General features: G+C 71.4%; 52 protein-coding genes (1 of these 52 only partly in view). 26 read left to right on the top strand and 26 right to left on the bottom strand.

The annotated features are described in order from the left end of the window. Positions 1-2,366, top strand: the 3' portion of a protein-coding gene (locus G6045_RS02560) for a glycosyl hydrolase (protein WP_235967477.1). The gene continues 574 nt to the left of window position 1, outside the view; only the last 2,366 of its 2,940 coding nucleotides appear in the window; its start codon lies off the left edge, out of view; the stop codon is at positions 2,364-2,366. 79 nt (positions 2,367-2,445) lie between these two features. Here G6045_RS02560 and G6045_RS02555 read toward each other — a convergent pair whose 3' ends face one another. From G6045_RS02555 to G6045_RS02530, 6 genes are all read right to left on the bottom strand, one after another. Continuing rightward, the gene (locus G6045_RS02555; protein WP_165330086.1) at positions 2,446-3,474 is read right to left on the bottom strand and encodes a LacI family DNA-binding transcriptional regulator; all 1,029 of its coding nucleotides are present in this window, start codon (positions 3,472-3,474) and stop codon (positions 2,446-2,448) included. 56 nt (positions 3,475-3,530) lie between these two features. Beyond that, a complete protein-coding gene (locus G6045_RS02550) occupies positions 3,531-3,851 on the bottom strand; it encodes an L-rhamnose mutarotase (RefSeq protein ID WP_165330085.1) in 321 nt (106 codons plus the stop codon). A gap of 86 nt (positions 3,852-3,937) precedes the next feature. Next, positions 3,938-5,026, bottom strand: coding sequence for a rhamnose ABC transporter substrate-binding protein (gene rhaS, locus G6045_RS02545; RefSeq protein WP_165330084.1), 1,089 nt, complete (start codon positions 5,024-5,026; stop codon positions 3,938-3,940). A 77-nt stretch (positions 5,027-5,103) separates the two neighbouring features. Further along, positions 5,104-6,162 carry an ABC transporter permease gene (locus G6045_RS02540; protein ID WP_206343193.1) on the bottom strand — a complete coding sequence of 353 codons (1,059 nt, stop codon included), beginning with the start codon at positions 6,160-6,162 and terminating at the stop codon, positions 5,104-5,106. Next, positions 6,155-7,210 (bottom strand): ABC transporter permease, encoded by a 1,056-nt coding sequence (locus G6045_RS02535; RefSeq protein WP_165330083.1) that lies wholly within the window; start codon positions 7,208-7,210, stop codon positions 6,155-6,157. The genes G6045_RS02540 and G6045_RS02535 overlap by 8 nt, the downstream gene beginning before the upstream one ends. Continuing rightward, positions 7,207-8,733 (bottom strand): sugar ABC transporter ATP-binding protein, encoded by a 1,527-nt coding sequence (locus tag G6045_RS02530; protein ID WP_165330082.1) that lies wholly within the window; start codon positions 8,731-8,733, stop codon positions 7,207-7,209. Before G6045_RS02530 ends, G6045_RS02535 begins: the two co-directional genes overlap by 4 nt. A 408-nt stretch (positions 8,734-9,141) precedes the next feature. Here G6045_RS02530 and rhaI point away from each other — a divergent pair, with 408 nt between their 5' ends. The 6 genes from rhaI (at position 9,142) to G6045_RS02500 (ending at position 16,861) form a co-directional block, all read left to right on the top strand. Then, positions 9,142-10,308, top strand: coding sequence for an L-rhamnose isomerase (gene rhaI, locus G6045_RS02525; protein ID WP_165330081.1), 1,167 nt, complete (start codon positions 9,142-9,144; stop codon positions 10,306-10,308). Between the two features lie 71 nt (positions 10,309-10,379). Then, the gene (locus tag G6045_RS02520) at positions 10,380-12,425 is read left to right on the top strand and encodes a bifunctional aldolase/short-chain dehydrogenase (RefSeq protein ID WP_165330080.1); all 2,046 of its coding nucleotides are present in this window, start codon (positions 10,380-10,382) and stop codon (positions 12,423-12,425) included. Between the two features lie 107 nt (positions 12,426-12,532). Next, the gene (locus tag G6045_RS02515) at positions 12,533-14,044 is read left to right on the top strand and encodes a rhamnulokinase (RefSeq protein ID WP_165330079.1); all 1,512 of its coding nucleotides are present in this window, start codon (positions 12,533-12,535) and stop codon (positions 14,042-14,044) included. Further along, complete coding sequence (locus G6045_RS02510) at positions 14,041-14,784, top strand: (Fe-S)-binding protein (RefSeq protein WP_165330078.1); 744 nt, start codon at positions 14,041-14,043, stop codon at positions 14,782-14,784. The genes G6045_RS02515 and G6045_RS02510 overlap by 4 nt, the downstream gene beginning before the upstream one ends. After that, the gene (locus tag G6045_RS02505) at positions 14,781-16,220 is read left to right on the top strand and encodes a LutB/LldF family L-lactate oxidation iron-sulfur protein (RefSeq protein ID WP_165330077.1); all 1,440 of its coding nucleotides are present in this window, start codon (positions 14,781-14,783) and stop codon (positions 16,218-16,220) included. Before G6045_RS02510 ends, G6045_RS02505 begins: the two co-directional genes overlap by 4 nt. Continuing rightward, positions 16,217-16,861 (top strand): LutC/YkgG family protein, encoded by a 645-nt coding sequence (locus G6045_RS02500; protein ID WP_165330076.1) that lies wholly within the window; start codon positions 16,217-16,219, stop codon positions 16,859-16,861. Before G6045_RS02505 ends, G6045_RS02500 begins: the two co-directional genes overlap by 4 nt. Positions 16,862-16,921: 60 nt before the next feature. Here G6045_RS02500 and G6045_RS02495 read toward each other — a convergent pair whose 3' ends face one another. Then, positions 16,922-17,908, bottom strand: a complete 987-nt coding sequence (locus tag G6045_RS02495) for a formylglycine-generating enzyme family protein (RefSeq protein WP_165330075.1) — start codon at positions 17,906-17,908, stop codon at positions 16,922-16,924. A 196-nt stretch (positions 17,909-18,104) separates the two neighbouring features. Here G6045_RS02495 and G6045_RS02490 point away from each other — a divergent pair, with 196 nt between their 5' ends. Next, positions 18,105-19,895 carry a sulfatase-like hydrolase/transferase gene (locus G6045_RS02490; RefSeq protein WP_165330074.1) on the top strand — a complete coding sequence of 597 codons (1,791 nt, stop codon included), beginning with the start codon at positions 18,105-18,107 and terminating at the stop codon, positions 19,893-19,895. 63 nt (positions 19,896-19,958) lie between these two features. Here the strand turns inward: G6045_RS02490 and G6045_RS02485 are convergent, their stop codons facing one another. Beyond that, on the bottom strand, positions 19,959-20,702 hold the full coding sequence (locus G6045_RS02485) for an IclR family transcriptional regulator (protein WP_165330073.1): 744 nt from the start codon (positions 20,700-20,702) through the stop codon (positions 19,959-19,961). After that, entirely contained in the window at positions 20,699-22,237 is a 1,539-nt protein-coding gene (locus tag G6045_RS02480; protein WP_165330072.1) for an APC family permease, read from the bottom strand. The genes G6045_RS02485 and G6045_RS02480 overlap by 4 nt, the downstream gene beginning before the upstream one ends. A 200-nt stretch (positions 22,238-22,437) precedes the next feature. Between G6045_RS02480 and G6045_RS41150 the strand changes: the two genes are divergently transcribed. From G6045_RS41150 to G6045_RS02455, 5 genes are all read left to right on the top strand, one after another. Further along, positions 22,438-23,079, top strand: a complete 642-nt coding sequence (locus G6045_RS41150) for a Rid family hydrolase (protein ID WP_165330071.1) — start codon at positions 22,438-22,440, stop codon at positions 23,077-23,079. Positions 23,080-23,150: 71 nt separating this feature from the next. Then, complete coding sequence (locus tag G6045_RS02470; RefSeq protein ID WP_328707629.1) at positions 23,151-24,749, top strand: flavin monoamine oxidase family protein; 1,599 nt, start codon at positions 23,151-23,153, stop codon at positions 24,747-24,749. Between the two features lie 196 nt (positions 24,750-24,945). Further along, complete coding sequence (locus G6045_RS02465; protein ID WP_165330070.1) at positions 24,946-25,509, top strand: GlcG/HbpS family heme-binding protein; 564 nt, start codon at positions 24,946-24,948, stop codon at positions 25,507-25,509. A 172-nt stretch (positions 25,510-25,681) separates the two neighbouring features. Further along, entirely contained in the window at positions 25,682-26,278 is a 597-nt protein-coding gene (locus G6045_RS02460) for an ankyrin repeat domain-containing protein (protein WP_165330069.1), read from the top strand. Further along, positions 26,275-27,441: a YncE family protein gene (locus G6045_RS02455; RefSeq protein ID WP_408056290.1), complete on the top strand. Its 1,167-nt coding sequence runs from the start codon at positions 26,275-26,277 to the stop codon at positions 27,439-27,441. The genes G6045_RS02460 and G6045_RS02455 overlap by 4 nt, the downstream gene beginning before the upstream one ends. On the opposite strand, the gene G6045_RS02450 is transcribed toward G6045_RS02455, so the two are convergent. Further along, positions 27,436-27,738 (bottom strand): cupin domain-containing protein, encoded by a 303-nt coding sequence (locus G6045_RS02450; protein WP_165330068.1) that lies wholly within the window; start codon positions 27,736-27,738, stop codon positions 27,436-27,438. The two genes, G6045_RS02455 and G6045_RS02450, sit on opposite strands and share 6 nt — an antisense overlap. A gap of 153 nt (positions 27,739-27,891) precedes the next feature. Beyond that, positions 27,892-28,650 carry an alkylmercury lyase family protein gene (locus tag G6045_RS02445; RefSeq protein ID WP_165330067.1) on the bottom strand — a complete coding sequence of 253 codons (759 nt, stop codon included), beginning with the start codon at positions 28,648-28,650 and terminating at the stop codon, positions 27,892-27,894. 85 nt (positions 28,651-28,735) lie between these two features. Between G6045_RS02445 and G6045_RS02440 the strand changes: the two genes are divergently transcribed. The 8 genes from G6045_RS02440 (at position 28,736) to G6045_RS02405 (ending at position 36,400) form a co-directional block, all read left to right on the top strand. Further along, a complete protein-coding gene (locus G6045_RS02440) occupies positions 28,736-29,149 on the top strand; it encodes a heavy metal-responsive transcriptional regulator (RefSeq protein WP_165330066.1) in 414 nt (137 codons plus the stop codon). Positions 29,150-29,326: 177 nt separating this feature from the next. Further along, positions 29,327-29,566 carry a FeoA family protein gene (locus tag G6045_RS02435; protein ID WP_165330065.1) on the top strand — a complete coding sequence of 80 codons (240 nt, stop codon included), beginning with the start codon at positions 29,327-29,329 and terminating at the stop codon, positions 29,564-29,566. Next, positions 29,559-31,541, top strand: a complete 1,983-nt coding sequence (feoB, locus tag G6045_RS02430) for a ferrous iron transport protein B (protein WP_165330064.1) — start codon at positions 29,559-29,561, stop codon at positions 31,539-31,541. The genes G6045_RS02435 and feoB overlap by 8 nt, the downstream gene beginning before the upstream one ends. Next, a complete protein-coding gene (locus G6045_RS02425; RefSeq protein WP_165330063.1) occupies positions 31,538-31,864 on the top strand; it encodes a FeoC-like transcriptional regulator in 327 nt (108 codons plus the stop codon). The genes feoB and G6045_RS02425 overlap by 4 nt, the downstream gene beginning before the upstream one ends. A gap of 216 nt (positions 31,865-32,080) precedes the next feature. Continuing rightward, a complete protein-coding gene (locus G6045_RS02420; protein WP_165330062.1) occupies positions 32,081-32,836 on the top strand; it encodes a GNAT family N-acetyltransferase in 756 nt (251 codons plus the stop codon). Further along, positions 32,833-33,660: a lysophospholipid acyltransferase family protein gene (locus G6045_RS02415; RefSeq protein WP_165330061.1), complete on the top strand. Its 828-nt coding sequence runs from the start codon at positions 32,833-32,835 to the stop codon at positions 33,658-33,660. The genes G6045_RS02420 and G6045_RS02415 overlap by 4 nt, the downstream gene beginning before the upstream one ends. After that, positions 33,653-34,381 (top strand): DedA family protein, encoded by a 729-nt coding sequence (locus tag G6045_RS02410; RefSeq protein ID WP_165330060.1) that lies wholly within the window; start codon positions 33,653-33,655, stop codon positions 34,379-34,381. Before G6045_RS02415 ends, G6045_RS02410 begins: the two co-directional genes overlap by 8 nt. A gap of 39 nt (positions 34,382-34,420) precedes the next feature. Further along, positions 34,421-36,400: an APC family permease gene (locus G6045_RS02405; protein ID WP_206343191.1), complete on the top strand. Its 1,980-nt coding sequence runs from the start codon at positions 34,421-34,423 to the stop codon at positions 36,398-36,400. Between the two features lie 48 nt (positions 36,401-36,448). On the opposite strand, the gene G6045_RS02400 is transcribed toward G6045_RS02405, so the two are convergent. Genes G6045_RS02400 through G6045_RS02390 form a run of 3 tightly spaced genes read right to left on the bottom strand, consistent with a single transcriptional unit; the run spans position 36,449 to position 38,956 of the window. Next, complete coding sequence (locus G6045_RS02400; protein ID WP_165330059.1) at positions 36,449-37,777, bottom strand: M28 family peptidase; 1,329 nt, start codon at positions 37,775-37,777, stop codon at positions 36,449-36,451. After that, positions 37,774-38,340 (bottom strand): YbaK/EbsC family protein, encoded by a 567-nt coding sequence (locus tag G6045_RS02395; protein WP_165330058.1) that lies wholly within the window; start codon positions 38,338-38,340, stop codon positions 37,774-37,776. Before G6045_RS02395 ends, G6045_RS02400 begins: the two co-directional genes overlap by 4 nt. Positions 38,341-38,383: 43 nt before the next feature. Further along, entirely contained in the window at positions 38,384-38,956 is a 573-nt protein-coding gene (locus G6045_RS02390) for a helix-turn-helix domain-containing protein (RefSeq protein ID WP_165330057.1), read from the bottom strand. A 133-nt stretch (positions 38,957-39,089) separates the two neighbouring features. Here G6045_RS02390 and G6045_RS02385 point away from each other — a divergent pair, with 133 nt between their 5' ends. Continuing rightward, positions 39,090-39,956 carry a DMT family transporter gene (locus G6045_RS02385; RefSeq protein WP_165330056.1) on the top strand — a complete coding sequence of 289 codons (867 nt, stop codon included), beginning with the start codon at positions 39,090-39,092 and terminating at the stop codon, positions 39,954-39,956. Between the two features lie 13 nt (positions 39,957-39,969). Here the strand turns inward: G6045_RS02385 and G6045_RS02380 are convergent, their stop codons facing one another. Beyond that, a complete protein-coding gene (locus G6045_RS02380) occupies positions 39,970-40,755 on the bottom strand; it encodes an acyltransferase (protein WP_165330168.1) in 786 nt (261 codons plus the stop codon). 103 nt (positions 40,756-40,858) lie between these two features. On the opposite strand from G6045_RS02380, the gene G6045_RS02375 reads away from it, so the two are divergent. Continuing rightward, entirely contained in the window at positions 40,859-41,398 is a 540-nt protein-coding gene (locus tag G6045_RS02375) for a gamma carbonic anhydrase family protein (RefSeq protein WP_165330055.1), read from the top strand. Between the two features lie 87 nt (positions 41,399-41,485). Here the strand turns inward: G6045_RS02375 and G6045_RS02370 are convergent, their stop codons facing one another. Beyond that, positions 41,486-42,439, bottom strand: a complete 954-nt coding sequence (locus tag G6045_RS02370; protein ID WP_165330054.1) for a GlxA family transcriptional regulator — start codon at positions 42,437-42,439, stop codon at positions 41,486-41,488. Between the two features lie 81 nt (positions 42,440-42,520). Here G6045_RS02370 and G6045_RS02365 point away from each other — a divergent pair, with 81 nt between their 5' ends. Further along, positions 42,521-43,114 carry an MBL fold metallo-hydrolase gene (locus G6045_RS02365; RefSeq protein WP_165330053.1) on the top strand — a complete coding sequence of 198 codons (594 nt, stop codon included), beginning with the start codon at positions 42,521-42,523 and terminating at the stop codon, positions 43,112-43,114. A 40-nt stretch (positions 43,115-43,154) separates the two neighbouring features. On the opposite strand, the gene G6045_RS02360 is transcribed toward G6045_RS02365, so the two are convergent. From G6045_RS02360 to G6045_RS02345, 4 genes are all read right to left on the bottom strand, one after another. After that, the gene (locus tag G6045_RS02360; RefSeq protein ID WP_165330052.1) at positions 43,155-43,808 is read right to left on the bottom strand and encodes a DedA family protein; all 654 of its coding nucleotides are present in this window, start codon (positions 43,806-43,808) and stop codon (positions 43,155-43,157) included. Between the two features lie 72 nt (positions 43,809-43,880). Next, positions 43,881-45,506 carry a carboxylesterase/lipase family protein gene (locus G6045_RS02355; protein ID WP_235967473.1) on the bottom strand — a complete coding sequence of 542 codons (1,626 nt, stop codon included), beginning with the start codon at positions 45,504-45,506 and terminating at the stop codon, positions 43,881-43,883. Beyond that, a complete protein-coding gene (locus G6045_RS02350; RefSeq protein WP_165330051.1) occupies positions 45,503-47,995 on the bottom strand; it encodes a beta-glucosidase family protein in 2,493 nt (830 codons plus the stop codon). The genes G6045_RS02355 and G6045_RS02350 overlap by 4 nt, the downstream gene beginning before the upstream one ends. 282 nt (positions 47,996-48,277) lie before the next feature. Beyond that, complete coding sequence (locus tag G6045_RS02345; RefSeq protein WP_206343190.1) at positions 48,278-48,730, bottom strand: DUF4442 domain-containing protein; 453 nt, start codon at positions 48,728-48,730, stop codon at positions 48,278-48,280. Between the two features lie 144 nt (positions 48,731-48,874). Here G6045_RS02345 and G6045_RS02340 point away from each other — a divergent pair, with 144 nt between their 5' ends. Then, complete coding sequence (locus G6045_RS02340) at positions 48,875-49,948, top strand: hypothetical protein (RefSeq protein ID WP_165330050.1); 1,074 nt, start codon at positions 48,875-48,877, stop codon at positions 49,946-49,948. 216 nt (positions 49,949-50,164) lie between these two features. Here G6045_RS02340 and G6045_RS02335 read toward each other — a convergent pair whose 3' ends face one another. The 3 genes from G6045_RS02335 to G6045_RS02325 all read right to left on the bottom strand — a co-directional run bounded on the left by G6045_RS02335 (position 50,165) and on the right by G6045_RS02325 (position 52,659). Continuing rightward, positions 50,165-51,004, bottom strand: a complete 840-nt coding sequence (locus G6045_RS02335; RefSeq protein ID WP_165330049.1) for a spermidine synthase — start codon at positions 51,002-51,004, stop codon at positions 50,165-50,167. A gap of 81 nt (positions 51,005-51,085) precedes the next feature. Further along, complete coding sequence (locus G6045_RS02330; RefSeq protein ID WP_165330048.1) at positions 51,086-51,931, bottom strand: patatin-like phospholipase family protein; 846 nt, start codon at positions 51,929-51,931, stop codon at positions 51,086-51,088. Between the two features lie 110 nt (positions 51,932-52,041). Then, positions 52,042-52,659 carry a TetR/AcrR family transcriptional regulator gene (locus tag G6045_RS02325; protein WP_165330047.1) on the bottom strand — a complete coding sequence of 206 codons (618 nt, stop codon included), beginning with the start codon at positions 52,657-52,659 and terminating at the stop codon, positions 52,042-52,044. Between the two features lie 113 nt (positions 52,660-52,772). Here G6045_RS02325 and G6045_RS02320 point away from each other — a divergent pair, with 113 nt between their 5' ends. Continuing rightward, positions 52,773-53,180 carry a RidA family protein gene (locus tag G6045_RS02320; protein WP_165330046.1) on the top strand — a complete coding sequence of 136 codons (408 nt, stop codon included), beginning with the start codon at positions 52,773-52,775 and terminating at the stop codon, positions 53,178-53,180. 21 nt (positions 53,181-53,201) lie between these two features. On the opposite strand, the gene G6045_RS02315 is transcribed toward G6045_RS02320, so the two are convergent. From G6045_RS02315 to G6045_RS02305, 3 genes are read right to left on the bottom strand one after another with little or no spacing between them, the layout of a single operon-like run. Further along, entirely contained in the window at positions 53,202-53,816 is a 615-nt protein-coding gene (locus G6045_RS02315; protein WP_235967472.1) for a DUF1097 domain-containing protein, read from the bottom strand. Between the two features lie 3 nt (positions 53,817-53,819). Beyond that, positions 53,820-55,088: an amidohydrolase family protein gene (locus G6045_RS02310; protein WP_165330045.1), complete on the bottom strand. Its 1,269-nt coding sequence runs from the start codon at positions 55,086-55,088 to the stop codon at positions 53,820-53,822. Between the two features lie 35 nt (positions 55,089-55,123). Further along, entirely contained in the window at positions 55,124-56,224 is a 1,101-nt protein-coding gene (locus tag G6045_RS02305; RefSeq protein WP_165330164.1) for an acetamidase/formamidase family protein, read from the bottom strand. Positions 56,225-56,238 lie beyond the last annotated feature (14 nt).

Raw genomic sequence — 56,238 nt, 5'->3', positions numbered from 1 at the left:
CGGTGCGCCTCGACCAGGCGACCGTCACCGATGTCACGGACCGCGTCGCGGGCTGCCGCATCACGTGGTCCGCTCCCGCCGACGGCGCGACCTGGCTGCTCGTGGCGTACTGGGAACGCGGTTCCGGCCAGCGCCCCGAGGGCAGGGACCACACCACTCCCCTGTCCTACGTCGTGGACCACTTCAGCGACGCGGGTACGCGCGCGGTCACCGACTTCTGGGAGCGGCACATCCTCACGCCCTCGATCCGCGGGCTCCTTCGCGAGACGGGCGGGGCGCTGTTCGAGGACTCCATCGAGATGGAGACCGAGGCGACCCTGTGGACCCCCGCGCTCCCCGCCGAGTTCGAACGCCGCCGCGGATACGCGCTGCTCCCCTACCTGGCCGCGTTCATGGAGCGGCACGAGGACCACGTCTTCAGCTTCGAGCCGACGCTCGACAAGGCGGTGCGCCGCGACGTCATGGAGGTGATCACCGAGCTGTACGTCGAGCACCATCTGCTTCCGTTGCAGAAGTGGGCGCACACCCTCGGGCTGAAACTGCGCATCCAGCCGTACGGCCTGGAGACCGACGCCATCTACAAGTCGGCGCTCCTGGACATCACCGAGGGCGAGTCGCTCGGCTTCAAGAACCTGGACGACTTCCGGTGCCTGGCCGGCGGGCGGGACATGGGCGGCAAGCGCATCGTGTCGAACGAGGCGGGCGCCACGGCCGGCGGCGCGTACGCCACGACCTGGGCCGACACCCTCAAGAAGCTGGTCACGCAGTACGCGGCCGGTGTCAACCAGGCCGTTTTCCACGGTTTCGCGTATGCCGACGCCCCTGGTGCCCAGTGGCCGGGCTTCGCCGCCTTCTCGCCCTACTCGGGTGCGGCCGGCTACGGCGAGGCGTGGGGTCCGCGCCAGCCCACGTGGCGGCACACGCGGTCCATCGCCGACCAACTCGCGCGTGTGCAGGCCGTGTTGCAGACCGGCGTCAACAAGGTCGACGTCGGGGTGCTGCGGCAGAAGGGATACGCCGGGTCCGGCCTGGGCGCTCCATGGTTCTCCGGTGACGGCGTGCCGGTCGGCTGGACGCACACGTTCCTCAGCCCGCGCCTGCTCGATCTGCCGTCCGCGAAGGTCCACGGGGGCCGGTTCGCACCGGACGGCCTGGCGCTCAAGGCCCTCGTGGTCGACGGGGACATCATGGCGGGCCGCGAGCACACCCTGGAGCTGGGAGTCGCCGAGAAGCTGCTCTCGTACGCGAAGGCGGGGCTGCGCGTCATCCTCGTCGGCGACTGGTCGGACGCCCGCGTTCCGGGCCGGGCCCGGCCCGGCGACGACGAGCGGCTGCGTCGACTCCTCGCGGAGCTCGGCACGTTGAAGACGGTCCACACGGTGGCCGACCGGCCGGACATCCCGGAGGCCATCGCCGCGCTCGGGCTGCGCCGGGACGTCGAGTACGCGCAGTCGTCCATGCTGCTGCACACGCACCGGGCGAGTGACGAGGCCGACTGGTTCTACTTCGCCAACGACGCGGTGAGCAAGAAGGGGTCGACCGGGTCCCGCATCACCCACGACGTCACACTCACCCCGCACGTCAAGGGAGCCGTCCCGCACCGGCTCGATCCGTGGACGGGCGAGGTCGCCCCGATCGCCCTGTACACGCGCACCGACGACGGCCGGATCCGGCTGACGGTGGACCTCGAGCCCGGCGCGGTCACCGTGGTCGTGCTGGCCCGCCCGGCCCGTGACCTGCCCCGCCGTCATGCGACCGCCACCCAGGCGGACTCGATTCGCCTGAGGGACGGGGCGCGCCCTGAAGTCCGCGCCGCGGCCGCGGGCTCGTACACCACCACCCTCGACGACGGCCGTACGGTCGAGACCACCATCGGCGCGGTGCCGGAACCCGTCGCGCTCACGTCCTGGACGCTCACGGTCGACGACTGGCGGCCGGGAGCTAGCGCCACCGAGACGGCGCACGAGCGGCACGTGGTCGAACTGGCCGCGCTCACCCCCTGGTCGAAGATCCCCGGCCTGGAGGACGTCTCCGGAGTGGGCCGCTATCGCGCGACCCTCGAGCTGGGCGCGGAGTGGTCCGCGCGGCACGGCGCGTATCTGCACCTGGGCGGTGTGTGCGACACGTTCCACGTGCGGGTGAACGGCAAGGAGCTGCCGCCGGTCGACCAGCTGACCCGGGTCGCGGATCTCGGCTCCCGGCTGCGGCGCGGCACCAACACCATCGAGGTGGAGGTGGCGAGCCCCCTCCTCAACCGCCTGCGCGTCACCCGCCCGACGGTGTTCGGCGCCGCCAAGCGGCAGGACTACGGCCTGCTCGGCCCGGTGCGGATCGTGCCGTACGGCGTCGGGACCGTGCGCGTGTGAGACGTGGCGGGCGAGGCGCATGACGAGGGGGACCGTCCGCAAGGACGGTCCCCTTCGGGGCTCAGCCGGCCGCAGCGTGTCACTCCCGCGCCAGGCTCGACTGCCGTACCACGAGCTCCGGTTGGAGCACCACGTGCTCGTGGCGGTGCCGGTCGGCGTCGGTGTCGGTCTCCTGGAGCAGCATCCGGGCGGCGAGGGTGCCCAGGGTGCGGGCCGGCTGGCGGACCGAGGTCAGGGGCACCGTGGCGGCCGCCGCGAACTCGATGTCGTCGTAGCCGACGATCGCGATGTCCTCGGGGACCTTGACGCCCGCCGCGTACAGCGCCTGGAGCACACCGAGGGCGAGCAGGTCGTTGGCGCAGAAGACCGCCGTGGGGCGTTCGCCCAGACCCAGCAGCCGGCTGCCCGCGTCGCGTCCCGCGCTCACGTCGAGCCGCTCGGTGGGCAGTTCACGCAGCAGTCCGGCGTCGAGACCCGCCTCCGCGAGCGCGAGATGGGCGCCCTCGCGCCGGTCCTGCACCTGCTTCAGATGGGGCGGTCCGCTGACGTACGCCAGCGAGCGGTGGCCCTGTGCGAGCAGGTGACGTACCGCCAGGGCGCCGCCGGCCACGTCGTCCACGGACACGGAGCAGCCCTCTTCGTCACCGGTGACACGGTCCACGACGACATACGGAATGCCCTGCCGGCGAAAGGCGCGCAGGGTCTCGCCGCTGGGGTCGGCGGGGGTGACGAGTGCGCCGCGTACGCGCTGTTCGGCGAAGAGCGACAGGTAGTGCGCCTCTTCCTCGGCGCTCTGGTCGCTGGTGCACACCATCACGCCGAGCCCGGCTTCGCGGGCGGCCCGTTCGGCGCCGCGGGCCACGTCGACGAAGAAGGGGTTGCTCAGATCGAGGACGAGCAGCGCCATGATGCGGCTCTGTCCGGCGCGCAGTTGGCGGGCGGACTCGCTGCGCACGTAGCCGAGGCCTTCGATGACCTCCTTGACATGGCGCAGGGTCTGCTCGGAGACGCGGTCGGGCTGGTTGAGGACGTTGGACACCGTCCCGACGGACACTCCCGCCGCGCGCGCCACGTCCTTGATGCCGACGGGCGGCCGCCCCCCTGCCATGCGTCCCCCTGAAGTCCTGCTCGCTGTGCCCGCCGTACGGGAGCCCGGTCCGTTCCTCATGCCAGGTGGAAGATCTCGGTCAGCGGGCGCATCGCCCCGTCCGGCGACCGGCCGTCGAGCTCCTCGAAGAAGTCCGCCATCTCCGCCTGCCAGCGGGAGTTCACATCGGTGGCGTCCATGGCGGCGCGTGCCGCGTCGAAGTCGTCGGTCTCCAGATAGCCGACGAGCAGGCCGTCCTCGCGCAGGAACAGCGAGTAGTTGCGCCAGCCGGCCGCCGAGAGCGCCGTGCGCATCTCCTGCCATACGTGACGGTGGCGTTCGCGGTACTCGTCGATCCGGTCGCCGCGGACACGGAGCAGGAAGCAGACACGCTGCATGCCGGTGAAGTCCTCTCACGGGGTGGGGCCGTCAACGCCCGGCGTTGACGGCCCCGTTGGGTCGGGCGGTCCAGCGGTCGAACGGCTCAGAAGTCGAAGTCGTCGATGTTCGACTTGCTGAAGACGGTGGGCTTGCCGAGCGAGACGACACCGTCCTTGCCGACCGTGAACTCGCCGAGGTCGCCGGCCTTGAACTTCTCGCCTTCCTGCCCGGTGATCTGTCCCGACTCCAGGGCGACGGCGGTGTGCGCGGCGAGAGCGCCGAGCTTCGCCGGGTCCCACAGCTCGAAGGCCTCGACGGTGCCGTTCTTGACGTAGGCGCGCATGTCGTTCGGGGTGCCGAGGCCGGTCAGCTTGACCTTGCCCTTGTACTTCGAACCGGCCAGGTACTGGGCGGCCGCCTTGATACCGACGGTGGTCGGAGAGATGATCCCGGCGAGCTTCGGGTGCTCCTGGAGGAGGCCCTGGGTCTGCTGGAACGACTTCTGCGCGTCGTCGTCCCCGTACGCCGTCTTGACGAGCTTGATGTCCTTGTACTCGGGCTTCTTGAGCTCGTCCTTCATGAAGTCGATCCAGGTGTTCTGGTTCGTGGCCGTCTGGGCCGCCGAGAGGATCGCGATCTCGCCCTTGCCCCCGATCTGCTTCGCCATCTCCTGGACCTGGGTGCGGCCGAGGTCCTCGGCGCTGGCCTGGGAGACGAAGACCTGGCGGCAGTCGGCCTTGGTGTCGGAGTCGTAGGTGACGACGCTGACACCGTTCTTCATGGCCTGCTTCAGGGCGGTGCACAGCGCGCCCGGGTCCTGCGCGGACACGGCGATCGCGTCGGCCTGCTGCTGGGTCAGCGTGTTGACGTAGCTGACCTGCCCGGCGGTGTCGGTGCCGCTGCTGGTGCCGACCTCCTTGTACGTCGAGCCGAGCGACTCGACGGCCTTCTTGCCGCCGTTGTCGGCGGTGGTGAAGTACGGGTTGTTGACCTGCTTGGGCAGAAACGCGACCGTGAGGTCCTTCTTGGTCTCGGCGTTCGGGTCGGCCTTGCCCGCGGCCGCGGTGCCGCCTTCCTTGGCCGCGTCGTCCTTGGTGGTGCCGCCGCACGCGGTGGCGCCCAGGGCGAGTGCGGCCGTGACGGCGAGCGCGGCGGTCAGACGGCGGGTGCGTGCGGTGCGCGTCAGAGACATGGGTGTCCTGCCTTAGTGGGTTACGAGGGGTGTGGGTACGAGCGGGGAGGTGCGGGCCGCGGGCGCGGCCCGCCCTGTCATGTGCTGGGCGCGGCCTGCGGTGGAGGCGCTGCCGCTGTCCTTCGGCGGGCTCGTGCCTGGGCGACCTGCCGGCCGATACGGGGTCCGAGGACGGAGATCACGAGCAGGACGCCGGTGACGACGATCTGGGACTGGGCGGAGACGTTCTGCAGGCTCATCGCGTTCTGCAGGGTGCCGAGCAGGAACACACCCGCGATGGCGCCGCCGAGGGTTCCCTTGCCGCCGTCGAAGTCGATGCCGCCGAGCAACACGGCCGCGATCACGGAGAGTTCGAGACCGGTGGCGTTGTCGTAGCGGGCGCTGGCGTAGTGCAGGGCCCAGAAGACTCCGGTGAGCGCGGACAGCACACCGGTGGTGACGAACATCGACAGCTTGAGCCGCTTGACGCGGATCCCGGAGAACCTGGCGGCCTCCTCGCTCGCACCGATCGCGAAGAGCGAGCGTCCCGTCGGCGTGGCATGCAGCACGACCACGGCGATCGCGAGGAGCACGAGGAAGGGGAAGAGGGCGTACGGGATGAAGGTGTCGCCGATCCGGCCGGCACCGAAGTCCAGGTACTGGGTCGGGAAGTCGGTGACCGAGTCCGAGCCGAGCACGATCTGGGCGATGCCGCGGTAGGCGGCCATGGTGCCGATGGTGACGGCGAGCGACGGCAGGCCGAGGCGGGTCACCAGGAGCCCGTTGACCAGACCGCACACGACGCCGAGCAGCAGACAGATCGGGATGATCGTCTCGATGGCCATGCCCGCGTTCCAGAGAGCGCCCATGACGGCCCCGGACAGACCCGCCGTGGAGCCCACGGACAGGTCGACCTCCCCGGAGATCACCAGCATGGTCATCGGCAGCGCGATCAGGGCGATGGGCAGCGTATTGCCGATCAGGAACGAGAGGTTGAGCGCGTTGCCGAAGTTGTCGACGAACGAGAACGAGCAGATGAGGAGCACCAGGAGCAGGGCGCCGACGGCGCTGTCCCAGCGCACCGCGCCGCCGAAGCGCGCGAGGGCGGAATGCTTCGTGAGCTCCGGTACCGCGGAGTTCTTGGTGAGCTCAGGCATGGCGGGCGCTCCTCAGCTGTGCGGCCTGCTTGCGCAGCACTGCGGCGACCCGCAGGGCCAGGATCCGGTCGACGGCGATGGCGAGCAGCAGCAGGATTCCGTTGATGGCGGTGACCCAGACGGAGCTGACGCCGATGGCCGGCAGGACGCTGTTGATCGAGGTGAGAAGGAGGGCGCCGAGCGCGGCGCCGTACACGGAACCGCTGCCGCCGGTGAAGGCGACACCGCCGACCACGACCGCGCTGACGACGGTGAGTTCGTAGCCGCTGCCGGTGGCCGAGTCGACGTTGCCGAACCGGGCCAGGTACAGGGCGCCGGCGAGACCCGCGAGGGCGCCGCACAGCACGTACGCGGTCATGATGCGCTTGCGTACGGGGACACCGGCGAGCGTGGCGGCCTCGGGGCTCGAGCCGAGTGCGTACATCTCGCGGCCGCTGCGGTAGCTGCGCAGGTAGTAGCCCACCGCCGCGAGGACGGCGAGGGCGAGCAGCGCCAGGTAGGGCACGACCCAGATGCCGTCGTGGCCGAAGTCCACGAAGCCGTTGGGGAGATCGTCGGCGGTGATCTGCTGCGAGCCGACCCAGATGGAGTCGATGCCGCGCACGATGTAGAGCGTGCCGAGCGTGACGACCAGGGCGGGCACCTTGCCGAGGCTGACGAGCGCGCCGTTCAGCGCGCCGAACAGGGCGCCGAGCGCGACGGCGAGCAGGATCGCGATCAGTGAACTGCCGCCGTCCTGCAGATAGGTGCCGGCGGCGAACGCGGAGATGCCGAGGACCGAGCCGACCGACAGGTCGACGTTGCGGGTGATCACGACCACGGCCTGGCCGGTGGCGACCAGGACCAGGATGGTGGCGTTGAGCAGGAGGTCCTTGATGCCCTGTTCGGACAGGAACTCGGTGTTGGACAGCTGGGTGGCGCCGAGCATCACCAAGAGCACGGCGGCCACGGCGAGTTCGCGGGCCTTGAACACCTTGTCGATGAGGCGGCGCCCCGCGGCGGGCTCCGGTACGGCCTCTTCGCGCACCGGAGTAGCGGTCACCGTCATGCGGCACTCCCCTGGTTCGTACGGCCGGTGGCAGCCGCCATCACGGACTCCTCGGTGGCCTCGGCGCGGGTGAGTTCGGCGGAAAGCCGTCCCTCGTGCATGACGAGCACCCGGTCGGCCATGCCGAGGATCTCCGGCAGGTCCGAGGAGATCATCAGGACCGCGACGCCTTCGGCGGCGAGCGCGGAGAGCAGGCGGTGCACCTCGGCCTTGGTGCCGACGTCGATACCGCGGGTCGGCTCGTCGACGATCAGCACCTGGGGCGCGGTCGCCAGCCACTTCGCGAGGACGACCTTCTGCTGGTTGCCGCCGGACAGGGTGCCGACGACGTCGCCGAGGCGGGCGTACTTCACCTGGAGCCTGACCGCCCAGTCGACGGAGCGGCTGCGCTCGGCCTTCCGGTTCATCAGGCCCGCGCGGGTGGTGTCGGCGAAGCCGGTCAGGCCGATGTTGCGCTCGATGGACATGTCCATCACCAAGCCTTGCGCGCGGCGGTCCTCGGGGACGAGGGCGAGGCCCGCGGCCATGGCCAGGCTGGGGGCGCCGGGCTTGAGCCGGGTGCCGAGCACCTCGACCTCGCCGCCGTCGAAGCGGTCCACGCCGAACACGGCGCGGGCGACCTCGCTGCGTCCGGCGCCCACGAGTCCGGCCAGGCCGACTATCTCGCCGCGGCGCACGTCGAAGGAGACATCGGTGAACACGCCTTCGCGAGTCAACCGCCGCACGCTGAGCGCCACTTCACCGGTCCGCGTGTCCTGCTTGGGGTAGAGCTCGGCGAGGTCGCGGCCCACCATGCGGCGCACCAGGTCGTCCTCGGTGAGCCCGTCGAGCGGCTCGCTCGCGATCCAGGCGCCGTCGCGCAGGGTGGTGACGCGCTGGCAGAGCTGGAAGATCTCCTCGAGGCGGTGCGAGATGAACAGCACGGCGGCGCCCTGCTCGCGCAGGGTGCGCACGACGCCGAAGAGGCGCGCCACCTCGCTGCCGGTGAGCGCGGCGGTGGGCTCGTCCATGATCAGGACGCGGGCGTCGAAGGACAGGGCCTTGGCGATCTCGACGAGCTGCTGGTCGGCGATGGACAGACCGCGGGCCGGCTGGTCGGGGTCGAGGTCCACGCCGAGGCGCGCGAAGAGGTCCGCGGTGGCCCGGCGCACCGAGGCGTGGTCGACGCGGCCGAGGGCCCTGCGCGGCTGGCGGCCCATGAAGATGTTCTCCGCGACGGACAGGTCGGGGAAGAGCGTCGGCTCCTGGTAGATGACGGCGACGCCCGCGTCACGGGCGTCGGCGGGACCGTGGAACTCGACGGGCTCGCCGTCGAGAAGGACCGTGCCGGTGTCGGGGCGGTGCACGCCCGCGAGCGCCTTGATCAGCGTCGACTTGCCCGCGCCGTTCTCGCCGGCCAGGGCGTGCGCCTCTCCCGCGTACAGCCGCAGGCTCACTCCGCGCAGGGCCCGCACGGCACCGAAGGACTTGCTCACCCCCTCCAGCGCGAGTACCGGAGTCGTCTCCGGTTCAGGATGCGTCATTGCGTATCTCCATGGGTGTGTCGAGGTCGTGCGCGGGGCACTTGAGCGGCTCGGCAGCCGGAGGATCTCTCGAACTGAAATGTTTCAGTGAAGTTGCCCGGAAGCTAGCCCCGTCCGTCGGGCTGGTCAATAGCCCGGGCTGCGGCAAGCTGCCTGTGCATGGCGCGATGTGCCGAATTGTTCCGACCTCTTCCATGTGAACTGCACTGATAGACCGGCCGAAGCAAGGGTGCGGCACCGCCAACGACACGATTGCGTAACGCGGTTGGCATCCGTCCGACCCCCTTGACGAGTCTGACGCCCGGGGCTAGCTTCCCCGTTGACATGAATCGATTCATGTCGAGCTTCCGCGCTCTCGCGGCCCGTTCCCGTAAGGGCCCGACGCTCCCCACGCATCCAGAGGTGGACATGCCTGACATCGCTGCCGTGAAGGCCGCACTCGCCGACCAGCGGATCGAGACGCCGTCCTGGGGCTATGGCAACTCCGGCACCCGGTTCAAGGTGTTCGCGCAGGAGGGTGTGCCGCGCACGCCCCGCGAGAAGCTGGACGACGCGGCGAAGGTGCACGAGTTCACCGGCATCGCGCCCACCGTTTCGCTGCACATCCCGTGGGACAAGGTCGAGGACTACGCGGCGCTCGGCGCCCATGCGAAGGCGCTCGGACTCGAACTCGGCGCCATCAACTCCAACACCTTCCAGGACGACGACTACAAGCTCGGCAGCGTCTGCCACCCGGATCCGAAGGTGCGCCGCAAGGCCGTCGAGCACCTCCTGGAATGCGTGGACATCATGGACGCCACCGGTTCGAAGTCCCTGAAGCTGTGGTTCGCCGACGGCACGAACTACCCGGGCCAGGACGACATCGTGGGCCGCCAGGACCGACTCGCCGAATCGCTCGCCGCCGTCTACGAGCGCCTCGGTGACGACCAGCGGCTGCTGCTCGAGTACAAGTTCTTCGAGCCCGCCTTCTACACGACGGACGTCCCGGACTGGGGAACCTCGTACGCGCATTGTCTGAAGCTGGGCGACAAGGCGCAGGTCGTCGTGGACACCGGGCATCACGCGCCGGGCACGAACATCGAGTTCATCGTCGCGTTCCTGCTGCGCGAGAAGAAGCTCGGCGCGTTCGACTTCAACTCCCGTTTCTACGCGGACGACGACCTGATGGTCGGCTCCGCGGACCCCTTCCAGCTCTTCCGGATCCTGCACGAGGTCGCGCAGAACGGCGGCTTCGAGCGGGAGACGAACGTGGCGTTCATGCTCGACCAGTGCCACAACATCGAGGCGAAGATCCCGGCGATCATCCGCTCGGTGATGAATGTGCAGGAAGCCACCGCCAAGGCGCTGCTCGTCGACCGCGAGGCGCTCGCCGCCGCCCAGCGCGCCGGTGACGTCCTGAGCGCGAACGCCGCCCTGATGGACGCGTACAACACCGACGTCCGTCCGCTGCTCGCCGAGTGGCGCGAGGAGCGGGGTCTGCACCCCGACCCCGTCGCCGCCTACCGCGCCTGCGGCTGGCAGGAGCGGATCGTCGCCGAGCGGGTGGGTGGCGAGCAGGCGGGCTGGGGAGCCTGACCGGCCCCCGACCCCCGTACCGGACACGCCGCCTTCCCGCAGACCGCACTCTCAGCCCCGAGGACACCTTCATGGCCACCGACACGCACCCCGAAGTCGCCGCACTCCTGGAGCGCGCCCACCGGCTCGGCTCCGATCCCCGCAACACCAACTACGCCGGCGGCAACGCCTCCGCCAAGGGCACCGTCACCGACCCGGTCACGGGCTCCGACACCGACCTGATGTGGGTCAAGGGCTCGGGCGGCGACCTCGGCACGCTCACCGAGGCGGGCCTGGCCGTGCTGCGCCTGGACCGGCTGCGGGCGCTCAGGGACGTGTATCCGGGGGTGGAGCGCGAGGACGAGATGGTCGCCGCGTTCGACTACTGCCTGCACGGCCAGGGCGGTGCCGCGCCGTCCATCGACACGGCCATGCACGGTCTGGTGGAGGCCGCGCACGTCGACCATCTGCACCCCGACTCCGGGATCGCCCTGGCGTGCGCCGCGGACGGCGAGAAGCTGACCGCCGAGTGCTTCGGCGACAAGGTGGCCTGGGTGCCGTGGCGCCGTCCCGGTTTCCGGCTGGGCCTGGACATAGCGGCCGTCAAGGAGGCCAACCCGCAGGCCGTGGGCGTGATCCTGGGCGGGCACGGCATCACCGCGTGGGGCGAGACGTCCGGGGAGTGCGAGCGCAATGCCCTGTGGATGATCCGTACCGCGGAGGCCTTCCTCGTCGAGCGCGGCAAGGCCGAACCGTTCGGACCGGTCGTCGAGGGATACGGGGCCCTGCCCGCGGACCAGCGGCGCGCGCAGGCCGCCCAACTCGCCCCGCTCATCCGGGGACTGGCCTCGACGGACCGCCCGCAGGTCGGTCACTTCGACGACTCCGAGGAGGTGCTCGACTTCCTCGCGCGGGCCGAGCACCCGCGGCTCGCCGCCCTCGGCACCTCCTGCCCCGACCACTTCCTGCGCACCAAGGTGCGCCCGCTGGTCCTCGACCTGCCCGCGAGCGCCGCACCGGACGTGGTCGTCGAGCGGCTCAAGGAGCTGCACACCGCTTACCGCGAGGAGTACGCCGCGTACTACGAGCGGCACGCCACGGACGCGTCGCCCGCCATGCGCGGCGCGGACCCGGCGATCGTCCTGGTGCCCGGTGTCGGCATGTTCAGCTTCGGCAAGGACAAGCAGACCGCCCGTGTCGCGGGCGAGTTCTACCGCAACGCGATCAACGTGATGCGCGGGGCGGAGGCCGTGTCCTCGTACGCGCCGATCGAGGAGGCGGAGAAGTTCCGCATCGAGTACTGGTCCCTCGAAGAGGCCAAGCTCCAGCGGATGCCGAAGCCCAAGCCGCTCGCCACGCGCGTGGCCCTGGTGACGGGCGCGGGCAGCGGTATCGGCAAGGCGATCGCGCACCGCCTTGTCGCGGAGGGTGCCTGCGTGGTGGTCGCCGACCTCAACGGTGAGAACGCGTCCGCGGTCGCCACCGAACTCGGCGGCAGTGACAAGGCCGTCGCGGTCACGGTGGACGTCACGTCCGAGGAGCAGATCGCCGAGGCGTTCCGCACGGCGGCGCTGGCGTTCGGCGGGGTCGACCTCGTCGTCAACAACGCGGGGATCTCCATTTCCAAGCCGCTCCTGGAGACCACGGCGAAGGACTGGGATCTGCAGCACGACATCATGGCGCGCGGTTCGTTCCTGGTGTCCCGCGAGGCGGCCCGGACGATGCGGGCCCAGCGCATGGGCGGCGACATCGTGTACATCGCGTCGAAGAACGCCGTCTTCGCCGGCCCGAACAACGTCGCCTACTCCGCGACCAAGGCCGACCAGGCCCATCAAGTACGCCTCCTCGCGGCCGAGTTGGGCGCCGACGGGATCCGCGTCAACGGCGTCAACCCGGACGGTGTGGTGCGCGGCTCCGGCATCTTCGCCGGCGGCTGGGGCGCCCAGCGCGCGGCGACGTACGGCATCGAGGAGGAGAAGCTCGGCGAGTTCTACGCGCAGCGCACCCTCCTCAAGCGCGAGGTGCTTCCGGAGCATGTCGCCGCCGCCGTGTTCGCCCTGACCGGCGGTGACCTCACGCACACCACCGGGCTGCACATCCCCGTGGACGCGGGCGTCGCGGCGGCTTTCCTGCGCTGATCCTCCCGCCCGGTGGCCGGCGCCCCACCCACGCGCCGGCCACCGGGCGACTCCTCACCCCACCTCCCGCACCCCCGACTTCACGCTCCTCGCGGAGGAAGCACCACATGACCGTCTCTCCACCTCCCTCCGCAGCACCCCGTACGTTCGCCGCGGCCGATCTCGGCGCGACCAGCGGGCGGGTGGTCCTCGGCCGGGTCGGGTCCGATCAGCTCGACCTCACCGAGGTGCACCGGTTCGCCAACACTCCGGTACGGCTGCCCGACGGGCTGCGCTGGGACGTCCTCGCCCTCTACCAGGGCATCCTCGACGGTCTGCGCCGAGCGGCCCGTGCGGCGGACGGGCCACCGGCCTCCATCGGCGTGGACACCTGGGCCGTCGACTACGGAATGCTCGACGCGGACGGCGCCCTGCTCGGCCAGCCTTTCCACTACCGCGACAGCCGCACCGACGGCATGGCCGACGAGGTGCACTCCCGGGTCGGACCGGACGAGCTGTACCGGATCACCGGCCTTCAGCATCTGCCGTTCAACACCGTCTTCCAGCTCGCCGCGGCCGCCGGCGGCCCGCAACTCGCCGCCGCGCGCTCCCTGTTGCTCATCCCGGATCTGCTGGTCCACTGGCTCACCGGATCCATCGGCGCGGAAGAGACCAACGCCTCCACCACCGGTCTGTTCGACGCCCGCACCGGAGCCTGGTCCACCGGCCTCCTCGACCGCCTCGGACTCGACCCGCGGATCCTGCCGCCGCTGCGTGCGCCCGGCGATCCGGCCGGCACGCTGCTGCCGCACGTCGCCGCGTCCACGGGACTGCCCGCCACCACCGCGGTGACCACGGTCGCCTCGCACGACACCGCTTCCGCCGTCGTGGCGGTGCCGGCCACGGCACCCGACTTCGCGTACATCTCCTGCGGCACCTGGTCCCTGGCCGGGCTCGAACTCGACGCCCCGGTCCTGACCGAAGCCTCCCGCGCGGCGAACTTCACCAATGAACGCGGCATCGACGGCACCATCCGCTATCTGCGCAACATCATGGGCATGTGGCTGCTCGAGGAGTCCCGCCGCACCTGGGAGGCACAGGGTCTGCCCAGCGCCCTGGAGCCGCTGCTCGCCGAAGCGGGACGGGCCGAGCCGTTCGTCTCGCTCATCGACCCCGACGCGCCGGAGTTCCTCGCGCCGGGTGATATGCCTGCGCGGATACGGGAGTTCTGCCTGCGCACCGGCCAGGTCGCGCCGAGCGGCCAGGGCGCCCTGGTGCGCTGCATCATGGAGAGCCTGGCCCTGGCGCACCGGCGCACCCTGCGCGAGGCCGCGGTGCTCGCCGACCGGGAGATCTCCCATATCCATCTCGTCGGCGGCGGCTCCCGTAACGCCCTGCTGTGCCGGCTCACCGCCGACGCCACCGGACTGCCGGTGATCGCGGGCCCCACCGAGGCCACCGCCCTGGGCAACGTCCTCGTCCAGGCCCGGTCGGCCGGTCTGGTCGGCGATCTGGCAGCGATGCGCCGGCTTGTCGCCGGGACGCAGGAGCTGCGCCGGTACACGCCAGGAGGGAACGCCGCCGCCTGGGACGCGGCCGCGGCCCGGATCGAGTCCCTCGCGGGAGGCCGTGCGTCATGAGAGTCGCCCTCTTCGCCACCTGCGTGAACGACGCCCTGTACCCGTCCACCGCGATCGCCACGGTGAAGCTCCTCGAACGTCTCGGCGTGCAGGTGGACTTCCCCGCCGCCCAGACCTGCTGCGGCCAGCCGCAGTACAACACCGGCTACCGGCGGCAGACCGAGCCGCTGGTGCGGCGGATGGGCCGGGCCTTCGAGGGTTACGACCATGTGGTGACCCCGTCCGGGTCCTGCGCGGCGATGGTCAGGGACCACTATCCGCGGATCGCCCGGCGCGGGAGCGATCCCCGACTGACCGCGGTGTCCGAGTCGTTGGTGCCTCGCATGTACGAGCTCACCGAGTTCCTGGTGGACGTGCTCGGCGTGACGGACGTGGGCGCGTACTTCCCGTACAAGGTCACCTATCACCCGTCCTGCCACGGCCTGCGCATGCTGGGCCTGGGCGACCGGCCCACCCGACTGCTGAGAGCGGTCAAGGGATTGGAACTGATCGAGCTGCCGGGCGCCGACGAATGCTGCGGGTTCGGCGGCACGTTCGCCGTGAAGAACCCCGATGTGTCCGTCGCGATGGGCGAGGACAAGGTGCGCAACGCGGCCTCGACGGGCGCCGGCGTGCTGTGCGGTGCCGACAACTCCTGCCTGATGCACATCGGCGGCATTCTGCACCGCCAGGACTCCCCGCAGCGGGCGCTGCACCTCGCGGAGATCCTGGCCTGCACCGAAGAGGAGCCCCTGACATGAGCGGAACGTTTCTCGGTATGCCGGCCTTCCCCGAGGCCGCCCGCACCTCCGTGCACAACCCCACGCTGCGCGCCAACATCCGGCACGCCACGCACACGATTCGCACCAAGCGGGCGGCAGCGGTGGCGGAGCTCGACGACTGGGCCGAGCTGCGGGAGGCCGGCAAGCAGATCAAGGAGCACACGCTCCGCCATCTCGACCGCTACCTGGTGCAGTTGGAGGAGGCCGTGACGGCCGCGGGCGGCACCGTGCACTGGGCCGCGGACGCCGACGAGGCGAACCGCATCGTCACCGAGCTCGTCCGGGCGACCGGCGAGAGCGAGGTGGTGAAGGTCAAGTCGATGGCCACGCAGGAGATCGGCCTGAACGAAGCCCTGGAAGCCGCCGGTATCGCCGCGTACGAGACCGATCTCGCCGAACTCATCGTGCAGCTCGGCGAGGACCGGCCCTCGCACATCCTGGTCCCGGCGATCCACCGCAACCGCGGGGAGATCCGCGACATCTTCCGCCGGGAGATGGGACGTTGGGGCCGCGCGGCGCCGGACGGCCTGAGCGACGAACCGGCCCAGCTCGCGGAGGCGGCACGGCTTCACCTGCGGGAGAAGTTCCTGCGTGCGAAGGTGGCGGTCTCGGGCGCGAACTTCATGGTGGCCGAGACGGGCACCCTGGTCGTGGTCGAGTCCGAGGGCAACGGCCGGATGTGCCTGACCCTGCCGGAGACCCTGATCTCGGTGGCCGGCATCGAGAAGGTGGTGCCGACCTGGCGCGACCTCGAGGTCTTCCTGCAGACCCTGCCGCGCTCCTCCACGGCCGAGCGGATGAACCCGTATACGTCGATGTGGACGGGCACGACGCCCGGCGACGGACCGCGGAACTTCCACCTGGTCCTGCTCGACAACGGCCGCACCGACACCCTCGCCGACGAGGTCGGCCGCCAGGCGCTGCGCTGCATCCGCTGCTCGGCCTGCCTCAACGTCTGCCCGGTGTACGAACGGGCCGGCGGCCATGCGTACGGGTCGGTCTATCCGGGTCCGATCGGCGCGATCCTGAGCCCTCAACTGCGCGGTACGCAGAGCGAGATCGACGCCTCGCTGCCGTACGCCTCCTCGCTGTGCGGCGCCTGCTATGACGTGTGCCCCGTCGCGATCGACATCCCCGAAGTCCTGGTCCATCTGCGCGAACAGGTCGCCGAACAGCCGGGCCATCGCCTGGAGCGGGCCGCCATGGGCGCCGCGGCCAAGGCCTTCGACCATCCGTCCGTCCTTGCGGCCGGCCAGCGTCTGGCCTCGCTCACCCGGCGCCTGCACCCGTCCAAGCTGCCCGGCCCGGGCCGCGCCTGGAGCGAAAGCCGGGATCTGCCGGCCTTTCCCGCGGAGTCCTTCCGCACCTGGTTCAAGCGCCAGGAACGCCGTAAGCGAGAGGAGGGCACCCGATGAGCAGCCGAGCGCTGGTGCTCGACCGGATCCGCCGGGCCCTGTCGGACGTCCCCGCCACCGACCCGCCGTACGACCAGGCCGTCCCCCGCGACTACGTGCGCGAGCACGGCGCCCGCACCCCGGCGCAGAACGTGGACCTCCTCGCGGAGAACCTGGCCGACTACCGGGCCCATGTCCACCGCTGCGGCCCCGAGGGACTCGCGGAGCTCCTCGCCCGGCTGCTCGACGAGCGCGAAGCACGCCGGGTCCTGCTGCCCGCGGGTCTGCCACGGGAGCTCTTGGATGCGGCGGCCGTCGAGGTCCTGGACGACAAGACCGGTCTCACGGCTCAGGAACTCGACGGTGTGGACAGCGTGGTGACCGGCTGCGCGGTGGCCGTCGCCGAGACCGGCACGCTCGTCCTGGACGCCGGCGCCGATCAGGGCACCCGCCGCGGCACCCTGGTCCCCGACCATCACATCTGTCTCGTACGGGTCCCAGACCAAGTCGTCGCCTCCGTACCCCGGGCGCTCGAACTCCTCGCTCCCACCCGCCCCTTGACCTGGATCTCCGGTCCTTCCGCGACCAGCGACATCGAACTCGACCGCGTCGAGGGCGTGCACGGGCCGCGACGTCTCGACGTGGTGCTGGTCAGGGGGTAGACGTGGTGCTGGTCGAGGGGTAGACGTGGTGCTGGTCGAGGGGTGGCGGAGCGCACCCGGTCAGGCGTCGGCGGCCACCCGGAAGCCGATGTTGCCCGCGCCGGCGTCCGGCGCGTTGGAGGTGCGGGCCGCGACGCGATAGCGGTTGCAGTACGAGTCGTGGCACAGGTGGGAGCCGCCGCGCATCACCTTCGCCGAGCCGGTGCGCGGACCCGTCGGGGCCGAGCGGGACACGGTGCCATGGGCGGTGTGCCACCAGTCGGAGCACCATTCCCAGACGTTGCCGGACGTGTTGTACAGGCCGAAACCGTTCGGCTCGAAGGCGGTGACGGGCGCGGTGGAGCGGAAGCCGTCGGCGGCGGTGTTCCGCACCGGGAACGTGCCGCGCCAGATGTTGAGGCGGGGCAGTCCCCCGGGTTCGAGTTCATCGCCCCAGGGGAAGCGCTTCTGGTCGAGGCCGCCGCGTGCCGCGTACTCCCACTCGGCTTCGGTGGGCAGCCGCACCCCGGCCCACGCGCAATAGGCGAGGGCGTCGTTGTGGGAGAGGTGGACGGCCGGGTGATCGGGGCGGTCGTCCGCCGAACTCCCCGGCCCCTCCGGGGCGTTCCAGTACGCGCCGGTCACCGCGCACCACCACGGCGCGCGCTCGGGCCTCGGGGAGATCTTGCGCAGGGCGCCGGGCAGAAAGCCGGCGAAGACATAGCTCCAGCCCAGGCGTTCGGCCTCGGTGCGGTAGCCGGTGTCGCTCACGAAGGCCGCGTACGCGGCGACGGAGACCGTGGTGGCCGCGATCCGGAACGGGGCGAGCGTCACCTCACGCACCGGACCTTCACCGTCGGAGGGGACGGCGTCGCGATCGGTGCCGCCCATGCGGAAGGTGCCGCCGGGCAGGGTCAACAGCTCGACGGGCGGGGCCTGTTCGCGGGCGCGGTCGAGCGGCAGCAGGCCGGGTGACCGCTGTTGCACCGGGCCGCGCGCAGGGGCACAGCAGGACGCCGTCCCCGTGGGGACGCGCGGAGGGAGCGGGTCGGTGGCGGCCTGGCTCATGGCGGAGGACTTTCGGCTGAGGAACGCGGCGACCGTCACCTTATGCGCCGCCGAACGCCGAGTGTTGCGGCGATCTGTCGATCCCTTGTCGATCTCCGGAACGGGTGGGCACCAGGCGGCGAACCGGGACCAAGATCGGCGCAGCCCCGCCCGCTCACACCCCTCCCACGTACCGCCTACTGCTGGAGCGTCCGACGTGCCCACCCGCCGAGGTTTCCTCACCGCCGCCACCGCCGTCGCGGCCGGCTCCGCCCTCTCCTCCCTCGGCGCCGCCCCCGCGGCGAGCGCCGCGACGCACCGCCGCGGCCGACGCCCCAACATCGTGCTGATCAACGCCGACGACCTCGGGTACGGCGAATTCGGCTCCTACGGACAGGAGTTGATCAGCACCCCGCGCCTCGACCGGCTCGCCGCCGAAGGCATCCGCTTCACCGACGCCTACGCCAATGCCCCGCTGTGCGCGCCCTCGCGGGCCTCTCTGCTGACCGGCCTGCACGGCGGTCACGCCACCGTGCGCGAGAATCCGACCGACGGCCCGTACGTCTACTTCCAGGACAGCGACACCTCGTTCGCGGAGCCGCTGCGCGCCCGCGGCTACCGCACCGCGGTGATCGGCAAGTGGGGTTACGGCGACGAGTCGGGCGACACCACCGCGGCCTCGCACCCCAACCGGCGCGGCTTCGAAGAGTTCTACGGCTACATCTCCCACATCCACGCGCACGAGTACTACCCCGGCTACCTGTGGCACAACGGCGAGAAGCAGACCCTGGACGCCAACCTCGACGGCAAGCGCGGCGCGTACGCCGTCGATCTCTTCGAGCGCCGCGCCCTCGACTTCATCGACGCCCACGCCGACGAGCCGTTCCTCCTCTTCCTCACCCCGAGCCTGCCGCACGCCCCCGGCGACGTACCGGAGTACGGGGAGTACGAGCACACGGCGTGGACGAAGGCGCAGAAGGCGCATGCCTGGCAGATCACCCGCTTCGATTCGTTCGTCGGCGCCGTCGTCGACGAGCTCGCCCGGCTCGGCATCGACCGGGACACCCTCGTACTGATCACGAGCGACAACGGACCGCACAGCGAGACCGGCAAGAACGGTGGCGCGATCGGCGCCCTCGACCCGCGGATCTTCGACCCGGCGGGCCCGCTGCGCGGCTACAAGCGCAATCTGTACGAGGGCGGCATCCGCATCCCGCTGATCGCCTACTGGCCCGGGCACGCCGCCGCGGCCACCGTCACGCGCCCCACCCCGCAGGTCGACCTGTTCCCCACGCTCGCGGACCTCGCCGGCGCCCCCGTCCCCGACGACCTCGACGGCCTGTCCCTCGCGCCCCTGCTCACCGGCGCGGGGCGGCAGGCGGACCATGCCTCGCTGTACTGGTACCGCAACGAGTTCGACTACACGGCGCTGTCCTGGGAGGCGGAGAACGGGCGGAGCCTGCGCACCGCGGAAGCCGTCCGTGCGGGGGACTTCAAGCTCGTGCGCTATGCGCCCGGCCGTGACATCGGTGTACCCGACGCCCAGTGGACCACCGAGCTGTTCCACTTGGCGGCCGACGTGGGTGAGACCACGAACGTCGCCGCCGCGCACCCGGGCATCGTCGACAGGCTGACGGCCGACGCGCGCGCCGCCTACGCGTCCTCCTATGAGCGCACGGTGTTCGGCGTGCACCCCACGGCGCCCAGGAGCGCGGGCGCCGGAGAGACGTTCACCGTGAGCGCCGTGCTCGGCAACGGGACGCACGAGGACTGGACGGCCGTCCGCCTGCGCCTCGTTGTGCCGGAGGGCTGGCGGGTGAAGTCCGTCGCCGGTGGCCGCGCCGGCCGGCTGGCGGCCGGCGCATCGGCCACGGCCGAGTGGCGGGTCACGGCACCGGCCACGGCGGTCGCCGGCGCTGCGGCGCGGCTGCGGGTGCACGGGGCGGCGACCGATCGGCGGGGGCCGCTCGGCTTCACCGTGGACCGGGCGGTCGAGGTCACGGGCTGAGCGGGCTGAGCGGCCTGAGCAAGCTGAGCGGGCTGAGTGAGCGGCGCCGTTCCCGCGCCGCGCTCACCCGCACGTTTCGGTGCGCCGACCGGTCGCAACGGGACCGAAGACGCCCGCAAGCCGGGCCGCGTACGTGTGCAGGAGGTCGGCGAGGTCCGTGTCGTCGACCCTGAGGCCGGCCGATCCGCCGAGCGCCGTCAAGGCGCCGCAGACGACGTGGTGCGCGTCGCGGACCGGGACGGCGACGGCGCAGCGGCCGATCCGGGACTCCTCGACCTCGGTGGCGATCTCGCGCTGCCGCACGCGGGCCAGTTCGGCGGACAGGACGTCCGGTGAGGTGATGGTCCGGTGCGTGACGCCGGGCAGGGACCGGTCGGCGAACAGCGCGGGATGGAACGCGAGCGCTATCTTCCCGACGGCCGAGGCGTGGGGGTGGCCGGTCAGCGTCCCCTCCCCGGCCGGCGCATGGTCGGGATCGCGGCTCGCGAGCCTGATGCCCGTACCGTCGAACACCGCCAGGTGGATGCCGAAGCGGACGCGTCCGCGCAGTTCGGTGAGGACCGACTCGTACGACTCCTCCTCCGGCTCCGCGCCCGCCAGTTCACGGGTGCGGCGCCCGAGGGCGAATCCCGACAGGTCCTCGATCCGCACCAGATAGCCGTCGGCGACGAGAAGGTTCAGGAGACGGTAGGCGGTCGAGGCCGGTGTGGCGGTGAAGACCGCGATCTGGCGTGCCGTCGCTCCCGGGCCGAGGCGGGCCACCGCTTCGAGTATGGCCAGCGCCCGCTGGACCGGGTGCGCGGTCATGGTCTGCGGACCAGGGAGTCGAGCCCGCGGGCGTTCCTTCCGTACGAGGCCGAACCCGGCAGTACGTCGTCGGACTCGGCCGAGTCGAACACGCCGACGCGCTCCAGCGCTCCCGGTCTGAGCCGTCTCAGGACGGCGACCACGACGACACCCGACACCGCGACCGCCCCGAGCGCCGCGGGCACCACCTTGTCGTGACCGGTCACGGAGACGAACAGCAGGGAGCCGAGCAGCGCCGTGCCCGCGCCGCTCGCCAGCGTCGCCGCCACCTTCACGAGCGGCGTCGACTCCCCGATGCGCGCCAGGAACCGCAGACACGCGAGCGTCACCAGGACGTACGCGATGACGAGCGCGCCCTGGACCGTGAGCCTGAGCGCCACCGGCGGCGCGGCGGCTGAATGGCGCGCCGCGTTCAGGGCGAGGCAGACCGCGCACACCAGCACGGCGACGGCGACGAGCGCTCCGTGCGGGGTGCGGTGGGTGGCGTGGACGCGCCGGAAGGGCGAGGGCAGGATCCGTTCGACGGCCATCGTGTAGAAGAGGTGCGACGCCGCGTTGAACGAGGCCATCGCCGAGGCGAGCCACGAGCACATGACCCCGAGGTGCAGGGCGGTGCCCAGCCCCGGATCCACGCCGCCGTCGGCGCCGCCCGTGTAGGCGTTGAGCAGCATGCCTGCTCGCCCTGACGAGACCGCCCAGGCGGCGAGCAGGAACAGCGCCCCGCAGATGACGGGGGTCCACAGCACGGTGCGTGTGACGGTCACCAAAGGGCGCTTCGCCTCCGGCCCCAGGAAGGCGGCGCTCTCGAACCCCGCGAGGGCGAACATCGCCGAGAGGACGAGCAGGAGCGTGGCGTGGGACGACGCCGGAGACCCCGGCTGCGGCAGCCTGGCACCGCTGTCCCCGGACAGGAGCAGGCCCACGATGAGTGCCAGTGAGCACAGTTCCACGACGAGGATCGCGAGCATGGCGCGGCGGACGCCGCGCACCACCACGAGCAGGATGACCGCCGTCACGAGGCAGTGCACGGCCGCGGATCCGGCCGGCCCCCTGGCGTCGATGCCCAGGGCCCCGAGCAGACGGATGACCTCCTGCCCTCCTTGGTAGAGCGTGAGGGCGGCGCTGCCGCAGTACTTGACGGCCATGGCCACGCCGACGGTCATCGCGCGGCGCCGGCCCGCTCCCTTCGTGACGAAGGTGTACAGGCCGCCGGCGGCCGCGAGGCGCCGGGTGAACTGCGAGACGCAGAGCGCGATGAGCGCCATGACGGCCACCGAGGCGACGATCGCGAGGACGCCGCCGAGGACGGAAGTCCCCAGCATCGCGAGCGGCAGGCCGATCATCGAGGCCGCCGGCGCCGTCGTCGCGATCGACTGCGCCATCACTTCGACACCGGACAGCTGCCGCCGGCCCAGCGCCCTCAACGGCGAGAGCGCGCGCGGCGGTTCGTGTACGGAGAACGACCGCGCGATCGCCTCGTGCAGTGCCGTTCCCGTGGGAACGGGGCTGCTCGGGCGAGGGGCGCGGGGAGGCATGGCGCGACCGTAGGCAGGCCGGATTTCACCGGTGTTTCGGCGCGGATACGGAAGGTCGACGCGCGGTGGGAACGCGGCGGCACCGATTCTCACGCGCCCGGCGGCGGACGTAGCGGCGTGTTCGCGGCGGCGACACACACCGGAGCCAGGCTGTCGGCCGACGCGAAGCAACGGACCGGTCCACGAGAGGTGATCACACGGTGAACAGACGCACGAGGGTACTGACCGCCGCCGCGGTCGGCGCCACCCTGGCGCTCGGCGGCACGGCGGTCGCCCAGTCGAAGGGCTGGCGCATCGGCGACCACGAGGTACGGGTCGCACTGCCCGAGGGGCAGAGCAACCCCGCCATCGCGGGCGGGGTCGCCACCGGCGGCGAGGTCGCGCTCTACCAGAGCAGCGGGCTCGGCCCCACGGCCCTGAACCCGTCCGCGCCGGCCAACTCGCCCGAGCGGTACACCGATCCGGCCCTCACGGAGGGCGCGCAGGGCGTCACCGTCACGGAAGCGCAAGCGCTGGTGGTGCTGCGGAACATCGCAGCCAACCTCAAGGCCGCCGGGCTGCGCCCGAGCGACGTGATCACGATGAAGTGCTATCTGATGAAGCCGCCCGGCGCCGCGACCGCCGACTACGCCGGCTGGAACCGCGCCTATCGGCAGTACTTCGCCAACACCGACATGGGCACCGGCGAGGTCGTGCGGGTGCCCATGGGCACCTCCGCGCCCAAGGCGCCGCTCACGGTCAACTCCGCCCGCCCCGCACGGGCGACGATGGAGGTCTCCTCCCTCGCGGTGCCGGGCTGGCTCGTCGAGGTCGAGGTCACGGCCGCGTATCCGCGCCGCTAGCCCTGGACCCGCCCTCACCCCCGCCCCCGATCCGTACTCCCGTACGCCCCGAAGATGGGATGGAACCGCAAGTGGCAGTCACAAGACGTTCGTTCATGCACGGGCTCGGCGTCACCGGCGGCGCCGGCCTGGCCTACGGTGCGATGGCCACGATCGGCCTCGCCCCCACGGCCACCGCGGCCGAACACGCCTTCCAGGGCCCGAAGATGGACGATCTCATCGGCCGCCCCGGCGGGGCGCCGAAGGTCGTGGTGCTCGGCGCGGGCCCCGCCGGACTCTGCTCGGCCTATGAACTGCGCAAGGCCGGATACGACGTCACGGTCCTCGAAGGACGTACCCGGCCGGGCGGCCGCGTCTGGACGGTCCGCAAGGGAACCACCGAGACGGATCTGGACGGCGAGACGCAGCGGTGCACGTTCTCCGAGGGCCAGGTCTTCAACCTGGGCGCCACCCGCATCCCGCAGAGCCACATCACCATCGACTACTGCCGCGAACTGGGCGTCGAGCTACAGGTGTTCCCCAACCAGAATGCCAACGCCATGGTCAACTACGCGGGTGACACCCCGCTGTCGAAGAGCTCCGTCACGTACCGGGCCGCGAAGGCGGACACGTACGGCTATATGTCGGAACTCCTGCAGAAGGCCACCTCGCAGGGTGCCCTCGATCAGGTCCTGAGCCGCGAGGACAAGGAGGCGCTCTCCGAATTCCTGTCAGGCTTCGGCGACTTGTCGAGCGACGGACGCTACGTGGGGTCCACGCGCCGCGGGTACAGCACGGAACCTGGCGCCGGGCTCGACTTCGGCAGCGAGACCCGGCCGGCCCCGATGTCGGACGTCATACGCTCCGGCATCGGACGGAACTTCGCCTTCGAGTTCGGCTACGACCAGGCGATGATGATGTTCACGCCGGTCGGCGGCATGGACCGGATCTACCACGCCTTCCAGGAACGGATCGGCCGCGGCCGGATCACCTACGGCGCCGAGGTGACCGGTCTGCGCAACACGTCCTCGGGCGTGACCGTCGACTACCGGGCCGGCGGCCGGGACCGGTCCGTCCGCGCCGACTACGTGATCTGTACGATCCCGCCGCAGCTGGTCGGACGGCTGCGCACGAACCTGCCCGCGGACGTGCTGACCGCGCTGGGCGCCGCCAAGCCCGTGGCCGCGGGCAAACTCGCCATCGAGTACTCCCGGCGCTGGTGGGAACTGGACCAGCGGATCTTCGGTGGTGCGAGCAACACCGACCGGGACATCTCCCAGATCATGTTCCCCTTCGACCACTACAACGCGGACCGCGGTGTGGTCGTGGGCTACTACAACACCGGCCGCCGGCAGGAGGCGTTCGAGCCGCTGACGCACAAGCAGCGGCTGGCCAAGGCGGTGGCGGAGGGAGTGGAGATCCACGGCGACGCGTACCGCCGGAACATCTCGTCCTCGTTCTCCGGGAGCTGGCGCCGCACCAAGTACTCCGAAGGCGCCTGGGCCTCCTGGCAGGGCGCCGGGGGCAGCCACGGCGGGGCCGCCACCCCCGAGTACAAGAAGCTGCTCGAACCGGCCGGCCGCGTCTACTTCGCGGGCGACCACCTCTCCAACGCGATCGCCTGGCAGCACGGCGCGTTCACCTCCGCCCGCAGCGTCGTCACCGCGCTGCATCGACGCGTGATGGTCTGAGCCCGGCCGCTCCCCGCACCGGCTCAGGACGGCCGCATCAACCGATCGGTTGATGCGGCCGTCAACCGTCCCGCGCGCTACTCGCAGCCGGTACGTCGAAGAGGCGCGGCGTTCGCCGCACGAGGATGGGACTTGTCATCGGGACGGCCGCGAAGGCCGGCCCGCAGGGACCATCGAACCTCAGGAGTTTTCGGCGATGAAGCACGTCAAGAAGGTTTCCCGGCGTACGCGTGTGATGGCCGGCGGCGCGGTGGCCGTCGCGATCGCGGCCGGCGGATTCGGCGCGTACTCCGCCGGTGCTTCCACCGACTCCGCCCCGGCGGCCGCGGTCGCCGCTGACGCCGCCGACGGCAACCTGGCACAGACGAACCACCTCACCATCGAGGCCGCGGCCAAGGCCGCCGACGCCGCCCTGGACGAGGCCAAGAAGCAGAACCAGCGCGTCACCGTCGCGGTCGTCGACCGCAACGGCAACACCATCCTCACCGTGCGTGGCGACGGTGCGGGCCCGCAGTCCTACGAGGCCGCCGAGAAGAAGGCGTTCACCGCCGTCTCCTGGAACGCCCCGACCTCCGAGCTGGTCAAGCGCCTCGAGTCCGCGCCGACCCTGAAGGACATCCCCGGCACCCTCTTCCTCGGTGGCGGCGCCCCGGTCGCCGCCAAGGGCGGCCCGATCGCGGGCATCGGCGTGGCCGGCGCCCCGTCCGGCGACATCGACGAGAAGATCGCCCAGGCCGGCGTCGCCGCGCTCGCCGGCTGACCCACCCAGCTTCCGGCGCGCCCCCTCGCCGCACCACCCGGTCCGTCCACCGGGGCGGCAAGCGCGGGGCGCGCCGGAGCGGACACCGGCGGCGTGCGTCAGTTCCCCCGCTGACGTACGCCGTCGGTCCCCCCTACCTCCCGTCCGAGGATCCCGTCCGAGGAGCACCACCATGTCCCCTGCCGACCAGGCCCTCCTGGCCGCCGTCCTCGCGGACGACCCCGCCGCCGTGCGCGCGGCCCTCGCCGACGGGGCCGATATCGAGCGCCGCGACGAGCACCGCCGTACGCCGCTCCTGATCGCCGCGGCGGACGACTGTGCGGCGGCGGCCGAGGCGCTGGTCGCCGCGGGCGCCGACCCGAACGCGCAGGACGACCGGTCGGACAGCCCCTGGCTGGTCACGGGCGTCACCGGCAGTGTCCGCATGATGCGTGCGCTGCTGCCCGGGGGCCCCGATCTGAAGCTGGTGAACCGCTTCGGCGGTATCTCCTTGATCCCGGCGGCCGAGCGCGGCCATGTCGACTACGTACGGGCCGTGCTGCGCGAGACCGAGAGCGACGTCGACCATGTGAACCGTCTTGGCTGGACCGCCCTGTTGGAAGCGGTCATCCTCGGCGACGGCGGCCGCGCGCACCAGGAGATCGTGGAGCTCCTGATCACGGCGGGTGCCTCGCCCGGACTCGCGGACGGCGACGGCATGACCGCGCTCGAGCACGCCGAGCGGCGCGGGTTCGACGAGATCGCCGGTCTGCTGAGGGCCGTACGGTGACCCGGCGCAGCGCACGGGGCCGCACCCCGCGCACCCTGTCCGCGGCGGCCGTCACGCTGACCGTCGCCGCCCTGCTCGCGAGCTGCTCCCAGGGCGAGTCCGAGGCCGATACGCCGGCCGCCGCCACACCTTCGTCGGCGCCGAGCGCCACGGCCGAGGAAAACCCCGGCGCTTCCCCCGCCAAGACGCCCGAAGGCACCCTCCTCGTCGCGGACTTCGGCGCCGACACCGTCACCTTCGTCGACCCCGGCAAGGGCGCCATCGACTCCGTGCGAGTCGGTACGGCCCCGTACGGACTGGTCGTCGGCGAGGACGGCCGGGCCTGGGTGGCCACGACCGAGGGCGTCGCGGTCGTCGACACCGCGCAGCGCGAGCGCCTCGCGGTCATCCCGTACGAGACGGGGAATCTCGGTCCGGCGACGGGCGGCGAGTACCGCGGCGGCGGTATGGGCATCGCGCTCGCCCCGGACGGCCGGCAGGTGTACGTGGGCGTCAACGTGCCCGGCGGCAACGGCACGTTGGAGGCCATCGACACCCGCACCCTGAAGGTGACCGACACCGCGGACGTCGGGCGGCGGCCCTTCGATGTGGACGTGTCGCGGGACGGCTCGCAGGTGTACGCGACCGACCACGACTCCTTCGACGTCACGGTCGTCGACCCGAAGTCGATGGACACCCGTCGTATCGAGGTGGCCCCCTACGGCACCGAGGGCGGACTGGGGTCCTGGCTCAAGCCGCACTACGCGGCGGTGCGGCCGTCGGACGGAAAGCTGCTCTTTCCATTCGAGGGCGAGCGCCTCGTCGTCGTCGATCCCGACACCGGCGAGTCGACGGTTGAGCGAATGACCGCGAACACCCATCAGCACGGCGCGCAGATCACCGCGGACGGCACCCTCCTCGCCGTCGGCACCGGCCCGATCGACCCGAGCAGCGACGAGGGGCCGTCCCTCACCGTCCGCTCCCCGGACGGCAAGGAGAAGGTGATTGAGCTGGAGGGACCGCACGAGGACGTCGCGGTCTCGGCGGACGGCGGGACCGCGTACGTCACAGGCGGCTTCACGCGCGACGGCTACTGGAACGGCATCACGGTCGTCGACCTCGACAGCGGCGACACCCGCCGACTGCCTGCCGGTGAGCGGCCGTTGGGGATCGCCGTCCTATGAAGTGCGCTCGACGATGACGAGGGTGCCGCGGCTGCCGGAGTTCACGGCATGCACCTCCCCCGCTTCGACGATGTACATCTCCCCTGCGCGCACTTGGACCTCGACGCCGTCGACGACCAGGCGGAGTTCCCCCTCGAGCACCAGAAGTGCTTCCGCCGTGTCATGGGACTCCGGCGGCAGGGGACGACCGTCCATCCGCAGCACCTTCACGCCCGCGCTTCCGACCCGTCCGAGCAGCAATGAGCTCCAGGCGGTCGGCAGTTGGACAGCGGTTCTCCGTATATCGACGAGGTTCATGGCATGCCTCCTGGCGGGACGCCGCACCGGAAGACGGATGAACCGTCGGTGACGCCCGCGATCGCGATCAAGGGATGCGGCGACGTTACGACACGACGGCGCGCTACTGGTCGACCGTTCGGTAAAACCTCCCCGGTCCCGTCCTCCTGGGCCCTAGTCCTCGAGGAGCGGTCCGAACGTCTCCGCCGCGGCGCGCTCGGCGCGGGCCAGGTCGATGACCTCCCCGGGCACATCCGGGTGCGCGGCGCTCCAAGTCCGCGCCGTCCCCGGCCCGGTGAAGAAGGACACGGTCCGGCAGCAGACGTCCGCGGCGGGCCCGCCGCCGGGCTGCGTTCCGGCGAAGACGACCGCGCCCGGCGGCTCCCATGCCAGGACGCCGGAGCGCGAACTCAGGGTGACGGGTTCGCCGTTGACCGGATCGGTCGAGCTGATCGTCACGTCGCGACCGAGCATCGACGGGATGCCCAGCGCGTCGATCGCGCACATCGACCACGCCTCCACCCCGTCGATCCGCACCCGATGCGACGTCGGGACGGCCGAGAAGGGGTACGCGGCGCGGATGGCGCCCGCGTCGTCCAGGGTGAGGAAATCCTCGCTGGCCAGCTCGGCGAGTACGTCACGGGCGGTGCGGCCGTGAGCGGCGGCGGGCTCTTCGAGCGCGGCGGCGCCGGGCGCCCGGCCGGTCGCGGCGAAGTGCCGCAGCACCGCCTGATGCACGGCCCGCAGCCCGCGTTCCACCGGCGGCCGACGCCCCTGCCCGCCCCTGCCGGCAAGGGCCGACAGGCCGGTCGGCAGTCCGGCCGACGGTCCGCTGTCGCAGCAGGCACAGCCACCGGCCGGCGTGGCGGCGATCCGTTCTCGCGCCGGCCGGTCGCCGGGACAGCCGGGGACCGTGGGCAGCGTGATCCTCATCTCCGCGTCCTTCCTTCGATTTCCGCTCCGCATCGGACGCTAGACCTTCCAGTGCACTGGAAGGTCAAGGCCGTAGCCTGGACGCATGCGTATCGGCGATCTCGCGGCCCGCAGCGGACTGACCACCAAGACGATCCGCTTCTACGAGCAGGCCGGCCTGCTGCCCGAGCCTCCGCGCACCGCCGGCGGATACCGGGACTACTCGGACGAGGCCGCGGCGCGCCTTGCGTTCGTACGGGAGGCGCAGAGCGCCGGGCTCACGCTCGCCGAGATCCGCTCCCTCCTCACGCTGCTCGACAGCGGGCAGGTGCCGTGCGCCCAGGTCACGCGGCTGATCGACGAGCATCTCGCCGAGATCGAGGAGCGGCTGCGCGAACTGCGCCAAACCCGCCGCACCTTGCGCACGCTTGCGGCCCGGGCCGCCACGACCGACCCGGCCGAGTGCGCCGAGGCGGGCGTCTGCACCATCCTCGGGCCCATGCCAACGCCAGCGCCTTGATCCCGACTTCACGCCCGCCGCACACCGCAGGGACGAAAGTCCCGCCGTCCCCAGGCCGTCCGACAGGGGCGACCCTCCTGACCCGCGCCACTTGAACGAACCTTGACTGAATCCGGCAAACAGGAACAAAGGGTCAATTTAGGCTTACCTCAGAAATCCCTCCAGGAAGGCCGACCAGTGACCCTTCGCGGCTGCGCCCCCGGCACCCACGCCCGGATTCAGCGGATCACCACCGACGCACAGGACCGGCTGCGCCTCGCCGAGCTCGGTTTCGTGCGGGGCGCTGAAGTCCGGGTGATCGGGCGTGGTGCGACGGGCGGGCTGCTGCTCGCCCTGGGTGACGCGCGCGTCGCGGTCGACGACGCCACGGCGCACGCCGTGGACATAGAGCCGGCGCCGGCGGCCTCCCATGCCTGACCCACGCACCCCGGTCCTGACACCGGCCTGCTGCCCCACCCCGGAGCACACCCGTACCGCGGGCGCCCCGGTCGTCGCTCTGGTGGGCAACCCGAATGTCGGCAAGTCGACGTTGTTCAACGCACTCACCGGCGCCCGCCGGCACGTGGGCAACTGGCCCGGCAAGACCGTCCAGGTCGCGCGTGGCACCTGGCCCCCGGCGAGCGGCACGCCGGTCGATCTGGCCGACCTCCCGGGCACGTACAGCCTGGTCCCGCGCTCCCCGGACGAGGAGCTCACCCGTGACCTCCTCGTCGATCCGGGAGCCGAGGGCCGTCCGGACCTGGTCGTGGTCACCGCCGATGCGGCCAACCTCGCGCGGAACCTGTATCTGCTCGCCGAGATCCTCGAGACCGGCGTGCGCTGCGTGGTCGCCCTGACCATGACGGATGTGGCGAGGGCCCGCGGGATCACGGTCGACGAGGCGTCCCTGGCACGGGAGTTGGGCGTTCCGGTGATCCCCGTGGTGCCGCGCAGGCGCCAGGGTCTCGACGCGCTCGCTCGAGCCGTACGGAAGGAACTCGATCACGCCGTACGGGAGGAAGGGGACGTCCGCCGCCCCGCGCGCCCCTTCCACCTGGCCGTGCCTCAGGGGGACGATCCCGAACTCGCCGCCGCAGAGGCCCGGTACGCCTGGGTGCACGAGGTCCTCGCCGTGGTGCGCACGCAGCGGGCCGGAGCGGGACTCACCCTGTCCGACCGCGTGGACCGGGTGCTCACCTCGCGCTGGTTCGGCATCCCGGCCTTTCTCGCTGCGATGTGGGGCGTGTTCACCGCCACGACCACCCTGGCGAAGCCGCTGCAGGACGGGCTCGGGGCCTTCGTCGACGGCCCGGTCACCGATTCCGCGACGAGCGCGCTGTCCGGCGCTCCGGGCTGGCTGCGCGGACTGCTCGTGGACGGACTGATCGGCGGCGTCGGGCAGTTGCTGACCTTCGTCCCGCTGATGGTCATCATGTTCGTGCTGCTCGCGCTGCTCGAGGACTCCGGCTACATGGCACGCGCGGCCTTCGTCGTGGACCGCCTGATGCGCCGGCTCGGACTGCCCGGCCGGGCGTTCCTGCCGATCATCGTCGGCTTCGGCTGCAACGTTCCCGCGCTGGCAGGGCTGCGCATCCTCGGCAACCGGCGCCAGCGGCTCCTCGTCGGCATGATCATCCCGTATGTCTCCTGCAGTGCGCGCCTGACGGTGTACGTGCTGTTCGCGGCAGTCTTCTTCGGCAGCACCGCGGGCACCGTGGTCTTCGCGATGTATCTGCTCTCGGTGCTGCTCGTCGTCGGGATCGGCATGCTCCTGCGCAAGACGCTCTTCCGTGAACTGCGGGGCGAGGCACTGGTGTTGGAGCTGCCGCCGTACCGACTTCCCACCCTGCGCGTGGTCGGTGCCCAGACCTGGCAGAAGCTCGCCGGGTTCCTGAGGACCGCGGCCGGCGTCATCGTCGCCACGGTCACCGCGGTGTGGCTCCTCTCCGCGATCCCGCTGGGCGCCGCGTCCGGTACGTCCTTCGGCGAGACGCCCATCGAGCACAGCGTGTTCGGCGCGCTGTCACGGGCCGCGGCGCCGGCCTTCGCACCGGCCGGTTTCGACGACTGGCACGCGGCCGCCGCGCTCGGCACCGGGTTCGTCGCGAAGGAGGCGGTCGTCGCGACCGTCGCCCAGACCTACAGCGCCGACGAGCCCGACCACCCGGACCATGCGGGAGAGTTGGGCACCCGGCTGCACGAGACCTTCGAGCGGAGCTCCGGCGGACATCCGCTGCCCGCCGTACTCGCCTTCCTGGTGTTCCTGCTCGCGTACACCCCCTGCATGGCCACGATCGCCACGCAGTGGCAGGAGATGGGCGGCAGGATGACGCTGCTCTCTACGGGCATCCAACTGACCGTCGCCTGGCTGCTCGCGGTCGCCGTGTTCCAGATCGGGAGCCTGTGGTGGTGAGCGTGCCCACGCACCCGGCCGCGCACCCGACCGTCAGCCCCCTGCGCCGGATCCTCGTCGAGATCCACCGCGGCGGATCCCTCGACGATGTCGCGGCCCGGATCGGTGTGGCCCCGGACGAGGCCGCCGCGATGGTCGACTACTGGGTCGGCCGCGGGGTGCTCACCCGCGAGGCCGTCTCGGGCGGCTGCCCGCCGGCCGGCTGCGGCGGCTGCGCGCTGCGCTCCTCGTGTGCGGCACCGGGGCTCACGGGTGCGTCACCAGGTCTTACGGGCCGTCCGCTGCTGCACACGATCAGGCCTGCGGACCCGCCTCGGGAGTGATCGTCGGCGCTTCACCCCGAGCCGACCCTGACTTTCCCTCATTCTTCCCTGACAACTGTCGGGAATCTTTGACGCGTTCACCGCTCGGCTGCACCGTGGAATGGATCGGGCCGTCGAGCGCCAACTCGACGGCCCGCGCACGACATGAGCAGTCCGCGCGGGCGATGCGACTCGATGCGCGCGGACGTCCCCAGCGTATGGAGAGCAGGTTTCACCATGCCCAGTCCTGCACTGTCCACTGTAACCGTCGACGCGGCCGCCTATACGGTCACGATCGCGGACACCCCCGCACAGGTGCGCGCCGCGCAGCGCTTGCGCCACGACGTGTTCGGGGGCGAGCTCGGCGCACGGCTGCACTCGCCCGAACCTGGCCTGGACATCGACGAGTTCGACGCGATCGCCGACCATCTGATCGTCACCGAGACCGGCAGCGGCGAGGTCGTCGGCACTTACCGGCTCATCCCGCCGGGCCGCGGCGGACGGCTCTATGCGCAGAGCGAGTTCGACCTCTCGGCCCTCGCCCCGATCAGGTCCCAGCTCGTCGAGGCGGGCCGCTCCTGCGTCCACCCCGACCACCGCACCGGCGCCGTCATCAATCTGCTCTGGTCGGCGCTGGCCCGCTATGTGCTGCTGTCCGGCCATGAGTATCTGGCGGGTTGCGCGTCCGTACCGCTGGACGACGGCGGCCACGCCGCGACCAGCGCCTGGCTGCTCGGCACCGCCAAGCACGTCTCGCCCGCCGACCTGCGCGTCCACCCGCACCGGCCCTGGCAGCCGGCGGGACCGCTGGCCGGCACACCGTCCTACGCGGATCTGCCGCCGCTGCTTCGCGGCTATCTGCGGCTCGGCGCCTGGATGTGCGGAGCCCCGGCGCACGACCCGGAGTTCGGTGTCGCCGACTTCTACGTCCTGCTGCCGATGGCCAACGTGAGCGACCGCTACCGGCGTTACTTCCTCGGCGAGGAACGATGAACGCCTGGGCGGTGCAGTCCCCCTGCACCACCGGCTGCGTCGGGCACCGCGTGCCCCCGGTGTCCGCGCGTACGGCGCTGCGCCGCTGCACGGACTTCACCGCGATCGTCGCCGGCACCGCAGCCCGCCGCCACACGCTCACCGACCCGGGCTCGCTGCGGCTGCGGGCCCGGCATCTCCTGGACGCACTGGGCGTTCAACAGGTGGGCGGCGAGGGCGGGTTGAGCGTGCCCGGCCGCACCGGCACGCTGATCGTCGCCAACCACATCTCCTGGCTGGACGTGATCGCCCTGCTGGCCCGCGAACCGGCCACGCTGATCGCCAAACGCGAGGTCGACACCTGGCCCGTGGTGGGCACGCTGGCCCGCCGCGCCGGCACCTGCTTCATCGACCGCGACTCCTTCCGGCGCCTCCCGCAGCAAGTGGCCCTGGTCCGCGAGACGCTCCTGGCCGGCCGCTCGGTCGCCGTCTTCCCGCAGGCCACGACGTGGTGCTCCCCGTCCGGCGGTACGTTCCGCCGGGCCATGTTCCAGGCCGCCCTGGACGCCCGGGCACCGGTACGGCCCGTCAGCATCGGCTATCGGCAGCACGGGATGCCCTCCACCGTCGCCGCGTTCGTCGGCGACGACGGGTTCCTGCCGTCCCTGCGCCGGGTCGCGCGGGCGGACGGGCTCACCGTGCGGGTCGACGCGCACGACGTGCTCCGCCCCGGTCCGGGCCGGGACCGTCGCACGCTCGCGCTGGCGGCACAGGAGGCGGTGCTGGGCCGCGTACCCGCGTCGGCGCTCCCCGTCCCGCCCCTCTCCCCCGCTCTTCATGCTTGACCGGTACGTCCAGACCCTGCAGCACCTGCTCGACTCCCCCTGGATCTGGCTCGCCATCTTCCTGACCGCTTCCCTCGACGCCCTGCTCCCCTTCATGCCGAGCGAGACGACGGTGGTCACCGCCGCCGTCCTCATCGGCCCCGACCCGGGCCGGCTCACGCTGCTCACCGTGCTCGCCGCCACCGGCGCGCTCGCGGGCGACGTCGGCGGGCACATCCTCGGCCGCCGCGCGGGACCCCGCCTCATCCCCCGGCTGCTGCGCGGCGAGCGAGGACGCAGACGGTACGCATGGGCGTGCTCGGCCGTGGGGCGCCACGGCCCGCTCCTGATCGTGGCCGGCCGCTATGTACCCGGCGGCCGGGTCGCCGTCGGCCTGACCACCGGGGCCCTGCGCTATCCCCTGCGCCGCTTCGTCGCCTACGACGCCCTGGGCGCCGCGCTGTGGGCGGTGTTCGCCGTCTGTATGGGCGCGCTCGGCGGCGCGGCCTTCGCGGACCGTCCGCTGCACGGGCTCATGCTCTCCTTCGCCCTCGTCACGGCGGTGACCGTCGCCCTGGAGTGCGTACGCCGGAGCCGCTCCCGCAAAGAGGCGCGGGACGAGGGCGGCCCGGCACTCCCCGTACAGCCGAATGGAGCAGGCACGAAAGCGCACGGGCCGTGTCACGGCACGGATTCCTCTGCGCCCGGTTCGCCCGGAATGTCGACGCACGTGAGGATGTGAGCACGACTGGCCTGGCTTCTCGTGAGCAGGGAGAACGCATTGACCGGCACCGAGGTGGAGCCCCCCACCGGCACAGCCGAGGCGCCCGCGCGCGGCCGCCTGCGCGCCTGGCTCCTCGAAGGCCTCACCGCCGAGACCGCCCAGCACGCGGGACCGCACGGCACCCCGCCCTCCGAGCACCGCGGGCACAAGTGGTGGCGGGTCATGTGCCTCACCGGCGTCGACTACTTCTCCACCCTCGGCTACCAGCCGGGCATCGCGGCCCTGGCCGCGGGACTGCTCTCGCCGCTCGCGACCGTCGTCCTGATCGGGCTCACGCTGCTCGGCGCGCTGCCGGTGTACCGCCGGGTCGCCAAGGAGTCGCCGCACGGCGAGGGTTCGATCCGGATGCTGGAGCGGCTGCTTTCCTGGTGGTCCGGGAAGATCTTCGTCCTGGTCCTGCTCGGCTTCGCGGCCACGGACTTCATCATCACGATCACCCTGTCCGCGGCCGACGCGGCAGCCCATGTGGAGGAGAACCCGTTCGCCCCGCACTGGCTGGACGGGGAGCACACCTGGATCACGCTGTTCCTGATCGCGCTGCTCGGCGCGGTGTTCCTCAAGGGGTTCCGGGAGGCGATCGGGGTCGCGGTGATCCTCGTCGGGGTCTATCTGGCCCTCAACGTGGTGGTCCTGGCGACCGCGGCCGTGAAGGTGGTCACCGAGCCCGTACAGATCGACAACTGGTGGGACGCCGCCACCGCCGAGCACTCCTCGCCCTGGGTGATGATCGGCGTCGCGGTCCTGGTGTTCCCGAAGCTGGCCCTCGGCATGTCCGGCTTCGAGACCGGTGTCGCGGTGATGCCGCAGGTCAAGGGCGATGCCAACGACACCGAGCAGAATCCCGTGGGCCGTATCCGCGGCACCCGCAAGCTGCTGACCACCGCGGCCGTCATCATGAGCTGCTTCCTGCTGCTCTCCAGTCTCGCGACCACGATCCTGATCCCGCAGGACGAGTTCAAGAGCGGCGGCGAGGCCAACGGCAGGGCGCTCGCCTATCTCGCCCATCAGCATCTGGGCGAGGTGTTCGGCACGGTCTACGACGTCTCGACGATCGCCATCCTGTGGTTTGCGGGCGCCTCCGCGCTGGCCGGACTGCTCAACCTGGTGCCGCGCTATCTGCCGCGCTACGGCATGGCTCCGCAGTGGACGCTCGCCGTGCGGCCGCTGGTCCTGATCTTCATGGCGATCGCGGTGTTCATCACGCTGTGGTTCAACGCCGACGTCGACGCCCAGAGCGGCGCGTACGCGACCGGTGTCCTGGTCCTGATGCTCTCGGCGTCCTTCGCCTGTACGGCGGCGGCCCGCAAGGCCGGGGAGCGCAAGGGGATGATCGGCTTCGGCGTGATCACCGCGGTGCTCGCGTACACCCTGGTCGACAACGTCGTGGAGCGTCCCGATGGCATCCGTATCGCGGCGCTCTTCATCCTCGCGATCCTGATCAGCTCGCTCGCCTCCCGTATCCACCGCGCCTTCGAACTGCGCGCCGCGCAGGTGACGTTCGACGAGAAGGCGCAGCAGCTCATCGACGAGGCGGCCGCGATGGGCGGCCCGTTGCGGATCATCGCCAACGAGCCGCAGGAGCACAGCACGGTCGAGTACCGCGAGAAGGAGTACACGCAGCGCGAGGCCACGTTCATTCCGGGTGGCCGGCCGGTGCTGTTCCTCGAGGTGTTCGTCCGGGACTCCTCGGAGTTCACCGCCGATCTGGACGTGCGCGGCGACGAGAAGCACGGCGCGCGCCGGCTGCGCGTGGAGTCGTCCGTCGTCCCCAACGCGATCGCGGCGGTGCTGCTCGCGCTGCGCGACCGCACGGGCGAGGTGCCGCACGCGTACTTCAACTGGACCGAGGGGCACCCGGTCAGCCATCTCCTGCGGTTCCTGGTCTTCGGCGACGGCGAGGTCGCCCCGGTCACCCGCGAAGTGCTGCGCCGCGCGGAGCCCGATCGCGAGCGGCGGCCGCGCGTGCACGTCGGCTGAGCTCGGGTGCGCAGTGCGACGGCACCGGCAGGCGGCTACGACAGGCGGTTACGGCACCCACCCGGCGGTCCCGCGCACGATCCGGGCCGCGGCCCGTGACAGCGGCAACAGCCCCTCCGCGTCGACCTTGTCGAGCGTGTCGGACGAGTCGACCAGGTACATCGGCGCGCTCAGGAAATGCACGAGCCGTACGCCTTCGGGGTGGAAGAACGCCCCGTCCGTGGGCGGCATCGGCGAGAACACATCGGGCCTGAGGACATGCGAACGGCGCAGCCCCTCGGCGGAGATGCTCTCGTGCACCAGCTGTTCCAGAGGCGCCTCCTGGGTGGTGAACCACCAGCGCACCTCGGGATCTTCCGTCGGCTCGAGACCGCCGTCCCGCGGTACGCAGCGCAGGGCCGCGTGCTCCAGATGCATCTGGAGCACGACGTCCGGCAGCAGGTCCCGGTGGCTGTCGATGAACGCCCGGGTGCCGGCGGCGTGCACCATGTGCCCGGCGGTGAGCAGGAACAGCAGGTTGTGCGGCCGCTGCTCGTGGGGAACGCCGGCCCAGTGGCGCGCGGCGGCGAGCACCAGCGCGATCCCGGTGCCGTCCTCGACGGCGGAGGCCCAGGGGGCGTCGTGGTGCGAGGCGATGATCACCCAGTGGTCGGACGCACCCGGCAAGGTGGCCACGACGTTGTGGCTCAGCGCGCCCGTGAGCCGGGAGCTACTGGTGAGCGTGCCGGTGCAGGGGCCTTTGTCCATGAGGTCGAGCACCCGGCGGGTGTCCGAGGGCCGCAGCCACAGACCGGGGATGGGCCGCTCGACGGCGTCGTAGGGGACGTAGTAGTCGCGCGTCTCCCAGGGGAAGTCCAATGCCCCTACGTATCCGGCCGACTTGGCGGCGAGCGCCGGCTCCATCACCTGGTTGAGGCGGGGCCCGAACGGCAGCGTCTGCACCAGGGTGTCGAAGACGCCTTCCGGGTCGTACGAGGAGGTCGCGAGCGAGCGGACGTACGACTGGGGCAGTTCGGTGAGCCGCAGTTCGTCGACGGCGAGGGCGCCGGGACGAGCGGGGGCGTCGGCGAGGCGGACCAGGGGCGCGGTGGTGCCGCGGCTGGGTGCGGTGAACGGCAGCGGGAACCCGTCGACCTTCAACTCACCGTGCTCCGACGCCTCCTGGCCGTCGAGGCGGACGGTCAGCTCGGCCGAGCGCGGCACCCAGCGGGGCACCCGCACCGGTTCGAGCGCGACATCGAGGCCGTAGGCGCACAGCTTGCGCGCCGCCCACTGCTCGGTCCAGGCGTCCGCCGGATATCCGGGGCGCCGGATGCCGCGCGCCACGATCGTACGGATCCACTCCAGCATCTCGTCGGTGCGCGGCCACTGGCTCATGACGGCTGTTCGACCCCCAGGCCGTCCACGACGACCGCGCCGGGCAGCTCGGCGAAGGCCTTGCCGGGCACGATCAGCTTGCCGCGCCGCCGCCCGCTGCCGATCAGCACGTACGGGGTGTCGACGACGGCCGCGTCGACCAACAGCGGCCAGTCGTCCGGGAGTCCGACCGGAGTGATCCCGCCGTACTCCATCCCGGTCTCTCCGGTGGCGAGGTCCATCGGCGCGAACGAGGCCTTGCGGGCGCCGAGTTGACGCCGCACCACACCGTTGACGTCGACCCGCGTCCGCGAGAGGACCACGCACGCGGCCAGCGAGCTCTCGCCACCGCGCTTGCTCGCGACCACCACACAGTTCGCGGACTGGTCGAGCAGGCTCGCCCCGTAGTGCTCCACGAACACGGCGGTGTCGGCGATCGCCGGATCGGTGTCCACGTACAGGAACTGCTCGGTGGGCACGGTGCCGCGCCAGTGCCGTACGGCGTCGGCGACCGGGGTGGTCAGCTCGTCGAGGCAGTCGGGGGCGGGACGGGCGTTGTCGAAGGTGCCGATCGGTGCGCGCATGACGGCAAGTTAACAGCCGTCCGTCCACCAGACAGGCCCAAGGTCAGTTGGCCGCCGGGATCTGGACGGCCATGGTCATCTCCACCGGTACGTCCCCCGCGTTGCGGTACGCGTGCGCGACGTTGGCCTCGAAGGAGGCGGAGGATCCGGCCGGTACGGCGTGCGGGGCGCCGTCGACGACGAGGGTGAGCTCGCCGGCGGTGACATGGATGAGTTCGACGGTGCCGGACGGGTGCGGGTCGGAGGAGCTCTCGTCGCCCGGCATGAGCAGCCAGTCCCACAGCTCGAACGGGCCGCGCACTTCGGTGCCGACCAGCAGCTTGGTGTGGCTGCCCGCGTCCGTCGACCACATCCGTACGACCTGGTCCTCGGACACGACGCGCACCTGCGGGCCCTGCTCATAGTCGAGCAGCGTGGTGATGGAGACGCCGAGCGCGTCGGCCAGCTTGACCGTGGTGCCGACGCTCGGGTTCGTACGGGCCTGCTCGATCTGGATGATCATGCCGCGACTGACGCCCGCGCGGGCGGCGAGCGCGTCGAGCGTGTAACCCCGCTCGCCGCGCCAGCGCTTGAGGTTGCGCGCGAGCGACTGGGTGAGCTGATCGAGATCCGACATTCCCGTCCCTAATCCGCGGTCGCGGCCACCACCCTGCACCCTTAGTCCAATATCCTGGATGACATAGTCCAGTCCATTGAACTACGGTGTGGTGCACCGAATCGTTCAACACACTGTACTGCGAGGTTCCGTCATGACAGCACTGTTCGCCCTGGCCACCAGCGTGCTCTGGGGTCTCGCCGACTTCGGCGGCGGACTGCTGACCCGACGCATCCCCGCCCTGACGGTGGTGGTCGCCTCGCAGACGATCGCGGTCGTGGTGCTCGGCGCGGTCGTGATCGCGACCGGCGGCTGGACCGAGTGGGGCCCGCAGCTGTGGTTCGCCGTCGCGGCCGGACTCGTCGGCCCGGTGGCGATGCTCTCCTTCTACAAGGCCCTCGCCCTCGGCCCGATGGGTGTGGTCTCCCCGCTGGGTTCGGTGGGGGTCGCGGTGCCGGTCGGCGTCGGACTCGTGCTCGGCGAGCGGCCCGGGCTGCTCCAGTACGGAGGGATCGCGGTGGCCGTCGTCGGGATCGTGCTCGCGGGCGGACCGCAGTTCCGCGGCGCACCCGTGCAGCGGCAGGCCCTGTTCCTGACCCTGCTCGCCGCGTTCGGTTTCGGTGCGGTGATGGCGCTGATCGCCGAGGCCTCCACGACGCTGACCGGCCTGTTCCTCGCCCTGTTCGTCCAGCGGGTGTCCAACGTCCTGGCCGGAGGCACCGCGCTGTACGTCGCCTCCAAGCGGGGCATGGAGGTCCTGCCGCGCGGCGAAGGCATCCGGATGCTGTGGTCCGCGTTCCCGGCGCTGGCCTTCGTGGGTCTCGCCGATGTGGCCGCCAACGGTACGTACTCGATCGCCGCGCAGAACGGCCCGGTGACCGTCGCGGCCGTACTCGCCTCGCTCTACCCGGTGATCACGGCGCTCGCCGCGCGGGGTGTGCTCAAGGAACGGCTGCGTGCGGTGCAGGCCGCGGGTGCGGGGCTTGCGCTGGTCGGCACGGTGATGCTGGCGAGCGGTTGATCAGCAGGTCCGGTCAGGCACCCTGCGTGGGCTTCTCGTCCACCCACTCCGCAAGCGCAAGAAGCTCCTCGGAGGTCATCCCCGCCGGAATCGGCACCGGCGGGGGCGTCCGCAGCGGCGGCTGCCAGCCGGTCGCGGCCTCCCAGCGCCGTACGACACGGGCCGGCGCACCGGCCACCACCGCGTGGTCCGGCACGTCTCCGCGTACGACCGCACCCGCCGCCACGACGACATTGCGGCCGAGCCGGGCGCCCGGCAGGATCACCGCGCCCGTGCCGATCCAGCAGCCGGGCCCGATCTCCACGGGCTCCATCCGCGGCCACTGCTTGCCGACGGGCTCCTGCGGATCGTCGTAACTGTGGTTCGTGGACGTGACGTAGACATACGGGCCGAAGTAGCAGTCGGCGCCGATCGTCACCGTCGTATCGGCGATGACATGACTGCCGCGGCCCAGGACGACACCGTCGCCGATACGCAGGATCGGCTCGGGGCCGAGGTCGAGCTCGGGCATCAGACCGGCGGTCAGGGTGACCTGTTCGCCGACGATGCAGTGGTTGCCGAGTTCGATCCAGGGCTCGCCGAACACGGTGCCCTGCGGGAAGGCCAGCTTGGTGCCGGTCCCGATCCGGCGGAACTTCAGCTTGCCGGGCCGTTCGGCCGTGACGGCTCCCGACCGCTGCACCCAGCGCCAGCCGGCGTGCACGGTACGCGTGACCAGGCGGCGGCGGGCCGCGGCCAGCGATGAGAACGTGTTCCTGTTCGGCACCCGCACACCGTACTCATGCGCGCCCGCGGACATGAGGGGCACGACCTGTGATCTTCGACCCACCCCGAGGCGGGACAACGGCCTTCGCTTACCGTTCCCCTGGGCGCACCACGACTTGAGCAACAAGGAGCACGGCATGGCAGAGCGCGCGTTGATCGCAGGGGTCGGCGGCAAGAACCCCGAGGTGGACCCGGAGGCGTTCGCCGCCCCGACGTCCGTCGCCATGGGTGACGTGACCCTCAAGGCGGGCTCCAGCATCTGGTACCACGCGGTGCTCCGCGCGGACTGCGGCCCGATCGTGCTCGGCACGGACAGCAACATCCAGGACAACTGCACGGTCCATGTCGACCCCGGCTTCCCCGTCACCATCGGCGACCGGGTCTCGGTGGGCCACAACGCGACGGTGCACGGCTGCACGGTCGAGGACGACTGCCTCATCGGCATGGGCGCCACCATCCTCAACGGCGCGGTGATCGGCGCCGGTTCCCTGGTCGCGGCCCAGGCCCTCGTACCGCAGGGCATGCAGGTGCCGCCGGGTTCGCTGGTCGCGGGCGTACCGGCGAAGGTGCGCCGGCCGCTGACCGAGGAGGAGCGCGAGGGCATCAAGCTCAACGCGGCGATGTACACGGAACTGGCGAAGGCGCACCGCGCGGCGCACGAGGAGCGCGGCGCGTAGCGCCCGGCGGCCTTCCTTCGCGTCGCAGCCCGGCCCCTTCACGCCGCAACCTGGCCTCTTCCCGCCGCAACCCGGCCCCTTCCCGCTTCAAGTGGCGCCGAAGGAGCGGCGATACGAGCGCGGCGGCACCCCACGCCGCCGTACGAACTGTTCGCGCAGGACCGCCGCGCTCGAGTAGCCCACCTGGTGGGCGATCTCCTCGACGGGAAGGTCCGTCGACTCCAGGAGCTCCTCCGCGCGCCCGAGCCGCAGGTCCCGCAGCCAGGCGTGCGGTGTGCTGCCCGTCGCGGCGGTGAAACGGCGGGCGAAGGTGCGCCGGCTCATCACCGCGCGCCGCGCCAACTCGGCCACGGGGAGCGGCTGATGAAGGTGTCCCCGCGCCCAGCCGAGCACTTCGGCGAGCCGCTCGTCCTCGCCGTCCTCGGGAACGGGAGCGGCCAGATACTGGGCCTGTCCGCCGTCCCGGTGCGAGGGCAGCACCATGTCCCGGGCGACCGCGTTGGCCAGCGTGGCGCCGAACTCCCGCCGCAGCAGATGCAGACACAGATCGAACCCGGCGGCGGCTCCCGCACCGGTGATGACCTGGCCTTCGTCCACGTACAGCGCCCCGGCGTCGACGTCGACCTCCGGATGGTGCTCGGTGAGCAGGTCGGCGAACCGCCAATGCGTGGTCGCCCGGAGGCCGTTGAGCAACCCGGCCGCGGCCAGCGTGAACGTGCCGACACAGTGCGCCGCCACCACGGCGCCCCGTCCGTACGCGGCGCGCAAGGCCTCCCGTACGGCGGGCTCGGGAGGTGCCCGGAACTCCGCGCCGGGCAGGGCGAGCACCAAGTCGGCGGCGGCCAGCCGCTCGAGACCGTGCTCGACCGCGATCGGTACACCGACGTCGGTACGGACCTGACCCGGCCGGTCCGCACACAGGGCGAAGTCGAAGCCCGGCAAGTCCGGACCGTGCGGGCCGAACACCTCGCCGACGATGCCGACGGCGAGCAGGCCGGCTCCGGGCGGAACGTAGGCGGCGACGGTACGGAAGGCAGGCATGCCGCAGTGTGGCACGTTTCCTGCGATCGCTGGCATTGATGCCACTCGTGCAGGACCTTCCGGCCCGGCAGAGTTGAGGCCATGACAGACGCACCGCGCGGCCGCAGCGCCTCGTACACGATCCTGACCACCGGCTATGTGGGCTCCACCGGCCCCGGAGTCGCCGCGACCGTCTCCTACGTGACCGACGGGGACCGGCATGTGATCTTCGACCCCGGGATGGTCGCGGACCGGAACGACATCCTCGGTCCGCTCGCCGAACTGGGTTTGGGCGCCGAGGACATCACCGATGTGGTCCTCAGCCACCACCACCCGGACAACACCATGAACGTCGGCCTGTTCGGCCGGGCCCTCGTGCACGACCACAAGGTGGAGTACCGCGGCAACCAGTGGCGCAACCGGGAAGCGGAAGGCTATGAACTCACCGCGTCGCTGAGGATGATCCGCACCCCCGGGCACAGCGCCGAGGACATCACGCTCCTCGCGGGCACGGAGACGGGAGTGGTGGCCTTCGCCGGCGACCTGTGGTGGCACGTGGACGGCCCGGCGGACGACCCCGTGGCCCCGGACCGCGAGCTGCTGCGCGCCTCCCGTGAGCGCGTGCTGGCCGCGGCCGACGTGATCGTGCCGGGGCATGGCGGGGCGTTCAAGTCACAGGAGACGGTGGTGCGTTAGACAGCCGGAGACCGCGGTGCGGCCGTAGGCGGGGGCCGCGTCAGTCGGCAGAGGCGGACGCGCCCTCCGGCGCCGGAGGGCGTCGCCTTCTCCGTACGATCCACACCGCGCAGCAGGCGAGCAGCGCCCCAAGCGCGAGTCCCGCCAGCGAGAAGCGCGTGAGCCAGCTCCCGGCGGCCAGGCCCAGGTGGTAGACCACCCCGGTCGTCACGCCCGCCCAGAGCACCGCGCCGCACGCGTTCGCCGGGGCGAACTGCCAGTACGGCATGCGCAGGACGCCCGCCACCGGCCCGGTGAAGATCCGCAGCACGGCGACGAAGCGCCCGAACAGGACGGCCCACACGCCCCACGTACGGAACGACCGCTCGGCGGCGGCGACTTGGGTCGGTCCGAAGCGGCGGGGAAAGCGCCGGCCGAGCCGCTCGAGGAGCGGACGCCCACCGCGCCGCCCGAGCGCGAATCCGCAGAACGTGCCCGACGCCGCACCCACGGCCGCTCCGGCGGCGAGCAGCCACGGGTCGATCTCGCCGTACTGGGAAGCGAGCAGTGCCGCGGTGACGAGGATGACTCCGCCGGGCAGCGGGATGCCGATGCTCTCCACCAGCAGAATCGTCCCGACCAGGAGGTAGACGGCGATCGCGGGGACGGACGCGAGCCACTCCTGCACTGCCCGTTCCCTCCGGTCCACCCGCATCTGCCCGGCGGCACACTCCCCCTCGGTCCGGTCGAAATCGGACCCGGATGTGCCGCCGGGCAGCCTACTGGATCACGCGGTGGCGGCCGCGTCCCAGAGGTCACACAGGTGGTCCTCGTCGACCGTCGTGCTCACCTCGAGCCCGCCGGCCGAGGCGGTGCGCAGGCTCAGGACCCGGCCCTCGGTGTGCGGCATGACAGGACCGCCCTGGGCGCGCGGCGGGGAGCCGTGGATGAAGGAGCCCCAGTACTGCACCATCTGCCGCGCCAGGACCCGCTGTTGGTCGTCCAGCGGAGTGGTCAGCCCGAAGTGCTTGAACAGGTACTGCACTTCGTTGACGTGGGTCGCGCCGAAGGGGAAGTCCGTCCCGAGCTTGCGCAGGGAGGCGAACGGCGGCGAGGTGCGGTCCGCGAACTCGTACGCGTAGACCTTGCCGCGCCCGGCGAGCGTCCGGTCGAGCCGCAGCGCCGTACAGGCCATCAGCTGATCGCCCAGTGCGGTGCCGTACGCGACGGTCGGCGAGGGGAAGTCGCCGACGGGGTAACGGCGTTCGACCTCGGGAGCGAGCTTCGGGCCGAAGAGCTGCTCGAGGGCCTTGGGGTACCGGTCGGCGGTGAGCGGGGTGCCGGTGACGTCGTACTGGGCGAAGGCGAACATCCGGCCCTCGTCCTGATTGGCGCCGTTCATCACCGGAATCCCGGCCGCCGCACCCGAGGCGAAGGCCTGGGTGGGCTGCTGCGGCAGGAACGTCCCGCCCACGACGGCGGCCCAGCCGAAACCGGCCTGCGCGGTGAGGATCTCCTGCGCCGACTTCCCCCGCAGACAGGCGACTGCGGTCGCCGGGTCCGGGCAGCCCGCCTTCTTGGCGAAGGCCGCACCTTCCGCCACGGCCTTGTCCCGCGTGCGGGCCGCGCAGTCGTTGTACGCGCCGCTCTGGATGACGGCCGCCCGGTAGAGCCCCTTCGCGGTGGGCGAGGCGAGCTGGTTGCACACCGAACCGCCGCCGGCGGACTCGCCCGCGATGGTCACCCGGCCCGGATCGCCGCCGAAGCGGCCGATGTTGGACTGCACCCAGCGCAGCGCCAGCTGCTGGTCCTGCATCCCGAAGTTGCCGGACACCCCGTCGCCCGCCTCGCCGTCGAGCCCTTCGGTGGCGAGGAAACCCAGTGCTCCGAGGCGGTAGTTGACCGTGACGACGACCGTTCCGGTCCGCTCGGCGAACTCGTCGGGCACGATGTCCGCGCCGGCGCCCGCGGTGAGTCCGCCGCCGTGCAGCCACACCATGACGGGCAGCGGGCGCCCGGCCCCCGCCGACCGAGGCGACTCGGGCACGTAGACATTGGCGGCGAGACAGTCCTCGGTGAGGCTCGGCCGCTCGTAGCCCGGGTCCCAACTCGCGCCCTGTACGCAGCGGTTGCCGTACGAGGTCGCGTCGCGGACGCCGAGCCACGGACGCACCGGCTGCGGTTCCTTCCACCGCAGCCGGCCGACGGGCGGCTCGGCGTAGGTGATGCCGAGGAACTGCCGTCCCGCGTCGGTGCGTTCACCGCGGACCAGGCCGCCGGTGGTGTGCACCACCGTGTCGTGGTCCGCGCGGGCCTGGGCGGGCCCGGCGGCGAGCACCGGGGTGCCCGCCGCGAGCACCGCTGCGACGAAGAGGCCGACTCGCCTGCGTATCGCGGACATCCTCATGGTCATCGCCCCACCTTCGCCACGGTCCGCAGCCGCAGGTCGCCGGCCGAGGCGCCGACCTGCACCGCGCGCCGCCCGGTGCCGAGCACCCAGTCGTGCCGCTTGCTGTCCCACGAGGACAGCGACCGCCGCGCCACCTTGACGGTGACCCTGCGCCGCTCCCCGGCCCGCAGCGTGAGCCTGCGGTAGCCCGCGAGCGCCAACTCGGCTTGTTCGACGGAGAGTTCACGCGAGGGTCCGACATACACCTGGGCGACATCGACTCCGCTGCGCCGCCCCGTGTTGCGCACGGTGAAGCTCACCTCGAGCCCCCCGTCGTCCTCGCGCACATCGAGCTCGCTGTAGTGGAACGACGTGTACGAGAGTCCGTGCCCGAAGGGGAACAAGGACCGCTTCCCCTCGGCCGCGTACCAGCGGTATCCGATGTGCACGCCCTCGGTGTACTCCTGGCGCCCGTTCACGCCCGGGTAGCGCACCGGGTCGCCGGCCGTCGGGTGGGTGGCGTCGTCGAGCGGGAAGGTCTGGGTGAGCCGGCCGCCCGGGTCGCAGTCGCCGAAGAGGACCGCGGTGGTGGCGGCGGCGCCCTCCTGGCCCGGGTAGTACATCTGGAGCACCGCACCGGTCCGTGCAAGCCACGGCATCGAGGTCGCCGACGAGGTGTTCAGGACGACCGTCGTACGCGGATTGACGGCCGTGACCGCCTTGATCAGCGCCTCCTGGTGCCCGGGCAGCGCGATGGTGGTGCGGTCCATGCCCTCGGTGGCGTCCTCGTACGCGAAGAGCACCACACTGTGCGCCCGCCGCGCGGCCCGTACTGCCTCGGCGACATCCTGCGCGCGGGTCGCGGCGGTCACTCTGCGGATACGGAAGATCTGGCCGTTGTCGCCGCCCTTGGCGGTGATCGTCAGCCGGCGTCCGCCCTCGGCGACGTCCAGGGTCTTGCGGCGCACGGAGAGCCCGTCGGGCGCCGCATTGATCAGTCCGCCGGAGAAGAACTCCCCGACGCCCGGAGCGAGCGGGAACAGCTCCTCGCCGTCCAAGTGCACCTTGGGCCGCTCTGCGCCGGAGTAGTGGATCACGAAGGTCCACTCCCCGGCCTCGTCGGCGTCGAGCGTCCCGTCGTACGTCCAGGTCGCACCGGCCGCGACCCCCTGGCCCTCGGAGTCGAACCCCGGGCTGAGCGCGCCCTTGGGGAGCGCCTTGCCGTACAGGTCCTCGCCCATGGCGTACGAGATCTGCGCGCCGCGTCCGGCCCGGGCGCGGATCGCGTCGAGCGGGGTGTCGGAGTGGTCGGGGATGACATGGGCGCTGCCGCCGCCGCTGACGAAGGGCTGTTTGCCGGTCGGGCCGATGACCGCGATGCTGCGGGCCGCGTGGCCCTGGAGCGGAAGGGTGCCGCGGCGGTTGTGCAGCAGGGTGGCTCCGGCCTTGGCGATCTCCAGGGCGGTACGGGCGCCGGCCTTGGCGTCACGGGCCGGACGCGGGCCGATGGAGCCGTCGAGGAGCCCGAAGCGGTCCATCACGGAGAGCAACCGGCGCACGGAGCGGTCGACGGCGGACTCGGGCACGCTGCCGCCCTGCACGGCCTTCTTCAGGGCGGCGCCGAAGTAGATCCCGCCGGGCATCTCCATGTCGAGACCGGCGGTGATCGCCTCCACGGTGCTGTGCGCGGCGAACCAGTCGGTCATCACCCAGCCGTCGAAGCCCCAGCGCTCGCGCAGGATGTCGGTGAGCAGTTCCTTGCTCTCGCAGGCGAAGGTGCCGTTGACCTTGTTGTACGCGCCCATGACGGAGCCCGCCCCGGCGGCGATGGCGGCCTCGAAGGCGCGCAGCTCGGTCTCGTGCATCGTCTGTTCGTCCGCGTACACGTCGATCGTGTTGCGGTCCTTCTCCTGATTGTTCATCGCGAAGTGCTTCACCGTCGCGACGAGACCCTCGCCCTGGATGCCCCGGATCTCCTCGGAGACCATGTCCGCACTGAGCAGCGGGTCCTCTCCGAAGGTCTCGAAATTCCGGCCCGCGTACGGGGTGCGGATCAGGTTGCACATCGGCGAGAGCAGCACATCCTGGCCCAGCGCACGGCCCTCGCGGCCGATGACCTTGCCGTAGGCGCGGGCAAGCGCGGGGTCGAAGGTGGAGGCGAGCAGCACCGGGGCGGGCAGCGCGGTGGCCGGTTCCTTGACGCGGACACCGGCCGGACCGTCGGCCAGGCGCAGCTCGGGGATGCCGAGGCGGGGCACACCCGGGATGTAGCCGGCCTGGCCGAGGGCTCTGGGGTCGTCGGCGCCGTGCAGCAGCGAGATCTTCTCGTCGAGGGTCAGCCGGGCGATCAGCGCTTCCACCCGCGGACCCGCGGTGCGGCCGGGGCCGCGGGTGGCGCTCGCCGCGTGGGCGGGCACCGCGACACCGGCGGTCGCGGCGGTGGCCACGGCGACCGCGGTACCGAACAGTCGAAGGGCGGAGCGACGCGAGACTTGCGAGGCACTTGCTGGCATGAGCCGTGACTCCTTCTGTACATGGAACGACGATGCACTTACACGTGCCAACGGGCAGTCGGCGTTCGCTCTTTGAACGCAATAGACGCACTATGCGACAAGGGAGAGTTGACGAGCCGTCAGACACCACGGGTTACGCCGGGAAACGTATGACCGTCACTGACTCGTGTCAATAAGGTGAACGGAAAACCAAAAACGCGCCCGCTGCGGGGTGGAATGCAGCGGGCGCGTCGACCCTGGAGGGGACCCCGGAAGGGGCCTGCGTTCAGGTGTTGAAGCCGGTCAGCTGTTGGGGCGCAGGGTCCACACCACCGTCATCTCCCCGGTCACGGCGCCGTCTTCGCGCCGGATCTCGATCGCGACGGGGAACTCGGGACGCTTGCCCTCGTCGAGCTCGGCGACGACGTCCGCCACTGGGCGGCCCAGCGTCGCGATGGCCTTGACCGGTCCCATGGCGAGCTTCTTGTACGCGATGTCGGCGCGTACGGCGAGCGGCACCGCGCGCGAGAGCTGGTCGCCGAAGGCGGCGAGCACGATCGCCCCGCTCGCGGACTCCCCCAGCGTGAACATCGCGCCGGCGTGCGGGCCGCCGACGTGGTTGTGGAAGTCGCCCTGGTCCGGCAGGGAGACCACGGCCCGCTCGGGGCTGGTCTCGCCGAACTCGAGGTTCAGGGTGCGGGCCATCGGGACGGTCGCGGCGAGCATCTCGCCGATCGACATCTGCTCTGTGCTCATGAACCGGATGTTACCGACCGGTAAGCGTGCTTGACCATACCCTTCTTCCGCACAGTCGGGCGTAACGGTGTGCTGTGTGCCGAGCTCGTCACAATCGGGGGCGGCCGTGGCCACCCTTGGACCTCCCCTCTATCGTTAGGCGCCATGTGGCCAGGACAGCAGCCGCCCGGGGGCGAGCAGAACCCGCAGGACGCCAACCAGAACCCGTACCAGCAGCCGGGGTACCAGCAGCCGAATCCCTATCAGCAGCCGGGATTCCAGCAGCCGAACCCTTATCAGCAGCCGGGCTATCCGCAGACAGGTGAGCAGCAGCAGGGCTATCAGCAGCCAGGACCGGAGGCGTGGAACGCCCCGAGCCTGGCCGGCGGCCCTCAGCCGCCGCAGGGCGGTGGCAGCGGTGGCGGTGACCGCACCAAGCTCGTCGCGATCATCGCCGCGACGGCCGTGGTGGTCGCGGCAGGTGTCACCGGCTACCTCGTGCTCGGCAAGGACGACGACAAGAAGTCGGACACCGCCAAGGGCGGGGACAAGACGTCCTCCGCACCCAAGAGCCCGTCCCCCTCGGCATCCGAGGAGGACAACCCGCGCGGCACCGGCTCCACCATCGACCCGGTGATCCCCGGCTGGAAGGTCGTCGTCAACCCCAAGCGGGGCACGGCCTTCGACGTACCGGCGGACTGGGAGGTCGACTCCCCGTCGATGATGGTGGGCTTCGAGGACGTGAAGAAGCCCGACGAGATCGCGCCGCTGATCATCATGTCCGCACCCGCGTACTTCAAGAAGACCTGGTGCGAGGCGGACGACGACAAGGACGGCAAGAAGGACTCCACGGCGCTTGCCACGGCCGGCACCAAGGGCTCCAACGGCGCCAAGAACTTCGACGACATCATCCTCAGCGACGCACCCCGGTGGGTCTACGGCGGCTATACGCAGCCGGACAAGAAGAGCATGACGTGGGACAAGAAGGGCACGCCGTTCACCACCACGTCCGGCGTCAAGGGCGCCTACGGCTGGGCCCGTTCGAAGAACACGCCGGACAAGGGCAAGTGCGCCTCGGACGGCAAGGCGATCACGTTCGGGTTCAAGAACTCCGCGGATGACTTCGTCTCCTGGAGCCTGCACGCCCCCACGGGCGTGGAGGGCGAACTGACCGACGAGACGATCATGAAGATCCTGGGCACGGTCCGCCTGGCGGGCGACCCCACCGAGACCGACTGATCCACGCCGCCGCGTCTGCGCATGCCCCTCGCCCCGGCGTGCGGAAACGCAGTTGGCCACCGAGCGGGCGGACAGGGAGAGTTCCGGGGCGAATCCCACCCCGGCCCCGTCCGCCCGCTTCTGTCTGCCTTCTTGGGCCGGGCGCACCTATTCGCTTGATAGGCGGCGCGGTCGCGGACCGGCCGCCGCGAGGGACTCACACCGGCCGCCCCGGTGTCAGCCGATGCTGAACGTGCCGCCGGGCGGCTCGGGTGACGCCACCGCGTCGGCCTCGTCGACCGGTTTCGCGCCGTCGATGAAGCGGACCAGCGCCTGGCCCTGCACCACGCGCGCGGGAAAGGCGTCGGCGGCGGTGCGGCGGGCCAGCTCGGCGGTGTCCAGTTCGTGGTGGGCGGCGACGAGGACCGCGTTGCCGAAGCGGCGGCCGCGCAGGACGCCGGGCTCGGCGATCAGCGCCAGGTGCCCGAACACCGCCTGGAACGTGGCCAGTTGGGAGCGCAGGAACGTGAAAGGCGCGCCGTCCGCGAGGTTCGCGAGGTAGACGCCGCCGGGGCGCAGCACACGCTCGGCCTCGCGGGCATAGCCGAGGGTCGTCAGATGCGCGGGCACCCGGGAGCCGCCGAACACATCGGCCACGAGCAGATCCGCGCAGGTGTCCGCGGCGGATTCCAGCCAGCCGCGGGCATCGGCGCCGTACATCCGTATCCCCGCGTCCTCGGCCACCGGCAGCTGCTCGGCGATCAGCGCGAGCAGCCCCTGGTCGGCCTCGACGACGTGCTGGCGTGAGCCGGGGCGGGTCGCCGCGAGATAGCGGGGCAGCGTCAGCGCACCGCCGCCGAGGTGGACGGCGTCGACCGGTCCGCCGTCGAGGGAGTCGATGGCGTGGGCGAGGCGGCGCGCGTACTCGAACTCCAGATGCGTCGGGTCATCGAGATCGACATACGACTGGGGCGCGCCGTCGACGGTCAGGAGCCAGGCCCGTGGCCGGTCCACATCGGGCATCAGCTTGGCGACACCGTGGTCCACGGTGCGCATCACGGGTATCGGCTCGTCCACCGCTCCATTGTGCCGGTCGGGGCTCTCCCCCGGGGGTTCGGCGTCGCGGTCCGCACACCGTCGGGGTGCGGGCCCCGGCCCTCAGTCCTGCCACAGCCTCCTGACCTCGTCCACGTGCGCCGCCGCCTGGGCCAGTCCCGAGCGGGCGGCGGGTGCGCGGCGGGCCGGGTCGAGGACGTTGCGGCCGAAGGTGCGGCGGGCCTCGCGGGTCGGGGTGATCAGCACGACCTTCGAGCCGGCGGCGGCGAGCTTCGCCGCCTGGGCCCGGGGCGTGGGCAGCGGGCCGCCGCCCATCGCGATGGGCGCGACGATCAGGACCTTGGCGTAGCCGGCGGCCAGCGCGGCGTTGGCGGAGGAGTGCACACCGCCGTCGATGTAGCGCCGTCCGTCGATGGTGATGGGCGGCCACACCCCGGGCACCGCACAGCTCGCGGACACCGCGTCGACCAGGCCGACCCCGCTGTCCCGGTCGAAGGGCGCGAGTTCACCGGTCGTGGTGTCCACCGCGGTGACCACGAGACGGCGGTCGGCGGGCCAGTCGTGCGAGAGCAGCCGCTGGGCGATCACCTCGCGCCGGTCCTCCGCGGGCGCCGTGCGGATGGCCGAGGCCATCTTGCCCATCCGGATGCCGTACGCCTTGGCGTCACGGGAGCGCACGACCCCCCAGGCGTACCGGGCGATCATCGCGGGGCCCATGGTGGCCGGGATCTCGCCCTTGGGGTCGACGAGTTGGCGCTCGTACAGCTCGTCGAGCGACAGCACACCGGAGGTCAGCTGCGCTCCGACGACGGAGCCCGCCGACGTCCCCACGACGAGGTCGGCTCCGGTCGGGTCGACGCCGGCGCGGGCGAGTCCGTGCAGGATGCCGATCTCCCAGCCGATGCCGGTGAGCCCGCCGCCGCCCAGTACGAGTGCCGTGTCGCTCATGGATGCCCCATCTCCGTATCGCCGACTGTGCTGCCCGTTGCTGCCCGTTCTGCCTACCGAGGAGTATGCAGAGCGGGCACCGGGATGTGCACCAGGGTCTGTTGTTTGCCTCAGGCGGGAAGCAGCCGTCCCCAGCCGCGCTCGACCGAGCGGCGGCAGCGGGCGGGTTCGTCTCCCGCGCCGGTGAACAGTGCGGTCAGCAGAGGCACTCCGTGCGTGAGTGCCTGGTGCGGCAGGGGGCCCGTGGCGACGAGTGAGGCGAGTCCGTGGCCGATCGTCCAGCTCTGTGTGGCCAGTTCCAGGGGTTCGACCTCGCCATGGAAGCGGCCGTGCGTCTTGGCCCGGTCGATGGCGCGGACGAGGCGGTCGAGGGTTTCGTCGGCGGCGCCGGCGTCCTCGAGGTCGAAGCGCGCGTCGAACATGACGCGGTAGAGATCGGGGTTCTCCAGGGCGTTGGCCAGATAGGCGGCGCCCAGCGCGGCGAGGTCGCGCACCGGGTCCGCCGACATCGTGACGCCTGCGAGCCGGGCGGCCAGGCGTGTGAAGCCCTCTTGCCGCAAGGCCTGCCACAGGCCGTCCATACCGCCGAAGTACGTATAGACGGCCATCGTCGACACCCCGGTCCCGGCGACGAGGGTGCGCAGGGTGACCGGCTGCCTCGCGCTCAGCAGGTGTGCGGCCCGGTCGAGCAGCAGGGAGCGGACCGCTGGATCCTTCGTCCTCGCCATGACCTCACATTACATAGCAGCGCTATGTTTTGATGGATGCTGACCCACACCCGGATGGATGCTGACCCACACCCGGATGGATGCTGACCGACACCCACAGGAAGAGGCCGTTCATGCCCGTGACGCTGATCAACCCCGAGGGACTGCCGAAGCCCGAGGTCTACCGGCAGCTGTCGGTCGCCACCGGATCGAAGCTGGTCTTCCTGGCCGGGCAGGTCGCCCGTGACGCCGACGGCAGGCCCGTCGGCGACGGGGACCTCGCCGCCCAGGTCGAGCAGTGCTACCTCAATATCGCCACCGCGCTGGCCGGGGTCGGCGGCTCCTTCGACGACGTGGCGAAGCTGACCGTCTACGTCGTCGACTGGAGCCCCGAGAAGATGCCGCTGCTCGGCGAGGGCGTGAGCCGGGCGGCCGAGAAGCTCGGCGTCGATCCGGTCAAGCCGATCACCCTCCTCGGCGTCGCGGCGCTCGGGGAACCGGACCTCCTGGTCGAGGTCGAAGCCACCGCGGTCCTCGAGTAGCCGCACTTCGGCGGGCAGCCGCTAGACGGATTCGCCGCGCGGAGCCGGCGGCCTGGGCACCGAAGCTGCGGGCTCGCGCGCCTCGACCGGCACCGGGAACGCGAGCCGGATCGAGAGCCAGGCGAACACCGGGCCGAGCGCGTTCATCGCGATCACGCAGACCCAGGCCGACCAGGCGTTGCCCGCGTCGTATCCGAAGCCGCCGAAGAAGGTCGCGAAAAAGGAAGCGAAGCCGAAGAACATGCCGGGGATCAGGGAGAACAGCGGCAGGCGGCCGGTGTACATCAGGGTCGTGTTGACGACGAGGATGCACAGCGCGGCGAAGAAGTTGCGGGCCAGCTGGCTCTCGCCGAAGGCAGTGCCCGCGTTGGTCTCCAGAAGCACGATGATCAGCGCGAACGTGGAGCCCATCGGCATCGCGCACCAAAGGCGCTTGGCGTTGGCGAGGTTGGGGCCGCCGAGCAGGAAGGTGCCCGCCCAGGCGATGAAGATCGCCCACGGGGGCAGATGCAGGGCGTTGCCGCCGATGAACGCCGTGGTCGCGGCGAGCACGGAGGCCACGATCTCGTGCGGTATGCGTTCGCGCATCACCGGGGCGGGAGCGGCGGTCGCGGGACCCGCTTTCGTTTCGGTCATGTCCTAGGCCTCCAAGGCGCGCACGGGGACGGTGAGTTCCGAGCTGTACGTGGAACGGGCCACGATCCGGCCCGCCTTGATCACTGCGGTGCGTACGGGCCGCTCGAGCAGCACCGCGTCGTAGTCGCGGGTGTCGACGATCACCAGATCGGCGCGCGCGCCCACGTGGACGCCGTAGTCCAGGAGGCCGGCGACGAGGGCCGCGTCGTGGGTGACGAGCCGCAGGACGCGGTGCAGGTCGGCGGGTCCGGAAAGGTGCGCGAGTCGGGCCAGCAGGAGCGCCGTGTCGAGCAGGTCGCCGGTGCCGTACGGGGTGAAGGCATTGCGGATGTTGTTGTTCGAGCAGGCCATGAGCACGCCCGCGTCCCAGAGGTCGCGTACGGGTGTGATCGCGCGGCGTACCGCCTGTTCGTCGCCCCGGCCGCCCAGGAAGAGGTCCGTGGCCGGGAGCGGGACGATCGCCACCCCGGCCTGGGCGAGGTCGGCGGCGACGGCGCGGCGTTCGGCCGGCGGCAGCGCCCCGAGCGAGGTCACATGGCCGAGGGCCACGCGGCCGCCGAGGCCGCGGGCCGCCGTCTGTTCGGCGATGAAGCCGGCGAGGGCGAAGCGCGGATCGGAGGCGTCGTCGGAGAAATCGCAGTGCATATCGGCGGGCACGCCGTATTCGACGGCGAGGTCGAGGACGAGTTCGACGTGGCGTTTGCAGTCCGCCAGGTCCCTCTCCGCGTACGTGCAGCCGCCGACCACATCCGCCCCGGCGTCAAGGGACTTGCGCAGCAGGGTGTGGGTGTCGGGGGCCTTGAAAATGCCCTCCTGCGGAAAGGCGACGATCTGGATGCTCACCAAGTCGGCCCAGGCGGCGCGCAGTTCGAGCATCACCTCCAGGCCGGTCAGGCCGGCGATCGGGTCCACGTCCGGGTGCGCGCGTACGGTCGTGGTTCCGTTGCGTACGCACATGGCGAGGACTTGTTCGGCCCGTGCGCGCACGCTGTCGTGGGTGAACTGCCGCTTCAGCTCGCCCGTGACGCGGATCGCTCCGTCGAGGGTGCCGGTCGGGTTGGGGCGGATGGCGTCGAGCAGCGCCTTGTCCGGGTGCAGATGCGTCTCGACCAGGCCGGGGAGCAGCACCCGGCCCTCGCCGTCGAACACCTCGGTGCCGTCGGGCGCGGTGAGGCCGGGGCCGGTCTCCTCGATCCGGCCGGCTTCGATCCGTACATCGGTCGGGTCGGGTGCGTTCTCGACGCGCACGTCGCGGAGCAGCAGGTCCGTCACAGGTCTCTCCTTGGCTGCGGCAGGTGCCGGCGTGCTCACTGCTCGCCGGGGAAGTCGGCCTTGCGGATCAGGCAGTGCACGCCTTTGACCTGGTCGACCACCTGCGAAACCTCGAAGTCCGCGGCGGCACTCAGATAGGCGTATGCCGTCTGCCGGTCCATGCCGGTGGTGGCGGTGAGGAAGGCGAGCGCGGCGCGTACGCACTGGCTCATCGCCTCGTCGAGGTCGGCGTCGAGTCCGATCGCGATCCAGTGCGTGGCGGTCTCTGCGAACGGTTCTCCGGCCAGACCCTGTACGCGGCGGGCCGCATCTCCACGGATCAGCGAGAGCCGGAAGGTGGCCCGCAGCGGCGCCTCGAACGCCGTGAGGGCCACCTCGCCGTTGCCCTGGGCGAAGTGCGGATCGCCCGCGTAGAAGCCGGCGCCCTCGGCTTGTACGGGAAGGTACAAGGACGATCCGCACGTCAGGTGTTTGACGTCCAGGTTGCCGCCGTGGACGCCGGGTGGGATGGAGCTGAGCGGGGTGCCCTCGGTGCCGCTCGCGACGCCCATGATCCCAGCGAAGGGGCCGAGCGGGAAGCGGGCACTGAGGGTGTCGGTGTAGCGCAGGACGCCGCGCTCGGAGTCGTCCACCGTGCAGAAGGCGCTGATGGTGCCGGTCGGTCCGCGCAATAGGTCGGGTCCGGTCAATTCGGCGTTGTCGTCGGGGAGTTCCCCGGGCAGGGCGCCTCGGGTGTGGCGGTTGGCGACGATGCCGTAGTGGGCGCGGCGGTGCAGCGAGAGGGTTTCCACCCGCAGCAGATCGCCTGGTGCGGCGCCGCGTACCGCGACCGGGCCGGTGACGATGTGCGGTCCTGGCAGCACTTCCTCGTCACGTCCCAGCGCGGACTCGGCGATCTCGCGGGCGTCGGCGAGGACTTCGTGGGCCCGCACGCCGAACTCGCCGAAGAACGCGACCGGATCGCGCCCTTGGTCCGGGAGGATCCCTTCGTGCGAGACGAGGTCGAGGGTGAGGGTCTCGCCGTCGGCCACAGTGAGGACGGGTGCGCTGCCGGCGTGCGGGAGTTCGCCCCAGCGCGCCGTCTTGGCTGTCGTACGGAGGTGATGCGCGCCGTCGACGGGGAGGTCAGTGGGGATGCGGGGTGCAGTGG

The sequence above is a fragment of the Streptomyces mesophilus genome (assembly GCF_011044995.1).
GTDB lineage: Bacteria > Actinomycetota > Actinomycetes > Streptomycetales > Streptomycetaceae > Streptomyces > Streptomyces mesophilus.
Note: the sequence above shows the minus strand (reverse complement) of the source record. Positions and strands in the feature narration are given on the sequence as shown.

Excerpts from the sequence above, each read along its gene's own strand:
- G6045_RS02555 (WP_165330086.1), bottom strand. The coding sequence starts at position 3,474 with ATGGCAGGGGGGCGGCCGCCCGTCGGCATCAAGGACGTGGCGCGCGCG.
- G6045_RS02550 (WP_165330085.1), bottom strand. The coding sequence starts at position 3,851 with ATGCAGCGTGTCTGCTTCCTGCTCCGTGTCCGCGGCGACCGGATCGAC.
- rhaS (WP_165330084.1), bottom strand. The coding sequence starts at position 5,026 with ATGTCTCTGACGCGCACCGCACGCACCCGCCGTCTGACCGCCGCGCTC.
- G6045_RS02540 (WP_206343193.1), bottom strand. The coding sequence starts at position 6,162 with ATGCCTGAGCTCACCAAGAACTCCGCGGTACCGGAGCTCACGAAGCAT.
- G6045_RS02535 (WP_165330083.1), bottom strand. The coding sequence starts at position 7,210 with ATGACGGTGACCGCTACTCCGGTGCGCGAAGAGGCCGTACCGGAGCCC.
- G6045_RS02530 (WP_165330082.1), bottom strand. The coding sequence starts at position 8,733 with ATGACGCATCCTGAACCGGAGACGACTCCGGTACTCGCGCTGGAGGGG.
- rhaI (WP_165330081.1), top strand. The coding sequence starts at position 9,142 with ATGCCTGACATCGCTGCCGTGAAGGCCGCACTCGCCGACCAGCGGATC.
- G6045_RS02520 (WP_165330080.1), top strand. The coding sequence starts at position 10,380 with ATGGCCACCGACACGCACCCCGAAGTCGCCGCACTCCTGGAGCGCGCC.
- G6045_RS02515 (WP_165330079.1), top strand. The coding sequence starts at position 12,533 with ATGACCGTCTCTCCACCTCCCTCCGCAGCACCCCGTACGTTCGCCGCG.
- G6045_RS02510 (WP_165330078.1), top strand. The coding sequence starts at position 14,041 with ATGAGAGTCGCCCTCTTCGCCACCTGCGTGAACGACGCCCTGTACCCG.
- G6045_RS02505 (WP_165330077.1), top strand. The coding sequence starts at position 14,781 with ATGAGCGGAACGTTTCTCGGTATGCCGGCCTTCCCCGAGGCCGCCCGC.
- G6045_RS02500 (WP_165330076.1), top strand. The coding sequence starts at position 16,217 with ATGAGCAGCCGAGCGCTGGTGCTCGACCGGATCCGCCGGGCCCTGTCG.
- G6045_RS02495 (WP_165330075.1), bottom strand. The coding sequence starts at position 17,908 with ATGAGCCAGGCCGCCACCGACCCGCTCCCTCCGCGCGTCCCCACGGGG.
- G6045_RS02485 (WP_165330073.1), bottom strand. The coding sequence starts at position 20,702 with ATGACCGCGCACCCGGTCCAGCGGGCGCTGGCCATACTCGAAGCGGTG.
- G6045_RS02480 (WP_165330072.1), bottom strand. The coding sequence starts at position 22,237 with ATGCCTCCCCGCGCCCCTCGCCCGAGCAGCCCCGTTCCCACGGGAACG.
- G6045_RS02465 (WP_165330070.1), top strand. The coding sequence starts at position 24,946 with ATGAAGCACGTCAAGAAGGTTTCCCGGCGTACGCGTGTGATGGCCGGC.
- G6045_RS02460 (WP_165330069.1), top strand. The coding sequence starts at position 25,682 with ATGTCCCCTGCCGACCAGGCCCTCCTGGCCGCCGTCCTCGCGGACGAC.
- G6045_RS02450 (WP_165330068.1), bottom strand. The coding sequence starts at position 27,738 with ATGAACCTCGTCGATATACGGAGAACCGCTGTCCAACTGCCGACCGCC.
- G6045_RS02445 (WP_165330067.1), bottom strand. The coding sequence starts at position 28,650 with ATGAGGATCACGCTGCCCACGGTCCCCGGCTGTCCCGGCGACCGGCCG.
- G6045_RS02440 (WP_165330066.1), top strand. The coding sequence starts at position 28,736 with ATGCGTATCGGCGATCTCGCGGCCCGCAGCGGACTGACCACCAAGACG.
- feoB (WP_165330064.1), top strand. The coding sequence starts at position 29,559 with ATGCCTGACCCACGCACCCCGGTCCTGACACCGGCCTGCTGCCCCACC.
- G6045_RS02420 (WP_165330062.1), top strand. The coding sequence starts at position 32,081 with ATGCCCAGTCCTGCACTGTCCACTGTAACCGTCGACGCGGCCGCCTAT.
- G6045_RS02415 (WP_165330061.1), top strand. The coding sequence starts at position 32,833 with ATGAACGCCTGGGCGGTGCAGTCCCCCTGCACCACCGGCTGCGTCGGG.
- G6045_RS02410 (WP_165330060.1), top strand. The coding sequence starts at position 33,653 with ATGCTTGACCGGTACGTCCAGACCCTGCAGCACCTGCTCGACTCCCCC.
- G6045_RS02400 (WP_165330059.1), bottom strand. The coding sequence starts at position 37,777 with ATGAGCCAGTGGCCGCGCACCGACGAGATGCTGGAGTGGATCCGTACG.
- G6045_RS02395 (WP_165330058.1), bottom strand. The coding sequence starts at position 38,340 with ATGCGCGCACCGATCGGCACCTTCGACAACGCCCGTCCCGCCCCCGAC.
- G6045_RS02390 (WP_165330057.1), bottom strand. The coding sequence starts at position 38,956 with ATGTCGGATCTCGATCAGCTCACCCAGTCGCTCGCGCGCAACCTCAAG.
- G6045_RS02385 (WP_165330056.1), top strand. The coding sequence starts at position 39,090 with ATGACAGCACTGTTCGCCCTGGCCACCAGCGTGCTCTGGGGTCTCGCC.
- G6045_RS02380 (WP_165330168.1), bottom strand. The coding sequence starts at position 40,755 with ATGTCCGCGGGCGCGCATGAGTACGGTGTGCGGGTGCCGAACAGGAAC.
- G6045_RS02375 (WP_165330055.1), top strand. The coding sequence starts at position 40,859 with ATGGCAGAGCGCGCGTTGATCGCAGGGGTCGGCGGCAAGAACCCCGAG.
- G6045_RS02370 (WP_165330054.1), bottom strand. The coding sequence starts at position 42,439 with ATGCCTGCCTTCCGTACCGTCGCCGCCTACGTTCCGCCCGGAGCCGGC.
- G6045_RS02365 (WP_165330053.1), top strand. The coding sequence starts at position 42,521 with ATGACAGACGCACCGCGCGGCCGCAGCGCCTCGTACACGATCCTGACC.
- G6045_RS02360 (WP_165330052.1), bottom strand. The coding sequence starts at position 43,808 with ATGCGGGTGGACCGGAGGGAACGGGCAGTGCAGGAGTGGCTCGCGTCC.
- G6045_RS02355 (WP_235967473.1), bottom strand. The coding sequence starts at position 45,506 with ATGACCATGAGGATGTCCGCGATACGCAGGCGAGTCGGCCTCTTCGTC.
- G6045_RS02350 (WP_165330051.1), bottom strand. The coding sequence starts at position 47,995 with ATGCCAGCAAGTGCCTCGCAAGTCTCGCGTCGCTCCGCCCTTCGACTG.
- G6045_RS02345 (WP_206343190.1), bottom strand. The coding sequence starts at position 48,730 with ATGAGCACAGAGCAGATGTCGATCGGCGAGATGCTCGCCGCGACCGTC.
- G6045_RS02340 (WP_165330050.1), top strand. The coding sequence starts at position 48,875 with ATGTGGCCAGGACAGCAGCCGCCCGGGGGCGAGCAGAACCCGCAGGAC.
- G6045_RS02330 (WP_165330048.1), bottom strand. The coding sequence starts at position 51,931 with ATGAGCGACACGGCACTCGTACTGGGCGGCGGCGGGCTCACCGGCATC.
- G6045_RS02325 (WP_165330047.1), bottom strand. The coding sequence starts at position 52,659 with ATGGCGAGGACGAAGGATCCAGCGGTCCGCTCCCTGCTGCTCGACCGG.
- G6045_RS02320 (WP_165330046.1), top strand. The coding sequence starts at position 52,773 with ATGCCCGTGACGCTGATCAACCCCGAGGGACTGCCGAAGCCCGAGGTC.
- G6045_RS02315 (WP_235967472.1), bottom strand. The coding sequence starts at position 53,816 with ATGACCGAAACGAAAGCGGGTCCCGCGACCGCCGCTCCCGCCCCGGTG.